42 protein-coding genes and 1 tRNA gene are annotated in these 45,525 nt (G+C 68.5%); 24 read left to right on the forward strand and 19 right to left on the reverse strand.

Annotated elements, in window-relative coordinates; all coding sequences use genetic code 11:
* Window positions 1-340: 340 nt before the first annotated feature.
* Complete coding sequence (locus ABDW21_RS02035) at window positions 341-751, reverse strand: nitroreductase family deazaflavin-dependent oxidoreductase (protein WP_343598981.1); 411 nt, start codon at window positions 749-751, stop codon at window positions 341-343.
* A 61-nt stretch (window positions 752-812) separates the two neighbouring features.
* Between ABDW21_RS02035 and hisD the strand changes: the two genes are divergently transcribed.
* The 8 genes from hisD to hisI all read left to right on the forward strand — a co-directional run bounded on the left by hisD (window position 813) and on the right by hisI (window position 7,246).
* Window positions 813-2,129, forward strand: a complete 1,317-nt coding sequence (hisD, locus tag ABDW21_RS02040) for a histidinol dehydrogenase (protein ID WP_343599034.1) — start codon at window positions 813-815, stop codon at window positions 2,127-2,129.
* A complete protein-coding gene (locus ABDW21_RS02045; RefSeq protein ID WP_343598980.1) occupies window positions 2,126-3,250 on the forward strand; it encodes a histidinol-phosphate transaminase in 1,125 nt (374 codons plus the stop codon). The genes hisD and ABDW21_RS02045 overlap by 4 nt, the downstream gene beginning before the upstream one ends.
* Complete coding sequence (hisB, locus tag ABDW21_RS02050) at window positions 3,247-3,861, forward strand: imidazoleglycerol-phosphate dehydratase HisB (protein WP_343598979.1); 615 nt, start codon at window positions 3,247-3,249, stop codon at window positions 3,859-3,861. Before ABDW21_RS02045 ends, hisB begins: the two co-directional genes overlap by 4 nt.
* Window positions 3,858-4,472, forward strand: coding sequence for an imidazole glycerol phosphate synthase subunit HisH (gene hisH, locus ABDW21_RS02055; protein WP_343598977.1), 615 nt, complete (start codon window positions 3,858-3,860; stop codon window positions 4,470-4,472). Before hisB ends, hisH begins: the two co-directional genes overlap by 4 nt.
* 82 nt (window positions 4,473-4,554) lie before the next feature.
* Window positions 4,555-5,283 (forward strand): bifunctional 1-(5-phosphoribosyl)-5-((5-phosphoribosylamino)methylideneamino)imidazole-4-carboxamide isomerase/phosphoribosylanthranilate isomerase PriA, encoded by a 729-nt coding sequence (priA, locus tag ABDW21_RS02060; RefSeq protein ID WP_343598975.1) that lies wholly within the window; start codon window positions 4,555-4,557, stop codon window positions 5,281-5,283.
* Between the two features lie 22 nt (window positions 5,284-5,305).
* The gene (locus ABDW21_RS02065; RefSeq protein ID WP_343599033.1) at window positions 5,306-6,100 is read left to right on the forward strand and encodes an inositol monophosphatase family protein; all 795 of its coding nucleotides are present in this window, start codon (window positions 5,306-5,308) and stop codon (window positions 6,098-6,100) included.
* A gap of 1 nt (window position 6,101) precedes the next feature.
* The gene (hisF, locus tag ABDW21_RS02070) at window positions 6,102-6,887 is read left to right on the forward strand and encodes an imidazole glycerol phosphate synthase subunit HisF (RefSeq protein ID WP_343598974.1); all 786 of its coding nucleotides are present in this window, start codon (window positions 6,102-6,104) and stop codon (window positions 6,885-6,887) included.
* Window positions 6,884-7,246 (forward strand): phosphoribosyl-AMP cyclohydrolase, encoded by a 363-nt coding sequence (gene hisI / locus ABDW21_RS02075; protein ID WP_343598972.1) that lies wholly within the window; start codon window positions 6,884-6,886, stop codon window positions 7,244-7,246. Before hisF ends, hisI begins: the two co-directional genes overlap by 4 nt.
* Window positions 7,247-7,261: 15 nt before the next feature.
* On the opposite strand, the gene fdxA is transcribed toward hisI, so the two are convergent.
* Together fdxA and ABDW21_RS02085 are read right to left on the reverse strand one after the other, a co-directional pair.
* Window positions 7,262-7,588, reverse strand: a complete 327-nt coding sequence (gene fdxA, locus ABDW21_RS02080; RefSeq protein WP_343598970.1) for a ferredoxin — start codon at window positions 7,586-7,588, stop codon at window positions 7,262-7,264.
* A 39-nt stretch (window positions 7,589-7,627) separates the two neighbouring features.
* Window positions 7,628-9,001: an FAD-dependent oxidoreductase gene (locus ABDW21_RS02085; protein WP_343710011.1), complete on the reverse strand. Its 1,374-nt coding sequence runs from the start codon at window positions 8,999-9,001 to the stop codon at window positions 7,628-7,630.
* Window positions 9,002-9,445: 444 nt separating this feature from the next.
* On the opposite strand from ABDW21_RS02085, the gene ABDW21_RS02090 reads away from it, so the two are divergent.
* Window positions 9,446-10,399: a LysR family transcriptional regulator gene (locus ABDW21_RS02090; RefSeq protein WP_343598968.1), complete on the forward strand. Its 954-nt coding sequence runs from the start codon at window positions 9,446-9,448 to the stop codon at window positions 10,397-10,399.
* A 22-nt stretch (window positions 10,400-10,421) separates the two neighbouring features.
* Here ABDW21_RS02090 and ABDW21_RS02095 read toward each other — a convergent pair whose 3' ends face one another.
* Genes ABDW21_RS02095 through ABDW21_RS02105 form a run of 3 tightly spaced genes read right to left on the reverse strand, consistent with a single transcriptional unit; the run spans window position 10,422 to window position 13,542 of the window.
* Window positions 10,422-11,138 carry a sirohydrochlorin chelatase gene (locus ABDW21_RS02095; protein ID WP_343710012.1) on the reverse strand — a complete coding sequence of 239 codons (717 nt, stop codon included), beginning with the start codon at window positions 11,136-11,138 and terminating at the stop codon, window positions 10,422-10,424.
* Window positions 11,135-11,878, reverse strand: coding sequence for a phosphoadenylyl-sulfate reductase (locus ABDW21_RS02100; RefSeq protein WP_343599031.1), 744 nt, complete (start codon window positions 11,876-11,878; stop codon window positions 11,135-11,137). Before ABDW21_RS02100 ends, ABDW21_RS02095 begins: the two co-directional genes overlap by 4 nt.
* Entirely contained in the window at window positions 11,875-13,542 is a 1,668-nt protein-coding gene (locus tag ABDW21_RS02105; protein ID WP_343710013.1) for a nitrite/sulfite reductase, read from the reverse strand. The genes ABDW21_RS02100 and ABDW21_RS02105 overlap by 4 nt, the downstream gene beginning before the upstream one ends.
* A 708-nt stretch (window positions 13,543-14,250) precedes the next feature.
* Between ABDW21_RS02105 and ABDW21_RS02110 the strand changes: the two genes are divergently transcribed.
* Window positions 14,251-15,264, forward strand: a complete 1,014-nt coding sequence (locus tag ABDW21_RS02110) for an NADP-dependent oxidoreductase (protein WP_343598962.1) — start codon at window positions 14,251-14,253, stop codon at window positions 15,262-15,264.
* A gap of 15 nt (window positions 15,265-15,279) precedes the next feature.
* On the opposite strand, the gene ABDW21_RS02115 is transcribed toward ABDW21_RS02110, so the two are convergent.
* From ABDW21_RS02115 to ABDW21_RS02125, 3 genes are read right to left on the reverse strand one after another with little or no spacing between them, the layout of a single operon-like run.
* Complete coding sequence (locus ABDW21_RS02115; RefSeq protein ID WP_343598960.1) at window positions 15,280-16,116, reverse strand: class I SAM-dependent methyltransferase; 837 nt, start codon at window positions 16,114-16,116, stop codon at window positions 15,280-15,282.
* An 11-nt stretch (window positions 16,117-16,127) separates the two neighbouring features.
* Entirely contained in the window at window positions 16,128-17,675 is a 1,548-nt protein-coding gene (locus ABDW21_RS02120) for a serine/threonine-protein kinase (protein WP_343598959.1), read from the reverse strand.
* A gap of 18 nt (window positions 17,676-17,693) precedes the next feature.
* Window positions 17,694-18,158, reverse strand: a complete 465-nt coding sequence (locus ABDW21_RS02125; RefSeq protein ID WP_343598958.1) for a peroxiredoxin — start codon at window positions 18,156-18,158, stop codon at window positions 17,694-17,696.
* A gap of 50 nt (window positions 18,159-18,208) precedes the next feature.
* Here ABDW21_RS02125 and ABDW21_RS02130 point away from each other — a divergent pair, with 50 nt between their 5' ends.
* From ABDW21_RS02130 to ABDW21_RS02175, 10 genes are all read left to right on the forward strand, one after another.
* Window positions 18,209-19,750: an anthranilate synthase component I gene (locus ABDW21_RS02130; RefSeq protein WP_343598957.1), complete on the forward strand. Its 1,542-nt coding sequence runs from the start codon at window positions 18,209-18,211 to the stop codon at window positions 19,748-19,750.
* Window positions 19,743-20,357, forward strand: a complete 615-nt coding sequence (locus ABDW21_RS02135) for a TIGR02234 family membrane protein (protein WP_343598956.1) — start codon at window positions 19,743-19,745, stop codon at window positions 20,355-20,357. Before ABDW21_RS02130 ends, ABDW21_RS02135 begins: the two co-directional genes overlap by 8 nt.
* Window positions 20,358-20,424: 67 nt before the next feature.
* Complete coding sequence (trpC, locus tag ABDW21_RS02140) at window positions 20,425-21,243, forward strand: indole-3-glycerol phosphate synthase TrpC (protein ID WP_343598955.1); 819 nt, start codon at window positions 20,425-20,427, stop codon at window positions 21,241-21,243.
* A gap of 66 nt (window positions 21,244-21,309) precedes the next feature.
* Window positions 21,310-22,572, forward strand: coding sequence for a tryptophan synthase subunit beta (gene trpB / locus ABDW21_RS02145; RefSeq protein WP_343598954.1), 1,263 nt, complete (start codon window positions 21,310-21,312; stop codon window positions 22,570-22,572).
* Entirely contained in the window at window positions 22,569-23,381 is an 813-nt protein-coding gene (gene trpA / locus ABDW21_RS02150) for a tryptophan synthase subunit alpha (RefSeq protein ID WP_343710014.1), read from the forward strand. The genes trpB and trpA overlap by 4 nt, the downstream gene beginning before the upstream one ends.
* Entirely contained in the window at window positions 23,378-24,607 is a 1,230-nt protein-coding gene (lgt, locus tag ABDW21_RS02155; RefSeq protein ID WP_343598952.1) for a prolipoprotein diacylglyceryl transferase, read from the forward strand. The genes trpA and lgt overlap by 4 nt, the downstream gene beginning before the upstream one ends.
* 121 nt (window positions 24,608-24,728) lie before the next feature.
* The gene (locus ABDW21_RS02160) at window positions 24,729-25,052 is read left to right on the forward strand and encodes a DUF2752 domain-containing protein (protein ID WP_343598951.1); all 324 of its coding nucleotides are present in this window, start codon (window positions 24,729-24,731) and stop codon (window positions 25,050-25,052) included.
* Complete coding sequence (gene pyk / locus ABDW21_RS02165) at window positions 25,049-26,467, forward strand: pyruvate kinase (protein ID WP_343598949.1); 1,419 nt, start codon at window positions 25,049-25,051, stop codon at window positions 26,465-26,467. Before ABDW21_RS02160 ends, pyk begins: the two co-directional genes overlap by 4 nt.
* A 27-nt stretch (window positions 26,468-26,494) precedes the next feature.
* Complete coding sequence (locus tag ABDW21_RS02170) at window positions 26,495-27,337, forward strand: acyl-CoA thioesterase II (RefSeq protein ID WP_343710017.1); 843 nt, start codon at window positions 26,495-26,497, stop codon at window positions 27,335-27,337.
* Window positions 27,338-27,464: 127 nt separating this feature from the next.
* Window positions 27,465-28,862 (forward strand): phosphatidylglycerol lysyltransferase domain-containing protein, encoded by a 1,398-nt coding sequence (locus ABDW21_RS02175; protein WP_343598948.1) that lies wholly within the window; start codon window positions 27,465-27,467, stop codon window positions 28,860-28,862.
* 61 nt (window positions 28,863-28,923) lie between these two features.
* Here the strand turns inward: ABDW21_RS02175 and cydC are convergent, their stop codons facing one another.
* The 7 genes from cydC to ABDW21_RS02210 form a co-directional block, all read right to left on the reverse strand.
* Window positions 28,924-30,561 (reverse strand): thiol reductant ABC exporter subunit CydC, encoded by a 1,638-nt coding sequence (gene cydC, locus ABDW21_RS02180; RefSeq protein WP_343710015.1) that lies wholly within the window; start codon window positions 30,559-30,561, stop codon window positions 28,924-28,926.
* Window positions 30,548-32,152, reverse strand: coding sequence for a thiol reductant ABC exporter subunit CydD (gene cydD, locus ABDW21_RS02185; RefSeq protein WP_343599028.1), 1,605 nt, complete (start codon window positions 32,150-32,152; stop codon window positions 30,548-30,550). The genes cydC and cydD overlap by 14 nt, the downstream gene beginning before the upstream one ends.
* A gap of 53 nt (window positions 32,153-32,205) precedes the next feature.
* Window positions 32,206-33,246: a cytochrome d ubiquinol oxidase subunit II gene (cydB, locus tag ABDW21_RS02190; protein ID WP_343598945.1), complete on the reverse strand. Its 1,041-nt coding sequence runs from the start codon at window positions 33,244-33,246 to the stop codon at window positions 32,206-32,208.
* 24 nt (window positions 33,247-33,270) lie between these two features.
* Window positions 33,271-34,719, reverse strand: coding sequence for a cytochrome ubiquinol oxidase subunit I (locus tag ABDW21_RS02195; RefSeq protein WP_343598943.1), 1,449 nt, complete (start codon window positions 34,717-34,719; stop codon window positions 33,271-33,273).
* A gap of 113 nt (window positions 34,720-34,832) precedes the next feature.
* Entirely contained in the window at window positions 34,833-35,429 is a 597-nt protein-coding gene (locus ABDW21_RS02200) for an HdeD family acid-resistance protein (protein ID WP_343598941.1), read from the reverse strand.
* Window positions 35,430-35,481: 52 nt separating this feature from the next.
* Window positions 35,482-36,813: an adenylate/guanylate cyclase domain-containing protein gene (locus ABDW21_RS02205; protein ID WP_343598939.1), complete on the reverse strand. Its 1,332-nt coding sequence runs from the start codon at window positions 36,811-36,813 to the stop codon at window positions 35,482-35,484.
* 135 nt (window positions 36,814-36,948) lie between these two features.
* A tRNA-Leu gene (locus tag ABDW21_RS02210) sits at window positions 36,949-37,022 on the reverse strand.
* 113 nt (window positions 37,023-37,135) lie between these two features.
* On the opposite strand from ABDW21_RS02210, the gene ABDW21_RS02215 reads away from it, so the two are divergent.
* A complete protein-coding gene (locus tag ABDW21_RS02215) occupies window positions 37,136-37,735 on the forward strand; it encodes an ANTAR domain-containing response regulator (protein ID WP_343598938.1) in 600 nt (199 codons plus the stop codon).
* A 90-nt stretch (window positions 37,736-37,825) separates the two neighbouring features.
* On the opposite strand, the gene ABDW21_RS02220 is transcribed toward ABDW21_RS02215, so the two are convergent.
* Both ABDW21_RS02220 and ABDW21_RS02225 read right to left on the reverse strand, forming a co-directional pair.
* Window positions 37,826-38,989 carry a lipid-transfer protein gene (locus tag ABDW21_RS02220; RefSeq protein ID WP_343599027.1) on the reverse strand — a complete coding sequence of 388 codons (1,164 nt, stop codon included), beginning with the start codon at window positions 38,987-38,989 and terminating at the stop codon, window positions 37,826-37,828.
* Between the two features lie 29 nt (window positions 38,990-39,018).
* Entirely contained in the window at window positions 39,019-39,459 is a 441-nt protein-coding gene (locus tag ABDW21_RS02225) for an OB-fold domain-containing protein (protein WP_343598936.1), read from the reverse strand.
* A gap of 70 nt (window positions 39,460-39,529) precedes the next feature.
* On the opposite strand from ABDW21_RS02225, the gene polA reads away from it, so the two are divergent.
* The 3 genes from polA (at window position 39,530) to coaE (ending at window position 45,073) form a co-directional block, all read left to right on the forward strand.
* A complete protein-coding gene (polA, locus tag ABDW21_RS02230) occupies window positions 39,530-42,268 on the forward strand; it encodes a DNA polymerase I (protein WP_343598935.1) in 2,739 nt (912 codons plus the stop codon).
* A gap of 216 nt (window positions 42,269-42,484) precedes the next feature.
* Window positions 42,485-43,927, forward strand: coding sequence for a 30S ribosomal protein S1 (gene rpsA, locus ABDW21_RS02235; RefSeq protein WP_343598933.1), 1,443 nt, complete (start codon window positions 42,485-42,487; stop codon window positions 43,925-43,927).
* Window positions 43,928-43,939: 12 nt separating this feature from the next.
* Entirely contained in the window at window positions 43,940-45,073 is a 1,134-nt protein-coding gene (gene coaE / locus ABDW21_RS02240) for a dephospho-CoA kinase (RefSeq protein WP_343710016.1), read from the forward strand.
* A gap of 25 nt (window positions 45,074-45,098) precedes the next feature.
* On the opposite strand, the gene ABDW21_RS02245 is transcribed toward coaE, so the two are convergent.
* Complete coding sequence (locus ABDW21_RS02245; protein ID WP_343599025.1) at window positions 45,099-45,518, reverse strand: hypothetical protein; 420 nt, start codon at window positions 45,516-45,518, stop codon at window positions 45,099-45,101.
* Window positions 45,519-45,525 lie beyond the last annotated feature (7 nt).

Raw genomic sequence — 45,525 nt, forward strand, 5'->3', positions numbered from 1 at the left:
CGAGATATCCGACCGTCGGATCGAGATCGACCGGACCATCGGGGCCGCGCCGCCGAAACCTGCCCGACCGGACCAAGACGAGCCGTCCGGCGACCGGGCGCTCAACGGGCGACCAGTCCGAACACGCCGGCCGACAGGTACAGCTAAGGGGCTGGGGCCGGGCCGCAAGCGTCAACGTGGACAGCACGGCGCGAGGTAGCGCGCCGGTACGACAGCTTCGCGCAAGGATCTTCAACACCGGCGGATGCGATCTGTTGCCGGTGGTCGACCGCGTCGACGCGTGGCGCGACGCGCCCTCGGTCTGGCCGTCGATGACCGGGAAGACCGTGTTTACCCGGGCTTAGGCGATATCGGCGACGAAAACCCCGACCCGGCGGGCCTGTAACCGCGCCGCCCAGGGCAGGTCCTTGCCGTCGGAGCCGGCGGGCACGATCCGTGGATTGGTGAGGTGCACCGTGCTGCGGATGAAGCGTACATCGGCCTCGCCGGCGGCCAGCACGTTCTTGACCCAATCGGTCTTCCCGTGCCCGAGCACGATGGTCAGCACGTTGCCTTTGCGGTAGGCGGTGACGATCGTCTCGTATGGCTTGCCGGACTTGCGGCCGCGGTGCGTGATGGTCGCCATCCCCGGTAGATAACGCGCGAAAGGTCTGATTGCCGGGTTGAAGTACTTGACCTGAAAGCGTTCCAGCCAGGGCGGGAAGATCATCGGTACGCCCGGCGCGCTGTTGGGGCGATCCTGTGCGGACATGCGGTCACTGTACCGGTCCGATATCCATTTGGCCTGCTCTGGGACAATGTACGACGTGAACGTGATGGCCCGCATCGACCTGCGCGGCACCGACCTCTCGGCAGCCAAGCTGCGGGCGGCGTTGCCGCGCGGCGGCGCCGACGTCGACGCCGTGCTGCCAGCCGTGCGGCCCATCGTCGAGGCGGTCGCCGAGCGGGGCGCCGAGGCCGCGTTGGACTTCGGTGAATCGTTCGACGGGGTGCGGCCGCCGGCCGTGCGGGTGCCGACCGCCGAGCTGGACGCCGCACTGGCCGGATCCGACCGCGACGTGCTGGCCGCGCTCGAGGTGGCGATCGAGCGGACCCGCGCCGTGCATGCCGACCAGCGCCGCGCCGATTCCACGACGGTGCTCGGTCCGGGCGCGACGGTCACCGAGCGCTGGGTTCCCGTCGAGCGTGTCGGCTTGTACGTGCCCGGCGGCAACGCCGTGTACCCGTCGAGCGTGGTGATGAATGTGGTGCCGGCACAGGCCGCCGGCGTCGGGTCGCTGGTGGTGGCCAGCCCACCGCAGGCTGCTTATAACGATCTGCCGCACCCGACGATCCTGGCCGCGGCGCGGCTGTTGGGCGTCGACGAGGTCTGGGCCGTCGGCGGGGCGCAGGCCGTGGCATTGCTGGCCTACGGCGGCGTCGACACCGATGGCGGTGAGCTGGCGCCGGTCGACATGATCACCGGCCCGGGCAACATCTACGTCACTGCGGCCAAGCGGCTCTGCCGCTCTCGGGTGGGCATCGATGGCGAGGCCGGGCCGACCGAGATCGCCATCCTCGCCGACCACACCGCAGATCCGTCGCATGTCGCGGCCGACCTGATCAGCCAAGCCGAGCACGACGAGGTGGCCGCCAGCGTGCTGGTCACCCCCAGTGCCGCGTTGGCCGACGCTACCGAAGCCCAGCTCGCATCCCAGCTGGAGACCACCGCGCACCGCGAACGGGTAACTACCGCGCTGCATGGACCGCAGTCGGCGGTCATCCTGGTCGACGACCTCGATGCCGGTATCCGCGCGGTCAACGCCTACGCCGCCGAGCATTTGGAGATCCAGACCGTCGATGCACCCGCTGTGGCGGCCCGGATCCATTCCGCCGGAGCGATTTTCGTCGGACCGTGGTCACCGGTCAGCCTGGGCGACTACTGCGCCGGATCCAATCACGTGCTGCCGACGGGGGGCAGCGCCCGGCATTCCGGCGGCCTGTCGGTGCAGACGTTCCTGCGCGGCATCCACGTCGTCGACTACACCGAGGCCGCGCTCAAAGACGTCTCCGGGCATGTGATCACGCTCGCCGGGGCCGAAGACCTGCCCGCCCACGGTGAGGCGATACGGCGGAGGTTCGAGCGGTGACCCGCCGCCCGACACTCGACGAGTTGCCGCTGCGCGAGGACCTGCGCAGCAAGTCGCCCTATGGGGCACCGCAATTGGCGGTGCCGGTGCGGCTGAACACCAACGAGAACCCGCACCCGCCGACTCGGGCGCTGGTCGACGACGTGGCCGAGTCGGTGTGTGCCGCGGCGGCCGGCCTGCACCGCTACCCCGACCGTGACGCGGTGGCGCTGCGCACCGACCTGGCCGCCTACCTGACCGCGCAAACCGGTGTGCGGCTCGGGGTGGAAAACCTTTGGGCCGCAAACGGTTCCAATGAAATTCTGCAGCAGCTGCTGCAGGCGTTCGGCGGGCCGGGCCGCAGCGCCATCGGATTCGTCCCGTCGTACTCGATGCACCCGATCATCTCCGACGGCACCCACACGCAGTGGTTGCAGGTGGCCCGCGCCGAGGACTTCAGCCTCGACCTGGACACGGCGGTCGCCGCCGTCGTCACGAACAAGCCCGACGTGGTGTTCGTTGCCAGCCCGAACAACCCGTCCGGGCAGAGTGTTCCGCTGCCCGACCTGCGGCGGCTGCTCGACGTCGCACCGGGAATCGTGATCGTCGACGAGGCCTACGGCGAGTTCTCGTCGCAACCCAGCGCGGTGCGGCTGATCGACGACTATCCGGCGACGCTCGTCGTCACCCGCACCATGAGCAAGGCGTTCGCCTTCGCCGGCGGCCGGCTCGGGTATCTGGCCGCCACCCCCGCCGTGATCGAGGCGATGCTGTTGGTGCGGCTGCCCTACCACCTGTCCTCGCCGACGCAGGCCGCCGCCCGTGCCGCGCTGCGGCACGCCGACGACACGCTGGGCAGCGTGTCCACCCTGATCTCCGAGCGCGAGCGTGTTTCGGAAGCGTTGGCCAGCAAGGGATTTCGTGTCGTCCCCAGCGACGCGAACTTCGTGCTGTTCGGGCGGTTCGCCGACGCGCCCAGCGCCTGGCAGCACTACCTGGACGCCGGTATCCTGATCCGCGACGTCGGCATCCCCGGATACCTGCGGGTCACCATCGGGCTGGCCGACGAGAACGACGCGTTCCTGCAGGCAAGCACCCCGATCGCCGCTGCCGAATTGGCCCGGCCGCTAGGAGCGTCATGACCGAAAACCGCTGCGCCCGTGTCGAGCGCACCACCAAAGAATCCGCGATTGTGGTCGAACTCGACCTCGACGGCAGCGGGCGGGTCGACGTCGACACCGGGGTCCCGTTCTACGACCACATGCTGACCGCGCTGGGCAGCCACGCCGGCTTCGACCTGACGGTGCGCGCCACGGGCGACGTGCAGATCGAAGCGCACCACACCGTCGAGGACACCGCGATCACGCTTGGCCAGGCGCTGGCGCAGGCCCTCGGCGACAAGAAAGGCATCGTCCGGTTCGGTGACGCGTTCATCCCGATGGACGAGACGCTGGTGCACGCCGCCGTGGACGTGTCCGGCCGCCCCTACTGCGTGCACACCGGGGAGCCGGATCACCTGCGGCACTTCACCATTGCCGGTAGTAGTGTGCCGTATCACACCGTCGTCAACCGGCACGTGTTCGAAACCCTGGCCGCCAACGCCCGCATCGCGCTGCACGTGCGCGTGCTCTACGGCCGCGACCCGCACCACATCACCGAGGCGCAGTACAAAGCCGTCGCGCGGGCGTTACGTCACGCCGTCGAGGTCGATCCGCGGGTGACCGGGGTGCCGTCCACCAAAGGGACCCTGTGAAATCGGTTGTGGTGCTCGACTACGGCTCGGGCAATCTGCGCTCGGCGCAGCGCGCGCTGCAGCGGGTCGGGGCGTCGGTCGAGGTGACCGCCGACGCGCAGGCCGCCGCCGCCGCCGACGGGCTCGTCGTCCCGGGTGTCGGCGCGTTCGAGGCCTGCATGGTCGGCGTGCGCACCATCGCGGGCGAGAAGATCATCGCCGAGCGCATCGCCGCCGGGCGGCCGGTGCTGGGGGTGTGCGTGGGTATGCAGATCCTGTTCGCCCGCGGCATCGAGTTCGGCGCTGAGTCGCAAGGCTGCGGGTGCTGGCCCGGTGCGGTCACCCGGTTGGACGCCCCGGTGATCCCGCATATGGGCTGGAACACCGTGGTCGCCGCGCCGGGCAGCGCGCTGTTGAAGGGGCTGGACCCGGACGCGCGGTTTTACTTCGTGCACTCCTACGCGGCGCAGCGCTGGCGGGGTGCGCCCGACGCGCTGCTGAGCTGGGCCACGCACGGTGGCCGGTTTTTGGCCGCGGTCGAGGACGGGCCGCTGACCGCCACCCAGTTTCATCCCGAAAAAAGCGGCGACGCCGGCGCGGTGCTGCTGGCCAACTGGGTCGAGGGATTATGACGGCGTCGGCGAAAGTGCATCCAGCGACGCAAACGCCGAGAAAACGCGACGCCAGTTGCACCCTCGTGCAACGGGGTGCGGCGTGAGCCTGATTCTGTTGCCCGCCGTCGACGTGGTCGACGGGCGCGCGGTGCGCTTGGTCCAGGGCAAGGCCGGCAGCGAAACCGCCTACGGTTCGGCGTTGGAGGCCGCGTTGGGCTGGCAGCGTGACGGCGCGGAATGGATCCACCTGGTCGATTTGGATGCGGCGTTCGGCCGCGGCTCCAACCGCGAACTGCTCGCCGAGGTTATCGGCAAGCTGGACGTGCACGTCGAACTGTCCGGCGGCATCCGCGACGACGACTCGCTCGCGGCCGCGCTGGCGACCGGCTGCGCCCGGGTCAACCTGGGCACGGCGGCGCTCGAGAACCCGGGCTGGTGTGCGCGGGTCATCAGCGAGTACGGCGACCGGGTGGCGGTCGGGCTGGACGTGCAGATCGCCGACGGCGAGTACCGGCTGCGCGGCCGCGGCTGGGAAACCGACGGCGGCGACCTCTGGGAGGTCCTGGAACGCCTTGACAGTCAGCGGTGTTCGCGGTTCGTCGTCACCGACGTCACCAAGGACGGCACGCTGAAGGGGCCCAATCTCACCCTGCTGGCCGCGGTCGCCGAACGCACCGACGTTCCGCTGATCGCCTCCGGCGGGGTGTCCAGCCTCGACGACCTGCGCGCCATCGCCACGGTCAGCGGTGTGCAGGGCGCGATCGTCGGTAAGGCGCTGTACGCCGGGCGATTCAGCCTGCCGCAGGCCCTGGCGGCGGTGCGGGAGTAGACCCGACGTGGATACCCGGGACCTGGAGGCGCTGGTGGCCGAGGCATCGGCGATCCTCGACGCCGCGGCCACGCCGTTTCTCGCCGGCCACCGCGCCGCCTCCGCGGTGCGCAAGAAGGGCGACGACTTCGCCACCACGGTCGACCTGGCCATCGAGCGCCGGGTTGTCGACGCGCTGGTCGCCGCCACCGGAATCGGCGTGCACGGTGAAGAGTTCGGCGGCCCGCCCGTCGAGGCGCCGTGGGTGTGGGTGCTCGATCCGATCGACGGCACGTTCAACTATGCGGCCGGGTCCCCGATGGCGGCGATCCTGCTGGGCTTGCTGCACGACGGCGACCCGGTGGCCGGGCTGACCTGGCTGCCGTTCACCGCGCAGCGCTACACCGCCGTTGCCGGTGGACCGTTGCTGAGCAACGGCGCGGCCAGGCCCGCGCTGAAGCCCGCGGACCTGGCCGAGTCGATGATCGGCATCGGCACGTTCAACGCGCAGGCGCGCGGCCGGTTCCCGGGACGCTACCGACTGGCCGTGCTGGAAAGCCTCAGCCGGGTGTCGTCGCGGCTGCGTATGCACGGCGCCACCGGCATCGACCTCGCGTACGTTGCCGACGGAATACTGGGTGGCGCAATCAGTTTCGGTGACCACATCTGGGATCACGCGGCCGGTGTGGCGCTGGTGCGGGCCGCCGGCGGCATCGTCACCAACTTGGCCGGCGAGCCGTGGACTCTCGGCGCGCGCTCCGCACTGGCCGCGGCGCCCGCCGTGCATGCCCAGATCCTGGAGATCGTGTGTGGCATCGGCGCACCAGAGGAGTATTGAGATGTATTGCGGCGCAGGGCTTGCGGTGCGGGTGATCCCGTGCCTGGACGTCGACGACGGCCGGGTGGTCAAGGGTGTCAACTTCGAAAACCTGCGCGACGCCGGTGATCCCGTCGAACTCGCCGCCGCCTACGACGCCGAGGGCGCTGACGAGCTGACGTTCCTGGACGTGACCGCCTCGTCGTCGGGACGTGCCACCATGCTGGAGGTGGTGCGCCGGACGGCCGAGCAGGTGTTCATTCCGCTCACGGTGGGTGGCGGGGTTCGGACGGTGGCTGACGCCGACGCGCTGCTGCGGGCCGGGGCGGACAAGGTGTCGGTCAACACCGCTGCCATCGGTCGGCCCGAACTGCTGGCCGAGCTGGCCCGACAGTTCGGGTCGCAGTGCATCGTGCTGTCCGTCGACGCACGCACCGTGCCGTCCGGTTCGCCCCCCACGCCGTCGGGGTGGGAGGTGACCACGCACGGCGGGCGCCGCGGCGCCGGAATCGACGCCGTGCGATGGGCGATCCGGGGCGCCGAACTCGGGGTGGGGGAGATCCTGCTGAATTCCATGGACGCCGACGGCACGAAGGCCGGCTTCGACCTGCCGATGCTGCGGGCGGTGCGAGCGGCGGTGACCGTTCCGGTGATCGCCAGCGGGGGTGCCGGGGCGGTGGAGCATTTCGCAGCCGCCGTGCGGGCCGGCGCCGACGCGGTGTTGGCGGCCAGCGTGTTTCACTTTCGGCAGCTGACGATCAGGCAGGTGAAATCCGCGATGGCCAATGAAGGGATCACCGTGCGATGACGCTGGATCCGGCCATCGCGGCACGCCTCAAACGCAACAGCGACGGGCTGTTCACCGCCGTGGTTCAAGAACGCGGCAGCGGGCAGGTGCTCATGGTCGCCTGGATGGACGACGAAGCGCTGGCCCGCACCATAGAAACCCGCCGGGCGACGTATTTTTCACGGTCCCGCGGTGAGCAGTGGGTCAAGGGCGCCACCTCGGGCCACACCCAGTACGTGCATTCGGTGCGGCTGGACTGCGACGGCGACGCCGTGCTGTTGACAGTCGACCAGGTCGGCGGGGCCTGCCACACCGGCAGCCACAGCTGCTTCGACACCAGCGTGCTGCTGGAAACCTCAGAACGCCCACCCGACAGCTGAAGAGCCCCGCGCCGGTCAGGGGCTTTCTACGGTGATTGCAAGGTTTTTGACCGCGGCGGGGTCGTTATCGGTGACACCGACCTTCGACGCACCGCCGGGTGAACCCAGTTCTGCGAAGAAGTCAACGTTGATCTGGCGGTACTCGCTCCACTGCTCGGGCACGTCGTCTTCGTAGTAGATGGCCTCGACCGGGCACACCGGCTCGCACGCGCCGCAGTCGACGCATTCGTCGGGATGGATGTAGAGCATTCGAGTGCCCTGGTAGATGCAATCGACAGGGCACTCGTCGATGCACGCCTTGTCGTTGACGTCGACACAGGGTTCGGCAATCACGTACGTCACGAGGGTGTCCTTCCTGTTGCTATCCCGATGCCCGGAAGATCAGCCATGCCCAACCCGGAGCAGTTCGGCAAGGCTGGGCAGTTTGACGCGGGGCCGCCCCTGGTTCTCACCGGCCTGGCGTTCGACGCGGTCGATTGCCTGCCAGTGCGCGGCGGTGACGAGCTTGGGCTGGCGAGAGGCCAGCCACTGCATGAGTTCCTCCGCGTGATCGTCGCCGAAATCGGCCGGCGGCGCGCCCGAAAGATCTTTGAGCAGGGTGTCGACTGTTTCCTGGGCGTCTTTTTTGTTGGTTCCGATCACCCCGGTAGGGCCCCGTTTGATCCAGCCGACCACGTATTCGTTGCGGCTGCCAGCGATTCGGCCATTGCTGTTGGGGCCATTGCCGTTCGGTATGGTGCCGCTGGCTTCGTCGAACGGCAGACCGGGGGTGGGTACGCCGCGGTAGCCGACCGCGCTCACCACCAGCCGGACGGGCAGCTCCTCACGGGCGCCGGTGTCCTTGGCCACCATTCGCCCGTTGTCGTCGCTGACCAGCTCGTTGCGACCGAGCACGATGCGCTCAACCCTGTCGGTGCCTTTGATTTCGATCGGGGAGGTCAAGAAACGCAACACAATTCGGCGGTTTCCGGGCCGGGGGGAACGCCCGGCGTAGTCGCGGAGCACTTTGATGTTCTGCTTGGCGGTTTTGCCTACCGCGGCCGCGTCGTCGTCGGTGACACCTTCCAGCTGGGCCGGGTCGACCACCACATCGACGCCGTCGAGGTCACCCAGTTCGCGCAACTCCAGGGTGGTGAACGCGGTCTGCAACGGGCCCCGCCGGCCGATGATCACCACTTCCTGAATCCCTCTCGTGCGCAACGAATCCAGCGAGTGGTCGGCGATGTCGGTCTTGGCAAGCACGGCGGGATCGGTGACCAGGATGCGGGCCACGTCGAGGGCGACGTTCCCGTTGCCGACGACGACGGCGCGTCCCTCCGACAGGTCGGGGTCCAGATGCGCGAAATGGGGGTGCGTGTTGTACCAGCCGACGAAATCCACAGCCGATATGCGGCCCGCCAGATCTTCGCCCGGAATATTGAGCGGCCGCGCCGTTTGCGCCCCGACGGCATAGATCACGGCGTCGTATCGCTCGGCGAGCTCGGCCGCCTGGATGTGCTCGCCCACGGCGATGTTGCCGAAGAAGCGTACCCGGGGGTCGTCGGCGGTCTTTTCGAATTGAGCGCTGACCGACTTGATCTTCGGGTGGTCGGGCGCCACGCCGGAACGCACCAGACCCCAGGGCGTCGGCAGCATCTCGGTCATGTCGACCGCGACCTCGATGTCGTCGCAGCTGTCGGCGGCTTTCAGCAGCGACGCGGCCGCGAAGAATCCCGAGGGACCGGAACCGACGATCGCAACGTGGTACGGGCGCATTGTCAGGGCCTCCTGTGGCGTTCGGCGCTCAAGGGACCGGTCAAGCCGCGAGGGTGCGGCGTGCCGCGGCGGTATCGGCCCATCCTGGGTGCCTCCGCCTGGTCGTTTGGGCGGCTCATGGCTTCGATGGTCGTTGCTTCGCGGGCCGCTGAGTAGAGGTCTTGATATTGTGGAGTCACAGGAATTCGTTGTGTCGGTGCGTCGTGCCGCAGTCAGGGACCTGCCGGCCGACAGTGCTCGGCATCAGACATGAGAGTCACTGCGCATGGCTGGTCATCGGGGTGTGCTGCAGGTCGGTTGTGCGGGCTGCCTACCGGTTGCCGAGGCGGCACGCTCGTCAAGCCGCAGCACCATTATTTCGGGACACCATTATTTCGGGACACCATTGTGATGGCGGACGATGCTGGTGAATGCGCACAAAGTTCGTGGGCGAGTTGACTGAACATGTCGCTCAGTCCCCGTATGCCCGACCTTGCTTCATTGGAGACCTTTCTGGCTATCGCCAGGGCAGGCAGCATCGGCGGCGCCGCTCGCGAGCTCGGGTTGACCCAACAAGCTGTGTCAGCGCGGCTCGCATCGATGGAGACGCAGATCGGCGTGGGTCTGGTTGTTCGCACGACACGCGGCTCACAGCTCACGTCTGCCGGCGTTCTCGTGGCCCAGTGGGCAGGCCGCCTGGTCGACGTCGCCCATGAGGTCGACGCGGGTCTGGGCTCGCTGCGAGCCGAAGCCCATCAGCGCATCAAGGTGGTGGCCAGCCAGACGATCGCCGAACAACTCATGCCGCACTGGTTGGTGTCGTTGCGGGCCGCTGCCGCACGGCCTGGCGGCACCGCCCCTGAAGTGATTCTGACCGCCACCAACAGCGACAACGCGATCGCCGCGGTCCGCGACGGCGCCGCGGACCTCGGTTTCGTCGAGAACCCCGATCCACCAAAGGGATTGGGTAGCTGTGTGGTGGGGCACGACGAACTGGTGATCGTCGTCCCGCCGGATCACAAGTGGGCTCGGCGGTCACGGATCGTGACCGCCGCCGAACTCGCGCAGACACCGCTGGTCACCCGCGAACCTCGTTCGGGCATACGCGATTCGCTCACCGCGGCCGTACGGCAGGCGCTGGGTGACGACATGCAGCAAACGCCCCCCGTACTCGAGTTGTCCTCCGCTGCGGCGATGCGCGCCGCGGTCCTCGCCGGTGCGGGACCGGCGGTCATGAGTCGGCTGGCGGTGGCCGACGACCTGGCGGTCGGTCGCTTACGCGCCGTCGCCATTCCCGAGTTGAACTTGCGGCGTGAGCTGCGGGCCATCTGGGTCGGGGGCCGCACGCCACCGGCCGGCGCCATACGAGCCCTGCTCAGCCACATCAGACATACCTGCACGCCGGCGGCGCGCAAGTAGCCGCATGTGATGCGGGCCAGGTTCAGGCCGCGACGCGGTGAGCCGGCGCCTGCTCGAAGCGCTCCAGCACAGTTTCGGCCACCAGCCGATGTGCCCCCAGCGGCTGCGCCATCGCGATACGGGTTTGTCGCGCGTAGGCGGCCACCCGGTCGGGGAGCAGTCCCGACGCCAGGAACCAGGGCGCGATCACCAGCCGACGGGCGCCGCCGCGCCGTAGTTGCTCGGCGGCCTCGGCCAGCGCAGGATCGGGTCCGGTGACGAAGGCCATCACGGTGCCGGCCCAGCGGGTGCCGGTCGCAAGCTTGGCTGCCACTGTTGCCGTGCGCGCGTTCGCTGCGGCATCGGACGAGCCGATCGCGGCCAGCAGCACGCCCAGCCCGCTGTCATGATCGGAAACCCCCACCGCGGCAAGACGTTCGCGCAGCACCGATACCAGCCGATCATCTTCGCCGAGCACGTCGGCCTGGCGGACACCGCAAGCACCGGCGCGCGCAATCTGTTCGGGGATATCGACGCGGGCATGGTAGGCGCTGGCCAGCAGCAGCGGACACACGACTGCCCGGCGGGTTGTCGGCAACCCCGCGAGCACGTCGACCAGCCGTGGTGAATTCTGTTCCAAGAACGCGGTTTGCACGTCGAGGCCCGGCCGCATCCGTGCAAGTCGACCCGCGACGGCGCGCACGTTGGCGGCCGATCGCGGATCCTTGCTACCGTGCGCGGTCAGCACGAGCGTGTTCACGGCGCGTGCAGCCCGCATTCGGTCTTCGCCTGCCCTCGCCAGCGCCCGCTGCGGGGATCGGCGCCGGCCACCGGTTTCGCCGTGCAGGGGGCGCAGCCGATCGACGGATAGCCTTCGTCGACCAGAGGATTGACCAGGACGTTGTTTTGCGCGATGTAGTCGGCCATGTCCTGGTCGGTCCAGGCGACGATCGGGTTGACCTTCACCAGCCCGAATTTGTCGTCGAAGCTGATCACCGGGGCGTTGGCGCGGGTGGGCGCCTCGACTCGCCGCAGCCCGGTCACCCAGGCGGAGTAGCCACTCAGCGTTGTGGTCAGCGGGACAACCTTGCGCAACCGGCAGCACTCGTTGGGGTCGCGGGCGAACAAATCCTTGCCGAGCAGTGCGTCCTGCTCGGCCACGGTGTGCTCGGGAGTGGCATTGATCATCTGCACGTCGTAGATCGATTCGATCGCGTCGCGGGTGCCGAGGGTTTCCGGAAAGTGGTAGCCGGTGTCGAGAAAAAGGACCGGAACGCCAGGGCGGACCTTGGCGGCCAGCTCGACCAGCACGCCGTCCTGCATATTGGAGGCCACCAACCAGTCACATCTCGCACCCCCGCGGGCTCCGTCGGCGCCGCCGAAATGCTCATCGGTCCAGCGCAGTATGTCGACGGCGCCGGCATCTTCCAGCTCCGCCGCGCCGCGTTCAGCAAGCTCGCGTAGTTCGGCTTCGGTCAATTTTTTCGCCTCTCCAGTTATCGCAGTTCTGCTTCGTCGGCGCGCATCGCCCACTGCGCGAAGCGCTCGCCTTCGCTGCGGTTTTTTACGAACGCGCGAACCAGCCGGTCGATGTAATCGCCCAGCTCGTCACTAGTGACCTTGTGGTTGCGCAGTTTTCGGCCGAATCCGCTGTCCAGCCCAAGGCTACCACCTAGGTGTACTTGGAATGCTTCAACTGATCCGCCGTGACCATCGTCCACCATTTGGCCCTTGAACCCGATGTCGGCCACCTGAATTCGGGCACACGAATTGGGACAGCCGTTGAGGTGAACCGTGATCGGCACATCCAGATCGCCGTTGATCTCGCCGAGGCGTTGTTCCAATTCGGGCACCAGCGTCTGGGCCCGCACCCGTGTTTCGGCGAACGACAGCTTGCAGAACTCGATGCCCGAGCAGGCCATCAAGTTCTTTCTCCAATGCGACGGCCGCGACGGCAACCCCAGCGCGTCCAGGCCGGCCACCATGTCGTCGAGGGCGTCGTCGGGCACGTCCAGAACGACCAGCTTCTGGTATGGGGTGAACCGCGCCCGGTTCGACCCTGCCCGCTCCATGAGGTCGGCGACCGCGCACAGCGTGGTGCCCGACACTCGCCCGGCGATCGGGGCAACACCGACTGAGTTGAGTCCGTTCTTCAAGCGCTGCACCCCGACGTGGTCGATCGGATGCTTGAGCGGTTCGGGGGCCGGGCCGTCGACGAGTTTGCGGCCCAGATACTCGTCCTCGAGCACCTGGCGGAATTTCTGCGCACCCCAGTCCTTGATGAGGAACTTCAACCGAGCTTTGGAACGCAACCGCCGATATCCGTAGTCACGGAACGCTTTCACCACGGCCTCCCACACATCGGGCACCTCGTCCAGAGGCACCCATGCGCCGACCCGCTGGGCCAGCATCGGGTTGGTGGACAGGCCACCGCCGACCCACAGATCCAGTCCGGGGCCGTGCTCGGGATGGTTGACGCCGATGAACGCGACGTCGTGGGTCTCATGGGAGACGTCCTGCAGGCCTGATATCGCGGTCTTGAATTTGCGGGGCAGGTTCGCGTACTCGGGATTGCCCAGGAACCGCCGCAAGGTCTCGTCGATCGCCGGGGTCGCGTCGAGGACCTCGTCCAGGGAGTCGCCGGCCAGTGGTGACCCGTGAATGGCCCGTGGGCAGTCGCCGCAGGCCTCGGTGGTCTGCAAGCCGACCGCGGCAAGCCGTCGCCAGATCTCGGGGACGTTCTCGATTTCTATCCAATGGAACTGCACGTTCTCCCGGTCGCCGATATCGGCGGTGTCGCGGGCGAACTCGGTGGAGATCTGCCCGAGCGTGCGCATCCCGTCGACCGACAGCGGCTTCCCGTCCGAGCGCACCCGCATCATGAAGTAGGGAGCCTCGATGGTGTCGATGTTTTCGTCGCCGGTCCAGGTGCCGTCGTAGCCCTGTTCGCGCTGGGTGTAAAGCCCCATCCAGCGGAAGCGCCCGCGCAGGTCCGTCTTGTCGATACTGTCGAAACCCTGCTTGGCATAGACGTTTTCGATGCGCGTCAGCACATTGAGAGGTGCGTCGTCGAACTTGATCTTCTCGTTGTCGTTGAGCGGCTCGCGCTCGCCGAGCGCCCACTGGCCTTCGCTACGAGTCTTCGCGGGACGAGGTGTGCTCATCGACGCCATCTCCTTCACAGATCCTGCCGTTACTGCCCACCGCATGCATCACCGGAACCTTGTCCGTCGACACATAGCTGCCCCCAGGCCGGCCGCATGTGACGTGCACGACAGGAGGATGACCGCTGACGGCACGCAACGCACGGGCTCGCGCTGTTTCGCTCGGGTGTTCAGTTCGTTCGACGGCTAACTTTCTCGATGGTCCATGGCCCACCACGCCGTGGGTAGAGGCTTAGCTGTTGTGGGGACACAACAGCTCGTTGTGTACGGGGTCTCGTTGTGTACGGGGTCCACGACCTTACGCGATGTCGCATATCGCCGTCCCGCGTCAACCCTGCCATGGCCGACCCTGGTCGACCATGGCCGGCGCCTCCAAGGCCAGGTTCGGACGTACCGGCGACTGCGGCGGTATCGCCAACCCCGCGCACATTACCTTCGATGTTCTGCTGCCGCGGCACTGCGCGGCGTGGCCTCAGCGTAAAGACACAATGGTGTGAGTTCGGTGTGTCTGTGCTGGGAATGACCTGGAAATCAGCGGCTGCGGTGCTGCTTGGACGTGGCGCGGGGCGGTCTTCCCGTCCCGGCCCGCGGTAATTCACCGCCAACTCACGGGTCTCCGCGGGGGCCGGTTGCGTTTCGGTGTCTCCCGCGCAACCCACCGCCATGCGTCTCGTCGTTGGGCGCTCGGCGTGCGTGTACGGTGCGGTCATGACCGATCGCAACCGCCGCTTCCTGCTCCGTGAACGTCCCTCCGGGCGCATCGGCCCCACCACCTTCGAACTTGTCGACGAGTCAGTGCCCGACATCACGGATGGCGAGGCGCTCGTCCGCGTCGACTGGATCTCGCTCGACCCGACGAACCGCGGGTGGATCAACGACACACCGTCATACCTACCGCCGGTCGGTATCGGCGAGGTGATGCGCGCGGGCGGGCTCGGCGAGGTTGTCGCGTCGAAGAATCCGAATTACCCGGTCGGCCAGACCGTGCAGGGTCTGGTCGGCTGGCAAGAGTATGCGGTCGCCTCGGAGGCGGCGCCGCTACTGCCGGTCCACGTCGCCGAGGGCGTGTCGCCGAGTGCCTACTTGGGCGCGCTCGGCATGACGGGGCTCACCGCGTGGGTGGGGATCCGCGACATCGGCACACCGCGGCCGGGTGAGACGGTGGTGATCTCGGCCGCGGCCGGGGCGGTCGGGTCGGTCGCAGGCCAGCTCGCCAAGGCCGACGGCGCGCGCGTCGTCGGGATCGCGGGCGGACCCGAGAAATGCGCGCTGCTGACCCGGCAGCTCGGCTTCGATGCCGCCGTGGACCACCGCGCCCAGGACTGGCGCGCCCAGCTCGCCGCGGCCACGCCCAACGGTGTCGACGTCGACTTCGAGAACGTCGGCGGCGACATCATGGACGCCGTCTTCGCGCGGCTGAACGTCCGGGCACGGGTCGCGCTGTGCGGACTGATCTCCGGCTACAACGACGCCGACCCGCCGCCCGGACCGCGGGCGTTCGGCAACCTGCTCATCCAACGCGCGACGGTGCAGGGCTTCATCGTCCTCGACCACTTCGCCCGCGCGCCGCAGGCAAACGCCGAGATCTCCGGACTGATCGCGCAGGGCAAGCTCACGCCGCTGGAGACCGTCGTCGAGGGCTTCGAGCAGCTGCCGACGGCGATAAACATGCTGTTCGACGGCAAGAACGTCGGCAAGCTCGTCGTCAAGACGTCGGGCTGAGCACCGAGCTGTGGTTCAGCCGAATTCGAGCAGCGCGTAGGCGCCACGGAACGGCTTGACGGGCGCAAAGTTCCAGAACGCCGGGAACAGGGTCCGGAAGAAAAACCCCCGCCCCCTGGGCATCGGCACGTCGTGCACCGCCCGCACGCCGGGCATGGTGGTGGCCAGGTCCGCCAGTTGACGCACCGAAAGGCTGAACGGCATCGGCGGCACCCGGTACTGTTTGGACGACCGCATCCCTTTCGGCGCCAGCTTCTTCACGATCGTCGGCGGCAGGTCGAAAAACATCTGCCCGCCGGGAAACCGCTTGGCGCACGCGGCGATCAGGCCCAGCGCCTCGCCGGGTTGCAAATACATCAACAGCCCCTCGGCGGTGACGAACACACCGTTGCTGCTGTCGATCGTGTCCATCCAGGTGTGGTCCAGAGCGGACTGCGCGATGTACGTGATCCGCGGGGAGTGCGGCAGCAGGCGCTGCCGCAATTCGATGACCGGCTCAAGATCGACTGATGCCCAACGGAATCGAGCATCCGGCAGTGCGCTGGTCAGACGCCAGAAGCTGGTCTGGAAGCCTTCCGCCAGAGCGACGACGGTGGCTTCGGGATGCGCGGTGAAATAGCGGATCGCGCACCGGTCGACGGCCAGCGACCGCAACGCCATTTCCTGGCCTTTGCGCCCGAACTTGTCGAAGTCGACGTCGATGGACCTGACCAGCTCGATGGCCATCGGGTCGTCGATGATGGCGTCCGGGTGGGCCGCCTGGAACGCGCGGCCGTTGAGCGTCATCAGAGCTGTTTCGGAGACGCCGGACAGCGCGCTGGCGTCAACTTTGTCGTCGGCGGTGTCACTCATCGGGACTCACCCTACCGGCGTGACGACCGTCGATGCGCCTGGCCGACGCGCTCGCCGGCCCGTGTGTCCAGACCTTCGGCCGCGACGACCGCGGCGCGGGGCCATTCGCCGCGGCGCACTGCCGGCTCGATGCGGTCACGGCGGATGGCCTCGACGTCGATCGCCATGTCGCGGGCCACCGCGGCCGGCACCCGGAAAGAAAAGCGGCGCTCGTCGGTGGCAACGGCCAGCAGCGCGTCGGTATCGGTCAATCCGTTGGCGCGCCAGGTGTCTTCCGCCCATGTGAACGGCCTGAGCCCGGAGAAGGTGTTGACATAAACCACCCACAACCGGACGTTGCGCTCGTTGTACAGCTTGTCGATCGCCCGCTCCACCGCGGCGCGGTCCGGCGCTGCCAACACGCCGGATTGGTCGGTGATGTAGCGCGACAGCTGCAGGGCCGGCACGGCGCCGGCGGGCGGCTGGGGCTGCGGCGCGGCGTTGTCGGTCAGCTGTGGCTGCGGCGCGGAGGTGGCGCCGTCGGTCGGCTGGGGCGGCTGCCCGCGCAGCAGCTGTTCTCCGACGGCTGCGACCAGCCCGAACAGCACGAGCGCGACGATCGCGAACAGCAGCGCCGCGGGCCGCACGCGGCGCTGCCGCCGGGCGGGCGGCGCGGGCATCGATGGCGCGGCGACGGCGCGGGCCGGGCGCGCCGCAACCGCGGGCATGGTGGCCGAGGCCGCGGTCGGCCGGTCACGCAACGCCATCGCGAAATCCGAGCAGCTCGAATACCTTTCACCGGGCTCCTTGGCGAGCGCGCGGGCGAAGGCGGCGTCCAGGCCCGCCAATTCTGCACGCCGGTCGCCGATCAGCGGTGGCAGCTCGGACAGGTGAGCGGCGATGACGACCGCCGGATTGGAGTTCGCAAACGGCGCCGCTCCGGTCAAAAGCTGAAAAGCTGTGCAGCCCAACGCGTATTGGTCGGCCCGCCCGTCGATGTCAGCGCCCCGAAGTTGCTCCGGTGCGGCGTATGCCGTCGTCCCGACGATCATATTCGTCGCGGTCAGGCCGCTGACTTCCCCGAGCTGGCGGGCGATTCCGAAATCGGCGAGCATGATCCGGCGGCCGCGCGGGGTGGGCCCGCCCAACAGGATGTTTGCCGGTTTGACGTCGCGGTGCAACAGCCCGTGCGAATGCGCGTGGTCGAGCGCGTCGGCAACCGTGGTCACGATCGGAAACGCCTCTGCAAGTGGCATTCCGGACGGATATCGGTTGCGCAGCAACGCCAACGCGTCGGCGCCGTCCACATAGTCCATCGAGATCCACAGCTGCCCGAGGTATTCCCCCCGGTCGTGGATGCCGACGATATTCGGGTGCCACAGCCCGGCGGCGAGGTCGGCTTCCCGGTTGAACCGCTGCCGGAACTCGCGGTCGGCGGTCAGATTGGCCGGCAGGATCTTCAGGGCGTCCCGGCGGGGCAGCCGCGGATGCTGCGCGAGATACACCTCGCCCATGCCCCCCGAGCCCAACAACCGCACGATGGTGTATCCGGCGAAGACCTCGCCACCCTGCAGCGGCATGCGTGCATGTTCCTTGCGCTAGGCAGACGACCGGGCCCGCAGCGTAGCCAACGCCTTGTCGGCGTGGGTGTCCATGTTGAACTCGCTGCCGACCACGTCGAGCACCGTGCGGTCGGTGTCGATGACGAACGTGGTGCGCTTGACCGGCATCAGCTTGCCGAGCAACCCGCGTTTGACGCCGAACATGGCGGCCACCGTGCCGTCGCTGTCCGAGAGCAGGGGGTAGTCGAACCGCTGCGCGTCGGCGAACTTCGCCTGCTTGGCAACGGGATCGGTGCTGATTCCCACCCGAGACGCGCCGACCGCGGCGAATTCACTCGCCAGGTCCCGGAAGTGGCAGGCCTCCTTGGTGCAGCCCGGCGTCATCGCCGCCGGGTAGAAGAACAGCACCACGGGACCGTCGGACAGCAGTTCGCTCAACGCGCGTTGCGTTCCGGTCTGGTCGGGAAGCGCGAAGTCTGGCACGGTGTCACCGGTTTTCATGGCCGCCACGTTACGCCAGCGGCGGCCAGGCCATCTGGGAAGATGAGCGGATGCACACCAACCTCGCTGCGGCCACCACCGCGCGGCACGATTTCCGTGCGCTGGCAGCCGAGCATCGGGTGGTGCCGGTGACCCGCAAGGTGCTGGCCGATTCCGAAACGCCGCTGTCGGCCTACCGCAAGCTCGCCGCCGACCGGCCGGGCACGTTCCTGCTGGAGTCCGCCGAGAACGGCCGATCCTGGTCACGGTGGTCGTTCATCGGCGCCGGCGCGCCGTCGGCGCTGACGGTGCGCGACGGCGAAGCCGTCTGGCTGGGTGCGGTGCCGCGGGACGCGCCCACCGGCGGCGACCCGCTGGCCGCGCTGCGCGCCACGCTGGAGTTGCTGGCCACCGAGCCGCTGCCGGGGCTGCCGCCGCTGTCGAGCGGCATGGTGGGGTTCTTCGCCTACGACCTGGTGCGACGGCTGGAGCGGCTGCCCGAGTTGGCCGTCGACGACCTGGTCCTGCCCGACCTGCTGTTGCTGCTCGCCACCGACCTGGCCGCCGTCGACCACCACGAGGGCACCATCACGCTGATCGCCAACGCGGTGAACTGGAACGGCACCGACGAGCGGGTCGACGAGGCCTACGACGACGCGGTCGCGCGGCTGGACGTGATGACGGCGGCGCTGGGCCAGCCGCTGCCGTCGAGCGTCGCCACGTTCAGCCGCCCCGAGCCGCGATACCGCGCGCAGCGCACGGTCGAGGAGTACGGCAAGATCGTCGACTACCTGGTGGGCCAGATCGAGGCCGGCGAGGCGTTTCAGGTGGTGCCGTCGCAGCGTTTCGAGATGGACACCGATGTCGCGCCCATCGACGTGTACCGGATGCTGCGGGTGTCCAACCCCAGCCCGTACATGTATCTGATGCATGTCCCGGATGAGACTGGGGGAACAGCCTTTTCGATCGCGGGATCCAGTCCGGAGGCGCTGGTGAGCGTGCAGGACCGGCGGGCGACCACGCATCCGATCGCCGGGACGCGGTGGCGTGGTCAGACCGACGAGGAGGACCAGCTCCTGGAGAAGGAGCTGCTGCACGACGACAAGGAACGCGCCGAGCACCTGATGCTGGTCGACTTGGGCCGCAACGACCTCGGCCGGGTGTGCGTGCCGGGAACGGTGCGCGTGGAGGATTACAGCCACATCGAGCGCTACAGCCACGTCATGCACCTGGTCTCCACGGTCACCGGGATGCTTGCCGAGGACCGCACCGCGCTGGACGCGGTGACGGCCTGCTTCCCGGCCGGCACCCTGTCCGGCGCGCCGAAGGTGCGCGCCATGGAGCTGATCGAAGAGGTGGAAAAGACCCGTCGCGGCCTCTACGGCGGGGTGATCGGCTACCTCGACTTCGCCGGCAACGCCGATTTCGCGATCGCCATCCGCACCGCCCTGATGCGCGACGGCACCGCCTACGTGCAGGCCGGCGGCGGGGTGGTGGCCGACTCCAACGGGCCCTACGAGCACACCGAGGCGGCAAACAAGGCACGCGCGGTGCTCAGCGCGATCGCCGCCGCCGGGACGCTGAGCACGGCGTCGGCGGGCGGCAATGGCTGATCGGCGTTGCCGGCCCACGCTGCGGTCGGCGCAGATGCTGCTGGTGGTCGCCGCCGGCGGGCTGTGGGCGGCGTCGCGGCTGCCGTGGGTCGTCATCCGCTCCTTCGACGGGCTGGGCCCCCCCAAGGCAACCACCCTGTCGGGCGCGTCCTGGTCGTCGGCGCTGGTTCCGTTGGCGGTCGTGCTGCTGGTCGCTGCCGTCGCGGCGCTCGGCGTGCGGGGTTGGCCGCTGGCCGTGCTGGCCGTCGTGCTGGCAGCGGCCAGCTTGCCGATCGGGTACCTCGCGGTCAGCATGTGGGTGGTCCCCGACGTGGCCGCCCGGGGCGCCGATCTCGCGCACGTCCCGCTGTCGTTCCTGATCGGGAGCACCCGGCAGTACGCGGGCGCGACGATCGCACTCGCGGCCGCGGTGTGCACCCTGGCCGGCGCGGTGGCGCTGATGCGGGTGGCGCGGGCCTCCCGGCGCGGCGAGACGAGGTACGTCACTCCCGCCGCACGGCGGTCGCAGGCCCCCCTCGACGACGGCCTCACCTCCGAGCGCATGATCTGGGACGCGCTCGACGAGGGCCGCGACCCAACCGATCAGCCGCGCAGCGAGGGTCGGTGACGGGGCAGGCGCCGACTGCCGCTACCCTTCGATGATCGCCATCGAATCTCGGGGAGGACCGGCAGGCATGAGCCCGGCAACCGTGCTCGACTCCATCGTCGAAGGAGTTCGCGCCGACGTTGCCGCCCGTGAGGCGGCCGTGAGCCTGTCCGAGGTGAAGGCCGCCGCCGAGGCGATGCCGCCCCCGCTCGACGTGATGGCGGCGTTACGCGAGCCCGGCATCGGCGTCATCGCCGAGGTCAAGCGCGCCAGCCCGTCGGCGGGCCCGCTGGCGCCGATCCCCGATCCCGCCGAACTGGCCCGCGCCTACCAGGACGGCGGTGCGCGGATCATCAGCGTGGTCACCGAAAAGCGACGCTTCAACGGAACGCTCGACGATCTCGACGCGGTGCGGGCGGCGGTCTCTGTGCCGGTGCTGCGCAAGGATTTCGTGCTGCGGCCCTACCAGATTCACGAGGCGCGCGCACACGGCGCCGACATGCTGCTGCTGATCGTGGCGGCGTTGGACCAATCCGCTCTGGTGTCGATGCTGGAGCGTACCGAGTCGCTGGGCATGACCGCCCTGGTCGAAGTGCACACCGAAGAAGAAGCCGACCGCGCGCTCACGGCCGGGGCACGGGTGATCGGCGTCAACGCAAGGGATCTCACGACGCTGACAGTGGATCGGGACTGCTTCGCGCGTATCGCCCCGGGCCTGCCCACCGATGTGATCAGGGTCGCCGAGTCCGGGGTGCGGGGCACCGCCGACCTGTTGGCCTACGCCGGCGCGGGTGCCGACGCGGTGCTGGTAGGCGAAGGCCTGGTCACCAGCGGTGATGCGCGCGCGGCCGTCGCCGATCTGGTGACCGCGGGGAGGCATCCGTCGTGTCCGAAGCCATCCCGGTAGACTTCGCTTCGAGCCGGGTTGGGAATGGCCGAACCCGATGAGCCGCTTACCCATTGAGCCTTTCTGATGGCAGAAATCGTGCGTCCGGAACTTCCGCGTGCCAGCTCGGCGATCGCCGAGCCCACCCGTCACGACCCTGACGCGCGTGGGCATTTCGGCGTCTACGGGGGTCGGTTCGTCGCGGAGGCGCTGATGGGGGTGATCGAGGAGGTCACCGCCGCCTACGACAAGGCCCGCGCCGACCCGGGGTTCCTGGACGCGCTCGACACGCTGCAGGCCAACTACGCCGGCCGGCCGTCACCGCTGTACGAAGCAGCCCGGCTGGGTGCCCACGCCGGTGGTGCACGGGTGTTCCTGAAGCGAGAAGACCTGAACCACACAGGTTCTCACAAAATCAACAACGTGCTCGGTCAGGCCCTGCTGGCCCGGCAGATGGGCAAGAAGCGGGTGATCGCCGAGACCGGGGCCGGCCAGCACGGGGTCGCCACGGCCACGGCCTGCGCACTGCTCGGCCTGGACTGTGTCGTCTACATGGGCGCCGTGGACACTGCGCGCCAGGCATTGAACGTGGCGAGGATGCGCCTGCTCGGCGCCGAGGTCGTGTCCGTGGAGTCGGGGTCGAAAACGCTCAAAGACGCCATCAACGAAGCCTTCCGGGATTGGGTCACCAACGCCGACGACACCTACTATTGCTTCGGCACCGCCGCAGGCCCGCATCCCTTCCCGACGATGGTGCGGGATTTTCAGCGGGTGATCGGCGTGGAGGCGCGCGCTCAGATCCTGGATCAGGCTGGACGGCTGCCCGACGTCGTCACCGCGTGCGTCGGCGGAGGATCCAACGCCATCGGCATCTTTCATGCTTTCCTCGACGACCCGGGAGTTCGGCTGGTCGGCTTCGAGGCGGCGGGCGACGGCGTGGAGACCGGTCGCCATGCCGCCCCCTTCGCCGGCGGTTCACCCGGCGCGTTCCAGGGATCGTACTCTTATCTACTGCAGGACGAAGACGGCCAGACCATCGAATCGCATTCCATCTCAGCCGGTTTGGACTATCCCGGAGTCGGCCCGGAGCACGCGTGGCTTCGGGAGACGGGTCGCGCCGAGTACCGGCCCGTCACCGACGCGCAGGCCATGGACGCGTTCGGGCTGCTGTGCCGGACGGAAGGCATCATCCCCGCCATCGAGTCGGCGCATGCGGTGGCCGGAGCGGTCGACCTGGCGGCCGAGATGGGCGGCGGCGCAGTGATCGTGGTGAACCTGTCCGGTCGCGGCGACAAGGACGTCGAGACGGCCGCGCGGTGGTTCGGTCTGCTGGACCGGTATCGATCATGACCGTGCGTCAACATCAAACCCGCGGTGTCGCAGCGGTGTTCGAGTCCTGCCGGCGCGAAGGTCGGTCCGCGCTGATCGGCTACCTGCCGACCGGATACCCCGACGTGCCCGCCTCCATCGCCGCGATGACCGCGCTCGTCGAATCCGGTTGTGACCTCGTCGAGGTCGGCGTGCCGTACTCCGACCCCGGCATGGACGGCCCGACCATCGCAACAGCCTCAGAGGCCGCACTGCGCAACGGTGTGCGAGTCCGCGATACGTTGACTGCCGTCGAGGCGATCAGCGCCGCCGGCGGCCATCCGGTCGTGATGACGTACTGGAACCCGGTGCTGCGTTACGGAGTCGACCGTTTCGCGCGCGATCTCGCCGCCGCGGGAGGCCAGGGCATGATCACGCCGGACCTCATTCCCGACGAGGCCGACGAATGGCTGGCCGCGTCGGACAGTCATGGTTTGGATCGCATCTTCTTGGTGGCGCCGTCGTCGACACCTCAGCGGCTGGCGGCAACAGTCGAGGCGTCACGCGGTTTTGTCTACGCGGCGTCGACCATGGGTGTGACGGGAGCCCGCGACGTGGTGTCGCAGGCCGCGCCCGAACTGGTCCGCCGGCTGAAGGCAATCTCCGACGTTCCGGTCGGGGTGGGCCTGGGTGTGCGGTCGGGGGAGCAGGCGGCGCAGATCGCGGGCTACGCCGACGGCGTCATCGTCGGCTCGGCTCTGGTGTCCGCGCTGGCCGACGGACTGCCCGCGGTGCGGGCGCTGACCCGCGAACTCGCCACCGGTGTGCGGCAGAGGATTCCAACACCGTGACGACGACTGTGCTCGCTTCTTTCCCCAGCCCGCCGCGTGGGGTGTGGCACCTCGGGCCGGTCCCCATCCGGGCCTACGCGCTGTTCATCATCGTCGGCATCGTGGTCGCGCTGTTGATCGGCGACCGACGCTGGGAGGCCCGGGGCGGCCAGCGAGGCGTGATCTACGACATCGCGCTGTGGGCTGTCCCGTTCGGTCTGGTCGGCGGCCGTCTGTACCATCTGGCCACCGACTGGCAGACGTACTTTGCCCGGGGCGGGGCCGGCCCGGGTGCGGCGCTGCGCATCTGGGACGGCGGCCTGGGCATCTGGGGCGCGGTGGCGCTCGGCGGTGTCGGCGCATGGATCGGGTGCCGGCGGCACGGCGTTCCCCTTCCGGCGTTCGGCGATGCGATAGCCCCCGGCATTGTGCTGGCGCAGGCGATCGGGCGGCTCGGCAACTACTTCAACCAGGAACTCTACGGCCGGGAGACGACGATGCCGTGGGGCCTGGAGATCTTCTACCGGAGCGACCCGGCCGGCTTCGTCGACGTACGTTCACTCGACGGCGTCTCCACGGGGCAGCTGGCGATGGTCGTGCAGCCGACGTTCCTCTACGAATTGTTCTGGGATGTCCTGGTGTTCGCGGTGCTGATCTACCTCGACCGGCGGTTCACGATCGGACACGGCCGGCTCTTTGCGCTGTACGTCGCCGGCTACTGCGTCGGACGATTTGGCATCGAACTGTTGCGTGACGACGTCGCAACGCATATCGCGGGAATCCGGATCAACTCGTTCACCTCGACGTTCGTCTTCGTCGGCGCGGTGGTGTACTTCCTCGTGGCCCCGAAGGGCCGCGAGGAACCGGCGACACTGGGCGGCCCCGCGGTGGTCGCGACGCCCGACGAGCCGGTTACGTCCACGCAACCCGTGCAATCAGCGGCAGAACCGCAACCGGTTGCAGCCGCGACACCGCCCGAGGACACCGAATCCGGGGCAACATCAGCTGAGACAATCGTCTCTGCGGCAACGGAATCCGAGCCGGCGACCGAAGAGCCGGAAGTGCCCGACGAGCCCGCGGCCGAGGCTCAAGAGGCCGAGGCCGTGGCGGCGGCCGAAGAGCCCGACGAGCCCGAGACTGTGGCGGCCGAGGAGCCCGACGAGCCGGACGTGAGCGCCGTCGTTCCCATCGAGGAATCGGCGCCACGCCGCTGGCGGTCCGCGCTGCGCCGGCGACGGCCCGAATAGGGCACTGCAGCCGGCATGCGTAGCAGCGCGACGGCTCCGCCCCGGCGCGGTCTCTGCTGGCCGGAGCCCTCACCCACGTCGCAGCGGCGGACCCGCGCGATCCGCGTTCGCTGTTTCCGCCGTGCCCATTCTGGCTTTCTGGCTGTTGACGGGCGGGAACTGTCCGGTGTGCGACGCCCTGCGGATGACGCATGACCTGCTGCACCCCGACCCGGCGTCCGCGGTCACCGACAATGTGTTCGTGGTCGTCGGCATTCCGGCTTTGGCGAGGTGGGTGATGACGCGCCGGCGCTGCCGCCGAACAGTGCTGCCGGTGTCGGCATTTGCGACCGTCGCCGTCGCGACACCGCTGTCGACGGTGGCGCGCAATCTGCCCGTTTTCCTGCAGGTCCGGCTCTGGTCGCCGGTGGGCTGGGCGACCGGCGACTATGATCGGAGGTCGTGATGAGGCGCGGCAAGATCGTCTGCACTCTCGGCCCGGCCACCAGCTCGCAGGAGATGGTCCGGGCACTGGTCGAGGCCGGAATGGACGTCGCCAGAATGAACTTCAGCCACGGCGACTACAAGGATCACAAGGCTGCCTACGACGGGGTGCGCGCCGCGTCCGACTCCACCGGCCGCGCGGTCGGTGTGCTTGCCGACCTGCAGGGCCCCAAGATCAGACTCGGCCGGTTCGCCGACGGCCCGACCCACTGGGCCACCGGCGAAACCGTGCGGATCACGGTGGCCGACTGCGCCGGCAGCCACGACCGGGTGTCGACGACGTACCGAACCCTGGCCGCCGACGCGGCGCCGGGTGACCGCGTCCTCGTCGACGACGGAAAGGTCTCGCTGGTGGTCGAGGGCGTCGACGGCGACGACGTGGTCTGCCGCGTCACCGAGGGCGGACCGGTGAGCAACAACAAGGGGATTTCGCTGCCCGGGATGAACGTGTCGGCTCCTGCCCTGTCGGACAAGGACATCCAGGATCTGGAATTCGCCCTGGATTTGGGCGCCGACATGGTCGCGCTGTCGTTCGTGCGGTCGCCGTCCGATGCCGAGCTGGTCCACGAGGTGATGGACCGGATCGGGCGCCGGGTGCCGGTGATCGCCAAGCTGGAGAAGCCAGAGGCGGTCGACAACCTCGAAGCCGTCGTGCTGGCCTTCGATGCCGTGATGGTGGCCCGCGGCGATCTGGGTGTCGAACTCCCTTTGGAAGAAGTTCCGCTGGTTCAGAAGCGGGCTATCCAAATGGCAAGGGAGAACGCCAAACCCGTGATCGTCGCGACCCAGATGCTCGACTCGATGATCGAGAACTCGCGGCCGACGCGGGCCGAGGCGTCCGACGTCGCCAACGCCGTGATGGACGGCGCCGACGCGCTGATGCTGTCCGGGGAGACGGCCGTCGGCAAGTATCCGTTGGCGGCCGTCCAGACCATGTCGCGAATCATCTGCGCGGTCGAGGAGAACTCGACGGCCGCGCCGCCGCTGACCCACGTGCCGCGCACCAAGCGCGGGGTCATCTCCTACGCCGCCCGCGACATCGGCGAGCGGCTCGACGCCAAGGCGTTGGTCGCGTTCACCCAGTCCGGTGACACCGTGCGCCGACTGGCCCGGTTGCACACCCCGCTGCCGCTGCTGGCGTTCACCGATCTGCCCGAGGTGCGCAGCCAACTTGCCATGACATGGGGCACCGAGACGTTCATCGTCGGGCACATGCGCTCCACCGACGGCATGATCCGCCAGGTCGACGAGTCGTTGCTCGGCCTCGGCCGCTACCGGCGGGGCGACCTGGTGGTGATCGTCGCGGGCGCGCCCCCGGGCACCGTCGGGTCGACGAACCTGATCCACGTGCACCGCATCGGTGAAGACGACGTCTGACCCGTGTCCTCCGACTTCGACGAGCTGATGGCGGTGCTCGACCTTGACCGCACCGGCGACGACGTCTTCATCGGATCCCACCCCAGTAAGAACCCGCCGCGGACTTTCGGCGGCCAGCTGATGGCGCAGTCGTTCGTGGCCAGCGCCCGCACGCTGAGCCGCGACCTGCCGCCCAATGCGCTGTCGATGCACTTCATCAACGGCGGCGACCCCGCCAAAGACATCGAATTTCGAGTGGTGCGGCTGCGCGACGAACGCCGTTTCGCCAACCGCCGGGTGGACGCGGTGCAGGACGGCATGCTGCTGGCCACCGGAATGATCTCGTACCTGTCCGCGGGTCGCGGCCTTGAGCACCACGTCGAACCGCCCGACGTCGCCGACCCCGAAACGTTGCCGACGATCGCCGAGCTGCTCCGCGGCTACGAGAAGACCGTGCCACAGTTCGTCAGCGCGTTGCGGCCGATCGAATGGCGTTACACCAACGCCCCGGCCTGGGTGATGCGGGCCAGGGGAGAGCGACTGGCCCACAACCGGGTCTGGGTCAAGGCCGACGGCGTGCTGCCCGACGATCCGGTGCTGCACATCGCGGCGCTGGTGTACTCCTCGGACACCACCGTGCTGGACTCGATCATCACCAGCCACGGCCTGGCCTGGGGCTTCGACCGGATCTTCGCCGCCACCGTCAACCACGCGATGTGGTTTCACCACCCGGTCGGCTTCGACGACTGGCTGCTGTATTCCACGTCGTCGCCGGTGGCCGCCGAGTCACGCGGGCTGGGCGTCGGCCACTTCTTCGACCGCTCTCACCGGCCCGTCGCCACCGTGGTGCAGGAGGGCGTCGTCAAATACTTCCCCGGCACCCGGTCGTAGGCCCGCGGTCACCGACCGGAAACGATCCGGTTGCAACGGGCTCAGTAACTGCCGTAGCGAGGCCGGCGACGGCGTAATCTTCGGGTAACCGGGTGCGCGAGCGGCTGACGGGCAACGGGAGGTGTGCGTGAGCGAATCGTCGATCGGCGTCGCGCCGAAAGCCCACGCGAGCGAGCGGGTCGTCGTCGACGTCAACTCGCCGGCGGCGCGGTGGGTTGGTGCGCTGGCCCTGCTGTGTGCGACATGCTGGCTGGCCGGCGTGCTGGCCCGCGACCACGACCACCCCGGGTGGGCGGCTGCCGGGCGGCTGGCCTGGTCACTGACGGTGCTGGCGGCGGTGGCGTTCGTCGCGCGAGGCATCTTCCTGGGTCGCCCCGTCACGGCGACGCATGCGGCCGTTGCCGGCGGCGTCCTTGTTGCCGGACTCGGCGCCCACGTGGTGTCGTTGGATCTTCTCGGCGACGTGCTGGTCGCCGGGTCCGGGTTGGGGTTGATGTGGCCGACGTCGGCGCGTCCGCGCCCTGATGACTTGCCGCGGGTGTGGGCACTGGTCAACCGCACAGCCGGCGATCCGCTCGCGCCGTTCGCCATGCAGGTGGGCAAGTGCCACTACTTCAGTGCTGACGGCGGCGCGGCCGTCGCCTACCGGACGCGGATCGGCTATGCCGTCGTCAGCGGGGACCCGATCGGCGACGAGGCGCAGTTCCGGCAACTCGTCGCGGATTTCTGCGGGATGTGTCATACCCACGGCTGGCGGATCGTGGTGCTCGGCTGCAGCGAGAAAAGACTCGGATTGTGGCGTGATCCGGCGGTGGTCGGGCACTCTTTGCGAGCGGTGCCGATCGGCCGCGATGTCGTCGTCGACGTGTCGCGTTTCGCGATGGTGGGCCGCACGTTCCGCAATCTGCGGCAGGCCGTGCAGCGCACCCACAACATCGGTGTGACGACCGAGATCGTCGCCGAGCAGGAAGTCGACGACACGCTGCTCGCCCAGCTGACCGATGTGCTGAGGGCATCACACAGCGGTGCTCGTATCGAACGCGGTTTCGTGATGGCCCTGGACGGCGCGCTGGAGGGCCGCTATCCCGGCGTGCAGCTGATTGTCGCCAGGGATGCGTCGGGACGGGTGCAGGGGTTTCACCGGTATACGGTCGCCGGCGGCGGCAGCGACGTCAGCCTCGACGTGCCGTGGCGCCGCCGCGGAGCACCGAACGGTATCGACGAGCGGCTGTCCGTCGACATGGTGATGGCCGCCAAAGAGGCTGGTGCACAACGAGTGTCGTTGGCATTCGCGGCGTTCCCGGAACTGTTCGACCAGAAGCATCGCGGACGCATGCAGACCGTTTGCTACGTGTTGATTCACCTGCTGGACCCACTGATCGCGCTGGAGTCGCTCTACCGCTATCTGCGGAAATTCCACTCGCTGGGCGACCGGCGCTATGCCCTGGTCCGGCTGACCCAGGTGATTCCCCTGGCCTATGTGCTGCTGTCGCTGGAGTTCATGCCGCGCCGCCGTCGGCTGTGAGGCTCGGCAGCGGCGCTGCGACTGGCTCTCCGCACGCGGCGGCCGGAACTGCCGGGCCGGTTTATCCGCCGAGACCGACGTGCAGGCGCGGACAGTCGATGTGGTCCGGTAGATGGTGGGTGGCCAGCACGACGGTCCGCCCTGCGCTGAACAGCCCGCTGTCCGGGTTCAGCAGGTCGCGCAGGATGGGTTCGGCGTCGGCGATGTCGAGATGTTCGACCGGCTCGTCGAGCAGCACGATCCGGGACGGGGCGATGATCGCCCGGGCCAGCAGCAGTCGCCGGCGCTGTCCGGCCGACAACGACTGCGCACCGTCGGTCAACACGGTGTCCACACCGTTCGGCAGGCCGGAGAGCCACCGCTGCAGGCCCACCCGGCACAGCACCGCGGTCAGCTCGGCGTCCGGACAGTCTCCGCGGGCGACCAGCAAATTGTCCCGGACAGTGGTGGCGAAGATGTGTGCATCCTCGGCGAAGAACTGCAGAAAGCAACGTAATTGGCTTTCACAGATTTCTCGCAGCGGTATTCCGTCAAGGGTGACCTCACCGTGCGCCGGCGCCAGCAGACCGGCGAGCGTCATCAGCAGGGTCGTCTTGCCGGATCCGCTCGGGCCGGTGACCGCCAGCCGCGCGCCCGGCGGCACGTCGAGCGTCAGCGTGTCCGGCGCCGTCGACGCCCGGGTCCGGATGCCCGTCGCGCGCAGCCGGCCCACCGGGCCGGCCTGTGCGCGACCGCCCTCGGCGGGCCGGACAGGTGTCAGGGCGAGCAGGCGGCGCGCGGCCAGCCGCGACCGCGTCAACTGGACAGCGGCCGCCGGCAGCGCGGTGGTCGCTTCGAATGCCGACAGCGGCAACAACATCAGGACGGCCAGTGTGGTGGGCGCGGTCGTGGCTGCCATCCCGATTCCGGCGACGGCCGCACCGAGCACGCTGAACCCGATCGCCGCGGTGGGCATCGCGGCGGCGAACGCGGCGGGCCTGGCGGCCGCGTCGAGCGCTGTGCCCCAATCATTTTGCCGCCGTTGTGAATCAGCGATGATGCCGGGTAAAACGCCGGCGACTCGCAGCTCGGCCGCATGCTCGAGGGCAAGCATCGCCGCCACGTCCCGATCGGAAAGATGCTGGCGGGCAACCGCTTCCTGCGCCCCGGCCGCTCTGGCCGCCAGCCCGGGCGCCACAACGCCGGCGATCACCAGGCAGACGGCCATGATCATCGCCGCCCACACCGAGATCGCGGCGACCACCGCGGTCGCGGCCAGCGCCAGCACCGCGGCCACGCTCATCGGCAGCACGGCGCGAACCAGCACGTCGGCCAACTGGTCGACATCACCGCCCACCCGGGCCACCAGTTCACCGCTGTGCAACCGGGTGGCGACATCTGCCGGCCCGTGCGCCAGCCGAGAATAGATGAGCGCGCGGACACTACCCGCGGCACGCAGCGCGGTGTCGTGGCTGGCCAGCCGCTCACCGTAGTGCAATACGCCACGGGAAATCGCGAACGTGCGCACCGCCACCACTGCGACCGACAGATCCAGCACCGGCGGCATCTGCCACGCACGCGTGATCAGCCAGGCCGAGACACCCGCCAGGGCCAGCGCGCTGCTCAGCGAGAGCACGCCCAGCGCGGTGGCCAGCACCAACCGCGCCAGCCGCGGACGCAGCAACCGCAACGCGTCCAGTAACGGGTCAGACCGGTGCATGATGCTCCGAACCGACAACCACAACATGGTCGGCGATGTCGAGCACCGACGCCCGATGCCCGACGACCACCACGGTCGCCCCGTCACGCGCACACCGGGAAATTCTCTGCAGCACGACGGCTTCGGTGGAAGCGTCCAAATGGGCCGTGGGCTCGTCGAGCAGCAACACCGGCGCCGCCGACCCCAGCGCACGGGCCAGGCCGAGGCGCTGCCGCTGCCCCAGCGACAGCCCGACACCGCCGCGGCCGATCACCGTCTGCATGCCGTCCGGCAGATCGGCCAGGACCGAGTCGAAACCCGATGCGGCACAGCCTGCGTCGAGGTAATCCAGCGGTCCGAACAGGGCCAGGTTGTCGGCGACGGTTCCGGGGACGAGCACCGGGCGCTGCGGCAGCCAGGACACCTGCCGCCACCACGCGGCCGGGTCGAGCTCGACGACGTCGATTCCGGACACCGTGACGCGGCCCGCGGTGGGCGCGGTGATGCCGGCGATCACCTGCAGCGCAGTGCTTTTGCCCGCGCCGTTGGGCCCGGTGAGCACCGTCACCCGACCCGGTTCGACGACCGCGCTGAGACGGCGGGGCGCCGGCCCGTCGCGGCCGTCGACACTGAGCTGCTCGATGCGCACCACCGCGCCGCGCGCCGTCACCGTCCGGCAACCCGGTTCGGCCACCGCGGAATCCGCCACCAACGCGAACGCCTGGTCGGCCGCTGTCCTGCCGTCCTGTGCTGCGTGAAACTCCGCGCCGATGCGACGCAGCGGCCAGTACACGTCGGGCGCGAGCAGCAGCACGGTCAGGCCGGCGGTCAGGCCGATCTCACCGAAGACCAGGCGCAACCCGATGCTGACAGCGACCAGCGCTACGCCCAGCGTGGCCAGCAGTTCGAGGACCAGTGCGGAAAGGAACGCGATCCGCAGCGTCGCCAGCGCCGAACGACGATGGGCAGCAGCCAGGTCGGCGATGCGGCGCTCGGGGCCGGCGGTGCGGCCGAGCGCCCGCAACGTGGGAATGCCGGCGATCAGGTCGAGCAGACGCGCCTGCAGTGTGGTCATGGCGGCCAGCGCGGCCGCCGACCGTTCGGCCGTTGCCATACCGATCAGCACCATGAACACCGGGATCAGCGGCAGCGTGATCACCGCGATCAGCGCCGATTCGATGTCGAACACCCCGAGCACCGTTATGCTCGCCGGGGTCAGAATCGCCGCCAGCAGCAACGCCGGCAGATACCCGGTGAAGTAGGGCCGCAGCCCGTCCAGGCCGCGGGTCACCAGCGTCGCGGCCCTGTCACGCTGAGCCGCCAGTTGGCGGGGTTGGCGGGCCGTCACCGCCGACAGCACCTGACCGCTGAGGTCGGCGATCACCGCGCTGGCGCCCCGCTGTCCCAGCCGAGCCTGCTGCCAGTGCACGACCGTGCGAATAACCCACAACGCCAACAGGATCGACAGCATGGGCGCCCAGTGACGCAGACTGCGCGCAGCGGGATCGGTGATCACGCCGGAAACAATGCGGGCCAACACGATCGCCGACGCAATCGCGCAGCCGGAGATCAGCGCACCGCAAGCCACCATGGCGGCCAGGAAGCGGCGCAGCGCCGTCGAGGCCCGCCACAGTCGCGGATCCAGCGGCGCGCGGCCGGCGGTACTCAGAACGCGTGCCACGCCAGACCGGTCGGCGGCGGTATCCGGTCAACGGAAATCCGCTGCCGGAAAACCCAATACGTCCATCCCTGATACACCATCGCCAGGGGAGCCAGAAACACCGCGACCCAGGTCATGATTTTCAGGGTGTACGGCGTCGACGACGCGTTGGCGATCGTGACGCTCCACTGCGGATTCAGCGTGGAGGGCACCAGGTTCGGGTATAGGGCGCCGAACAACACCACCACCACCGCGGCGACGACCACCGCGGTGCACAGAAACGCCCAGCCCTCCCGGGCACGGCGCCACACCAACGCCACCGCCGCCACCAGCGCGACGACGGCGGCCGCCAGCACCAACCACGTCCAGCTTTTGCCGTGAGCCAGTTGGGTCCACAGCCCGAAGCCGCCGACCGCGGCGGTCACCGGAACCGACAACGACGTGGCGATCCGCAACGCGTCGTCGCGGATTCCCCCCGACGTCTTCAGCGCCACGAACACCGCGCCGTAGAACAGGAACAAGCCCGTGGTGGCCGCACCGCCCAGCAGCGTGTAGGCGTTGAGCACATCGGTGACCGACAGGTGCACGTGATGATTGGCGTCCACCGGGAGACCGCGGACCAGCGTCGCGAACGCCACACCCCACAACAGCGCGGGCAGCCAGGATCCGGCCGCGATCCCGGCGTCGGCCCAGCGGCGCCAGCGCGTGTCGTCGACCTTGCCGCGCCACTCGATCGCGACCGCACGCAGGATCATGCCGACCAGAATCACCAGCAGCGGCAGGTACAGCGTCGAGAACACCGTGGCGTACCAGCCGGGGAATGCCGCGAACATCCCGGCGCCCGCGACGATCAGCCACACCTCGTTGCCGTCCCAAACCGGACCGATGGTGTTCAGCGCTGCACGCCGGCGCATCTCCCGATCGCCGGTGCCGATGCGGGCCAGCGGTTCCATCAGCATGCCGACGCCGAAGTCGAAGCCTTCGAGGACGAAGAATCCGACGAACAGCAGCGCCAGGACGCCGAACCACAGCTCTTGAATGCCCATGGGTCACCTCCCTTCGTCAGCGGTTCAGTAGGCGAACGACAGCGGTGCCACCTCGTCCGCGCCGGGCGGCGCGGGCGCAGCCGGCTCCGCGTCGTGTTCCTGCGGTCCTTCGACGACGTAGTGCGTCATCAGCCAGAACCAGATGACCGCGAGCACGGCGTACACGAGCGTGAACGTCACCAGCGAGGTGACGACCATCGCCGGAACGTGATCGGACACGCCCTGCTGGACGGTCATCCGGATCATCTGGTCGCCGGTCGGATTGGGGGCGACGATCCACGGCTGGCGGCCTATCTCGGTGAACACCCAGCCCGCGATGTTGGCCAGAAACGGTGTGGGAATGGTGATCAGCGCGAACCGGGAGAACCAGCGCTGGTTCGGTGTTCGGCCGCCGCGGGTCAGCGACAATGCGGCCAGCGCGAACAACAACGGGATGGCCAGCAACCCGATCATGGCCCGGAACGACCAGTAGGTGACGAACAGGTTGGGCTGGTAGTTGCCGGGCCCGAATCGCTGCTGGTAGTCCCGCTGCAGGTCGTGCACGCCTTGCAGCGTCACGCCGCTGGGCCGGCCTTCGGCCAGGAACGGCAGCGCGTAATGCACCTTGATCAGCTCGGTGACGCTCTCGCAGTTGTTGTGCGTGCCGATGGTCAGCAGTGACATATCCGGGTCGGTTTCGGTGTCGCACAACGACTCCGCCGACGCCATTTTCATCGGTTGCTGTCGGAACATCAGCTTGCCTTGTGCGTCGCCGGTGAAGAACAACGCAACCGAGGCGGCAAGGGCGACGACACACCCCATGATGGTGGCCGGCCGGTACATGGTGCGCGCATCGTCGGCGTGTGAGCCGCGGACCATCCACCACGCACAGACCGCGGCGACGAACGTTCCCGCAGTCAGCAGCGCGCCCGTGACGACGTGCAGAAAGGCCTGGTGCGCCGTGTTATTTGACAGTAACGCCACGATGCTGGTCAGTTCCGCGCGTTTGGTTTGCGGGTTGTAGTGCGCGCCGACTGGGTGCTGCATGAACGAGTTCGCCGCGATGATGAAGAACGCGGACACGTTGACGGCGATCGCGACGATCCAGATGCTGGCCAGGTGGGCCAGCCGGGGCAGTCGGTTCCAGCCGAAGATCCACAGCCCGAGGAAGGTGGATTCGAAGAAGAACGCCGCCAGGCCTTCCATGGCCAGTGGCGCGCCGAACACGTCGCCGACGAACCGCGAATACTCGCTCCAGTTCATCCCGAACTGGAACTCCTGCACGATCCCGGTGGCCACGCCGATCGCGAAGTTGATCAGGAACAGCTTTCCGAAGAACTTGGTGAGCCGATACCAGGCGACGTTGTCGGTGACCACCCACACCGTCTGCATCACCGCGATCAGCGGTGCGAGGCCGATCGTCAGCGGCACGAAAATGAAGTGGTAGACGGTGGTGATGCCGAACTGCCACCGCGACACGTCGACGAGGTTCATGTGCCAGTTCCTCCGTACGCCGGCCGCGCACTCTCACGCCTTACTACGACACGCCTTACTACGACACAGTGTAGTAAACAGGCGCGGTCATCACAACGGCAGTGTCATGCGAATCACGATCCCGAGAGTGCCTTGTCGAGCTGCGTGGACGCCCGGCGGATGCCCACCGACGACGCGATCTCGAACACGCCGATGACCACCAGCCAGATGCCGACCACCAGCGTCAGCACGTCCAGGGACTCGAAGGGCGACGCCATCATCACGATGCCGGCCAGCAGGCTGATCACACCCAGGAAAATCTGCCAGGCCCGCCCCGGCAGGCCGGGGTCGCTGATGGCCGAAATCGACGTTGCCACACCGCGGAAGATGAAGCCGACGCCGATCCAGATCGCCAGCAGCAGAACCGCGTATCCCTCACCGAAATGGCGGAACGCCAGCACCGCCAGGATCAACGCCGCTGCTCCGCTGATGAACAACAGCACCCGGCCGCCGGCTGACGCCACCGGCAGGCTGAACGCCAAGACGACCTGCACGGCCCCGATGATCAGCAGATAGGCGCCGAAGATGATGGCGGCGGACAGGATGCTGATGCCCGGCCACACCAACGCCGCGACGCCCAGCGCCAGCGCCAGGACTCCGGACGCGAGCGTGGATTTCCACAGGTGCGGCAACAACGTGGGGAAGGCATGGGGGGAGCCAGTAGCTTGCATGTCCGAACTCTCCCACACCTGCCCAGGTCGTGGCACGGGTTTTGCTCTGATGTCAGACGCCGGCGGCCTGCGGCGTCTGGGCAGTCACTCCGCCGGAGCCGGCGGCGGATTTGCGACCCACCAGATACCAGGTGCGCATCACGCCCTTGCCCTTGACCTCGACGTCACCGCGTTCCTCGAACACGAAGTCGTCCTTCAGGCGTTGGTACGCCGCCTCGGGCACCTGGATACGGCCGACAGTGTCGGTGGATTCCATCCGGGATGCGACGTTGACCGCGTCGCCCCACACGTCGTAAAAGAACCTGCGCGAACCCACCACACCGGCGACCACCGGTCCGGCGGCGAGGCCGATCCGCAGCGGTATGGACCACCCGAGTTGATCGCGCAGGCCCGCCGCCGCGTCGGCCATGTCCAGCGCGAGACCAGCCAGGGCGTGCAGATGGTCGGGCCGCGGCTGCGGCACTCCGCTGACGACCATGTAGGAGTCGCCGCTGACTTTGATTTTCTCCAGCCCATGCCGGTCGACCAGACTGTCGAACGCAGAGAACAGCAGGTCCAGGAATCGGATCAGGTCGGCGGGGCTGGCTTCGCTGGCTCGCTCGGTGAAGCCGGCGAGATCGGCGAACAGGACCGACGCATCGTCGTACTTGTCGGCGATGATGTCTCGCGTCGGATCTTTGAGCCGGGCCACGATGCCGGCCGGCAGTATGTTGGCCAGCAACGCTTCGGAGCGCTGATACTCCGACTCCAGGGCCGCTTCGGCGCGGGTGATTCCGCGCAGCGCGTACCACATCGTCGCGACCACCATCACGCATGCGGAGACCGTGCTGATGACGAAGCTCAGCGACAGCGACCATGCCGGCTGGAGCCCGGTGTCCGCGGGGACCAGGAATTGCAGCGCGATGACCAACCCGGCTGCGACGGCCGCCAGCGTCACCGCAAGGACGATGTGCTCGATGCCCAGGAACAACACCACCAGGCACGCCGCGACGAGGAAATAGAACTGCAGACCCGATCCGGTGCCCACCGCCTGGCAGATGACGAAGATCATCACGTACGCCGTGCCGAGAAAAGCCAGCGGGGCAACCAGGTCGCCGAAACGGTTCAGCAGCGGGATGAGCGCGAAAACGGCGGCGCCGGCAAGGTTGACCGCAGCGGTCCACCAGACGTTCGGTGCCGTCACGAGGGTCAATATCCCGAATCCGGCGCTGACCGCCATCGCCATCACCGTGTTGATTTTCAGGAGCCGGATACGCCGGGCGGCGCGATCGGCGACATGCTGATCGCGAGCGTGTCGTTGGTTTCGTGCCGCCGCGACGCAGTTCGGCGGTTTCGCCGAGCGGTTTGTCCACGTCGGCGGCGCAGCGCACTTCTTTGCCGCCACAGTTCGAGCGTAGCCCGGCACTGCCGGCTGGTCAGCCACTTCGGCATCCGGTGCGGGGACAGTGACCCGCGCGCGGCGGCGATCTGCTGGGCATTCCCGGCGCCAGGACCGATGGTGAACGGCATGACGTCGCGGTGCCCTCGGTGAGATTCGAACTCACACTGTACGGGTTTTGAATCCGTTTCCTCTGCCAGTTGGGATACGAGGGCCCAGCCGTCGACGGCCTTCCACCATAGAGGATGCGAACGGGCGGATGCAGAGCGCCGGGCCGTCGCTCAACCCCGCGCTGGCCGTCCCGCCGTCCGCTGCCACAATGTCGGTCATGACCGCCGAACCGACCGACGCCGCCGCCCCGCGCCGCGTGCTGATCGCCGAGGACGAGGCTCTCATCCGGATGGACCTGGCCGAGATGCTGCGTGACGAGGGCTACCAGATTGTCGGCGAAGCGGGCGACGGCCAGGAGGCGGTCGAGCTGGCCGACCAGCTCAAACCCGATCTGGTGATCATGGACGTGAAAATGCCGCGCCGCGACGGCATCGACGCCGCGTCGGAGATCGCCGGCAAACGCGTCGCGCCGATCGTTGTGCTTACCGCCTTCAGCCAACGTGACCTGGTGGAACGCGCACGTGACGCCGGAGCGATGGCCTACCTGGTGAAGCCGTTCACCGTGTCCGACCTGATCCCGGCGATCGAGCTGGCGGTGAGCCGGTTCAGCGAGATGATCGCGCTGGAACGCGAGGTGGCGACGCTCTCGGATCGGCTGGAAACCCGCAAACTGGTCGACCGGGCCAAAGGCCTGCTGCAGACCAAGCAGGGGATGACCGAGCCGGAGGCGTTCAGCTGGATCCAACGCGCGGCGATGGACCGGCGGACCACCATGAAGCGGGTGGCCGAGGTGGTGCTGGAAACCCTGGGCAGCTGACCGTTCTTGCGCGAGTCGTGAGCGAGTGGGCGAGTCTGTACGCCGACGGAGCTGACCGACTGCCCACGTTCACGCAGCCCGAGCAGGACCCTAACGGGCGACGATCACCGACGAGCCGTGGCCGAACAGGCCCTGGTTGGCGGTGACGCCCACGGTGGCGTGCTCGACCTGACGGCCGGTGGCCTGGCCGCGCAGCTGCCAGGTCAGCTCGCAGACCTGCGCGATCGCCTGCGCCGGGACGGCCTCGCCGAAGCAGGCCAGCCCGCCCGACGCGTTGACCGGGATCCGGCCGCCGAGGCTGGTTGCGCCGCTGCGCAGCAACGCCTCGGCCTCGCCCCGGGCGCACAGCCCCAGGTGCTCGTACCAGTCCAGTTCCAGCGCGGTGGACAGGTCGTAAACCTCGGCCAGGCTCAGATCCTCCGGTCCGATCCCGGCCTCGGCGTAGGCCGCGTCGAGGATCTGGTCTTTGAACACCCGCTCCGGCGCGGCCACGACCGCGGTGGAATCCGTTGCGATATCAGGTAATTCGGGTAGATGTTGCGGATAGCGCGGGGTGACGGTGCTGACCGCGCGCACCGACGGCACGCCCTGCACGGAACCGAGATGCTCGCGGGCGAACGTCGCGCTGGCCACAACCAGCGCCGCCGCGCCGTCGGAGGTGGCGCAGATGTCCAGCAGCCGCAGCGGGTCGGCCACCATCTGACTGGCCATCACGTCCTCGACCGAGACCTCCTTGCGGTAGCGGGCATGCGGGTTGTGCAGCCCGTGCCGGGAGTTCTTCACCTTCACCTGCGCAAAGTCCTCGGCGGTGGCGCCGTAGAGGTCCATGCGGCGACGCGCCAGCAGCGCGAAGTACACCGGGTTGGTGGCGCCGATCAGGTGGAAGCGCTGCCAGTCCGGATCGTTGCGGCGTTCCCCGCCCACCGGCGCGAAGAAGCCTTTGGGCGCGGTGTCGGCGCCGACCACCAGCGCGACGTCGCAGAAACCGGCCAGGATCTGGGCGCGTGCGCTCTGCAGCGCCTGCGAGCCGCTGGCGCACGCCGCGTAGCTGGAGCTGACCGGCACGCCGTTCCAGCCCAGTTTCTGCGCGAACGTCGACCCGGCGATGAACCCCGGGTAGCCGTTGCGGATGGTGTCGGCGCCGGCGACGAACTCGACGCGGCGCCAGTCCAGGCCCGCGTCGCGCAGCGCGGCCCGGGCGGCGGCCACCCCGTATTCGGTGAAATCGCTGCCCCACTTGCCCCACGGGTGCATGCCCGCACCCAGGATGTACACCGGCGCGCTCACGCGATCCGCCACGCATACACGATGCGCTCGACACCGTCGTCGTCGGTGAAGAGCGCCGTGGTGGTCAGCTCCATCGCCATGCCGACCTTCAGGTCGGCGGCCAGCGTGCCGTCGACCACCTTGCCCAGCACGATCAGGCCCTCGTCGGCCAGCTGCACCGCGGCGACCGCGAACGGCTCGAACGGGTCGGGAGCCGGATACGGCGGCGGTGGCGCATACCGGTTTTCGGTGAAGCTCCACAGCGTGCCGCGCCGCGACAGGGCGACGCGATCCAGCTGGTCGCCGTCGCAGGCGGGGTTGGGGCAGTTGTCGGCTCGCGGAGGGAAGACATACGTGCCACACCGCGGGCAGGTGGCCCCGACCAGGTGGGGCACTCCGGAGTCGTCGGCGGCGAACCAGCCGTCGATCGCGGGTTCTTGGCGGATCGCTGCGGGCACCCGGCCAGCGTACCCAGAACCAGGACAGAATTGAAACGTGTTGCAGTTCTGTCGCGGCTAAAGTGAGGCCGTGAGCCCAGCGAAGACCGCCAGCGCCACGACGCACGCCGGCCCGCCCGCTGACGACACCCCGACTCTGCTGCTGCTGGACGGCAATTCGCTGGCGTTCCGGGCGTTCTACGCGCTGCCGGTGGAGAACTTCAAGACCGCGGGCGGGCTGACCACCAACGCGGTCTACGGGTTCACCGCGATGCTGATCAACCTGCTGCGCGACGAACAGCCGACCCATGTGGCCGCGGCGTTCGACGTGTCCCGGCAGACGTTCCGCTCGGACCGCTACCCGGACTACAAGGCCAACCGCTCGGCCACCCCCGACGAGTTCCGCGGTCAGATCGACATCACCAAGGAAGTCCTTGCCGCACTGGGCATCACCGTGCTCGCTGAGCCGGGCTTCGAGGCCGACGACCTGATCGCGACGCTGGCCACCCGGGCCGAGAACGAGGGCTACCGGGTGTTGGTGGTCACCGGCGACCGCGATGCGCTGCAGCTGGTCAGCGACGACGTGACGGTGCTGTACCCGCGCAAAGGCGTCAGCGACCTGACCAGGTTCACCCCGCAGGCCGTGGTCGAGAAATACGGGCTGACGCCCAAGCAGTACCCCGACTTCGCGGCGCTGCGCGGCGACCCGAGCGACAACCTGCCCGGCATCCCGGGGGTGGGGGAGAAGACGGCGTCGAAGTGGATCACCGAATACGGCTCGCTGGAAACTCTGGTCGACAGGGTCGACACGGTCAAAGGCAAGGTCGGTGACGCGCTGCGGGCTCATTTGGCCGGCGTGGTGCGCAATCGTGAGCTCACCGACCTCGTCCGCGACGTCCCGCTGCCGCAGACACCCGAGATGCTGCGATTGCAGCCCTGGGACCGTGAGCAGATCCACCGGCTCTTCGACGACCTGGAGTTCCGGGTGCTGAGGGACCGGCTGTTCGAGACGCTGACCACTGCCGGCGGGCGGGTGCCCGAGGTCGACGCGGGCTTCGACGTGCGTGGCGGTGCGCTGGACCCCGGCTCGGTCGGGACGTGGCTGGCGCAGCACACCGGCGACCGGCGCCGGGCCGGACTTGCGGTGGTGGGCACGCACGTCGCCTACGACGGTGATGCCACCGCACTGGCCCTCGCCGCCGCGGACGGCGACGGCGCCTACGTTGACACCGCCACCCTGATGCCCGACGACGACGCCGCGCTGGCCGCCTGGTTGGCCGACCCTGAGCAGCCCAAAGCGGTGCACGAAGCGAAGCTGGCGATGCACGACCTGGCCGGACGCGGCTGGAACCTGGACGGGGTCAGCTCCGACACCGCGCTGGCCGCCTACCTGGTGCGGCCCGGGCAGCGCAGCTTCACCCTCGACGACCTGTCAGTGCGCTACCTGCACCGCGAGCTGCGTGCCGAAAGCTCGGAGCAGCAACAGCTTTCACTGCTCGACGAGGACACTGCCGACGGCCGGAACGCGCAGGCCGCCATCCTGCGGGCCCGGGCAGTCACCGACCTCGCCGACGCGCTGGACGCGGAGCTGGCCCGTATCGACTCCACCGCGCTGCTGGCCGAGATGGAGCTGCCGGTGCAGCGGGTGCTGGCCGGAATGGAGGCGGCCGGGATAGCCGTCGACGTCGACCAATTAGCCACGCTGCAAAGCCAATTCGCTGAACAGATCCGCGACGCAGCCGAGGCCGCCTACGGCGTGATCGGCAAGCAGATCAACCTGGGTTCACCCAAGCAGCTTCAGGTCGTGCTGTTCGACGAGCTGCAGATGCCCAAGACCAAGCGCACCAAGACCGGCTACACCACCGACGCCGATGCGCTGCAGTCGCTGTTCGACAAAACCGGCCATCCGTTCCTGCAGCATCTGCTGACCCACCGCGACGTGACCCGGCTCAAGGTCACCGTCGACGGCCTGCTGAACTCGGTTGCCGCCGACGGCCGGATTCACACCACGTTCAACCAGACCATCGCGGCGACCGGGCGGCTCTCGTCGACCGAACCGAACCTGCAGAACATCCCGATCCGCACCGACGCCGGCCGCCAGATCCGCGACGTGTTCGTCGTCGGCGAGGGTTACGCCGAGCTGATGACGGCCGACTACAGCCAGATCGAGATGCGGATCATGGCGCATCTGTCCCGGGAGGAAGGCTTAATCGAGTCTTTTAAGACCGGCGAGGACCTGCATTCCTTCGTCGCCTCCCGGGCGTTCGGCGTCCCGATCGACGAGGTCACACCCGAGCTGCGGCGCCGGGTCAAGGCGATGTCCTACGGGCTGGCCTACGGGCTGAGCGCCTACGGCCTCTCCCAGCAACTGAAAATCTCGACCGAGGAAGCCAACGAGCAGATGGACGCCTACTTCGCCCGGTTCGGCAAAGTGCGCGACTACCTGCACGCCGTCGTCGAGCAGGCACGCAAGGACGGCTACACCTCGACGGTGCTGGGGCGCCGCCGCTACCTGCCCGAGCTGGACAGCAGCAACCGCCAGGTGCGGGAGGCCGCCGAGCGGGCGGCGCTCAACGCGCCGATCCAGGGCAGCGCGGCCGACATCATCAAGGTGGCCATGATCGAGGTCGACAAGGCGCTGGAGGAGTCTGGGCTGTCGTCGCGGATGCTGCTGCAGGTGCATGACGAACTGTTGTTCGAAGTTGCCGCCGGTGAGCGGGAGCGACTCGAGGCGCTGGTGCGCGACAAGATGGGCGCCGCCTACCCGCTGGACGTGCCGCTGGAGGTCTCCGTGGGCTACGGCCGCAGCTGGGACGCGGCAGCGCACTAGCGGGGTGCAGATCGGGCCTGCCGAAACGGCGAGCGTGAAGCCGTTGCAGCGATCACTTGAGGCTAAGGTTGAGGCTGAGGCCACTTTTTCGCGCTGGGTTCACACTCGGCGCGGACAGGGGCGAGTTTGGCCAGGTTGCGCACAGTCGAGTACCCTCGACAGGCACAAACACGCACTGTCCCTACGACCGACACCTGTCCGGAGCAACCCAACAATATGCCGAGTCCCACCGTCACCTCGCCGCAAGTAGCCGTCAACGACATCGGCTCTTCCGAGGACTTTCTCGCCGCCATCGACAAAACAATCAAGTACTTCAACGATGGCGACATCGTCGAAGGGACCATCGTCAAGGTTGACCGGGACGAGGTCCTGCTCGACATCGGCTACAAAACCGAAGGTGTCATCCCCGCCCGCGAGCTGTCCATCAAGCACGACGTCGACCCCGACGAGGTGGTGTCCGTCGGCGACCAGGTCGAGGCGCTGGTTCTCACCAAGGAGGACAAGGAAGGCCGGCTGATCCTGTCCAAGAAGCGCGCGCAGTACGAGCGCGCCTGGGGCACGATCGAGGCGCTCAAGGAGAAGGACGAGGCCGTCAAGGGCACCGTCATCGAGGTCGTCAAGGGCGGCCTGATCCTCGACATCGGGCTGCGCGGCTTCCTGCCCGCGTCGCTGGTCGAGATGCGCCGGGTCCGCGACCTGCAGCCCTACATCGGCAAGGAGATCGAGGCCAAGATCATCGAGCTGGACAAGAACCGCAACAACGTGGTGCTGTCCCGGCGTGCCTGGCTGGAGCAGACCCAGTCGGAGGTGCGCAGCGAGTTCCTCAACCAGCTGCAGAAGGGTGCCGTCCGCAAGGGTGTGGTGAGCTCGATCGTGAACTTCGGCGCCTTCGTCGACCTCGGCGGTGTGGACGGCCTGGTGCACGTCTCCGAGCTCTCCTGGAAGCACATCGACCACCCCTCCGAGGTGGTGCAGGTCGGCGACGAGGTCACCGTCGAGGTGCTCGACGTCGACATGGACCGCGAGCGGGTGTCGTTGTCGCTCAAGGCCACCCAGGAAGACCCGTGGCGGCATTTCGCCCGCACCCACGCCATCGGCCAGATCGTGCCGGGCAAGGTCACCAAGCTGGTGCCGTTCGGCGCGTTCGTCCGGGTCGAGGAGGGCATCGAAGGGCTGGTGCACATCTCGGAGCTCTCCGAGCGGCACGTCGAGGTTGCCGACCAGGTTGTCGGTGTGGGTGACGACGTGATGGTCAAGGTCATCGACATCGACCTGGAGCGCCGCCGCATCTCGCTGAGCCTCAAGCAGGCCAACGAGGATTACACCGAGGAGTTCGACCCGGCCAAGTACGGTATGGCCGACAGCTACGACGAGCGGGGCGACTACATCTTCCCCGAGGGCTTCGACGCCGAATCCAACGAGTGGCTCGAAGGTTTCGACACCCAGCGCGTGGAGTGGGAGGCCCGATACGCCGAGGCCGAGCGTCGGCACAAGATGCACACCGCGCAGATGGAGAAGTTCGCCGCCGCCGACCACGAAGCCCCGGCGGACTCCGGTTCGGCGGCCAACGGCTCGCCGGCCGACGAGCAACACGGCGGTTCGCTGGCCAGCGACGAGCAACTCGCGGCGCTGCGGGAGAAACTCGCCGGCAGCGCGTAGCAGCTTCCGGAGATGCTTCGGATCGGGCTGACCGGTGGCATCGGTGCCGGGAAGTCCTCGGTGACAGCCGTATTCAAACAATGCGGCGGTATCGTCCTCGACGCCGACGTGATAGCGCGGGAAGTGGTCGAACCCGGCACCGCCGGGTTGGCGGCTCTGGTCGAGGCATTCGGCGACGACATTCTGCTCCCCGATGGTGCGCTGGACCGGCCGGCGTTGGCCGCCAGGGCTTTCCGCGACGACGAGAGCCGGGCCACCCTCAACGGCATCGTGCATCCGCTGGTGGGGCGGCGCCGGGCCGAGATCATCGCCGCGGTGCCGCCGGATGCCGTTGTGGTGGAAGATATTCCGCTACTGGTGGAGTCTGCCATGGCGCCGCTGTTCCCGTTGGTGGTGGTCGTGTACGCCGACGCCGAGCTGCGGGTGAGCAGGCTGGTGGAACAGCGCGGAATGACCGAAGCCGACGCCCGCGCCCGCATCGCGGCGCAGGCTGACGACGAGCAGCGTCGCGCCGCTGCCGATGTCTGGCTGGACAATTCGGGCACGCCGGCGGCGCTGGCCGAGCAGGCCCGCCAGGTGTGGCAGCACCGTATCGAGCCGTTCGCGGACAACCTGGCGGCCGGCCGGACCGCACCGGCACCCGAGCGGGTGTCGCCGGCTGACCCGAGCTGGCCGCAGCAGGCGACCCGCGTCTGCAACCGCATCCGCACCGCCTGCGGCGCGAAGGCGCTGCGCGTCGATCACGTCGGACCGACCGCGGTGCCCGGGCTCGACGCCCCGGACGTCATCGACATCCAGGTGACCGTCGAGTCACTGGCCGCGGCCGACGACCTCGACACCGCGTTGTCGTCGGCCGGGTACCCGCGGGTCGACCACGTCACCGGCGACGACGCCCGGGCGGATGCCCGCAGCACCGTGCCCCGGTACGACCACGATGACGATGAGGCGTTGTGGCGCAATCGCATTCACGGCTCCGCCGATCCTGGCCGGCCGACCATCGTGCACCTGCGGGTGGACGGCTGGCCCAACCAGCAATTCGGCCTGCTGTTCGTGGACTGGCTGGTGGCCAACCCCGGTGTGCGGCCCGGCGGCGACGCGTACCGTCGCGCGTGGGAGTGGGCCGACACGGTCGGCTGGCGGCCCTAGATCCCCGCTAGACCCCGCTAGACCCCTACGTGGCGGGAAGCGGGGCGCCGCACGCCAGCACGCCGTTCATCGGATCGGTGCCGCCGGGCGCGGGCCGGACGAACTGGTCGACCTGGGTGGCGACGTTGTCGTCGACGTCGATCTCGCAGTGCACGTTCGCCGAGTACGGCCAGGTGATTGCGACCTGCATACCTGCGCTGGCCGGATCGGAGAGCACCGTGTCGGCTTCGAATGTGTTGTCGGGCGACGAACTGAGGCTCGCGGTGTTCGTCTCGTCGTCGTGGATCACGAAGGTGGCTGTGCCGCCGGGAGCCACCCCGTCGATCCGGGCGATGTAGGTGAGGTTGTGTAGCTCGGCGTGAGCCGTCGCCGGAATCAGATGCGGGCCGGCCGCCGCGCCCGTCAGGGCGGCGACTGCCAGCCATTGGTGCGTGACGGGCATCATGGCTGCT

It is taken from the genome of Mycobacterium sp. (assembly GCF_039583805.1).
GTDB lineage: Bacteria > Actinomycetota > Actinomycetes > Mycobacteriales > Mycobacteriaceae > Mycobacterium.

Coding starts and splice junctions, on each gene's coding strand:
- ABDW21_RS02035 (WP_343598981.1), bottom strand. CDS start 751: ATGTCCGCACAGGATCGCCCCAACAGCGCGCCGGGCGTACCGATGATC.
- hisB (WP_343598979.1), top strand. CDS start 3,247: ATGACCGAAAACCGCTGCGCCCGTGTCGAGCGCACCACCAAAGAATCC.
- hisF (WP_343598974.1), top strand. CDS start 6,102: ATGTATTGCGGCGCAGGGCTTGCGGTGCGGGTGATCCCGTGCCTGGAC.
- hisI (WP_343598972.1), top strand. CDS start 6,884: ATGACGCTGGATCCGGCCATCGCGGCACGCCTCAAACGCAACAGCGAC.
- ABDW21_RS02085 (WP_343710011.1), bottom strand. CDS start 9,001: ATGCGCCCGTACCACGTTGCGATCGTCGGTTCCGGTCCCTCGGGATTC.
- ABDW21_RS02090 (WP_343598968.1), top strand. CDS start 9,446: ATGTCGCTCAGTCCCCGTATGCCCGACCTTGCTTCATTGGAGACCTTT.
- ABDW21_RS02105 (WP_343710013.1), bottom strand. CDS start 13,542: ATGAGCACACCTCGTCCCGCGAAGACTCGTAGCGAAGGCCAGTGGGCG.
- ABDW21_RS02110 (WP_343598962.1), top strand. CDS start 14,251: ATGACCGATCGCAACCGCCGCTTCCTGCTCCGTGAACGTCCCTCCGGG.
- ABDW21_RS02115 (WP_343598960.1), bottom strand. CDS start 16,116: ATGAGTGACACCGCCGACGACAAAGTTGACGCCAGCGCGCTGTCCGGC.
- ABDW21_RS02120 (WP_343598959.1), bottom strand. CDS start 17,675: ATGCCGCTGCAGGGTGGCGAGGTCTTCGCCGGATACACCATCGTGCGG.
- ABDW21_RS02125 (WP_343598958.1), bottom strand. CDS start 18,158: ATGAAAACCGGTGACACCGTGCCAGACTTCGCGCTTCCCGACCAGACC.
- ABDW21_RS02130 (WP_343598957.1), top strand. CDS start 18,209: ATGCACACCAACCTCGCTGCGGCCACCACCGCGCGGCACGATTTCCGT.
- ABDW21_RS02135 (WP_343598956.1), top strand. CDS start 19,743: ATGGCTGATCGGCGTTGCCGGCCCACGCTGCGGTCGGCGCAGATGCTG.
- trpC (WP_343598955.1), top strand. CDS start 20,425: ATGAGCCCGGCAACCGTGCTCGACTCCATCGTCGAAGGAGTTCGCGCC.
- trpB (WP_343598954.1), top strand. CDS start 21,310: ATGGCAGAAATCGTGCGTCCGGAACTTCCGCGTGCCAGCTCGGCGATC.
- trpA (WP_343710014.1), top strand. CDS start 22,569: ATGACCGTGCGTCAACATCAAACCCGCGGTGTCGCAGCGGTGTTCGAG.
- ABDW21_RS02170 (WP_343710017.1), top strand. CDS start 26,495: ATGGCGGTGCTCGACCTTGACCGCACCGGCGACGACGTCTTCATCGGA.
- cydC (WP_343710015.1), bottom strand. CDS start 30,561: ATGCACCGGTCTGACCCGTTACTGGACGCGTTGCGGTTGCTGCGTCCG.
- cydB (WP_343598945.1), bottom strand. CDS start 33,246: ATGGGCATTCAAGAGCTGTGGTTCGGCGTCCTGGCGCTGCTGTTCGTC.
- ABDW21_RS02195 (WP_343598943.1), bottom strand. CDS start 34,719: ATGAACCTCGTCGACGTGTCGCGGTGGCAGTTCGGCATCACCACCGTC.
- ABDW21_RS02200 (WP_343598941.1), bottom strand. CDS start 35,429: ATGCAAGCTACTGGCTCCCCCCATGCCTTCCCCACGTTGTTGCCGCAC.
- ABDW21_RS02215 (WP_343598938.1), top strand. CDS start 37,136: ATGACCGCCGAACCGACCGACGCCGCCGCCCCGCGCCGCGTGCTGATC.
- ABDW21_RS02220 (WP_343599027.1), bottom strand. CDS start 38,989: ATGCACCCGTGGGGCAAGTGGGGCAGCGATTTCACCGAATACGGGGTG.
- rpsA (WP_343598933.1), top strand. CDS start 42,485: ATGCCGAGTCCCACCGTCACCTCGCCGCAAGTAGCCGTCAACGACATC.
- coaE (WP_343710016.1), top strand. CDS start 43,940: ATGCTTCGGATCGGGCTGACCGGTGGCATCGGTGCCGGGAAGTCCTCG.
- ABDW21_RS02245 (WP_343599025.1), bottom strand. CDS start 45,518: ATGATGCCCGTCACGCACCAATGGCTGGCAGTCGCCGCCCTGACGGGC.